The organism is Rhizobium sp. 2MFCol3.1 (assembly GCF_000377565.1).
Taxonomy (GTDB): Bacteria; Pseudomonadota; Alphaproteobacteria; order Rhizobiales; family Rhizobiaceae; genus Rhizobium.
Window position 1 is genome coordinate 171851 of the sequence record NZ_KB898359.1, and the last position, 57671, is coordinate 229521.

Annotated in this window: 54 protein-coding genes and 1 pseudogene (2 of these 55 running past the window's edge); 28 read left to right on the top strand and 27 right to left on the bottom strand. The window is 57.2% G+C overall.

Annotated features, from left to right (window positions below):
- On the bottom strand, nt 1–376 hold the 5' end (the start) of the coding sequence (locus D460_RS0115695; protein WP_026283202.1) for a helix-turn-helix domain-containing protein. The gene continues 488 nt to the left of window position 1, outside the view; only the first 376 of its 864 coding nucleotides appear in the window; it begins with the start codon at nt 374–376; its stop codon lies off the left edge, out of view.
- 98 nt (nt 377–474) lie between these two features.
- On the opposite strand from D460_RS0115695, the gene D460_RS0115700 reads away from it, so the two are divergent.
- The 9 genes from D460_RS0115700 (at nt 475) to ugpC (D460_RS0115740) (ending at nt 10136) form a co-directional block, all read left to right on the top strand.
- Complete coding sequence (locus tag D460_RS0115700; protein ID WP_018899523.1) at nt 475–1791, top strand: alpha-glucosidase/alpha-galactosidase; 1317 nt, start codon at nt 475–477, stop codon at nt 1789–1791.
- A gap of 147 nt (nt 1792–1938) precedes the next feature.
- A complete protein-coding gene (locus tag D460_RS0115705) occupies nt 1939–2733 on the top strand; it encodes a DeoR/GlpR family DNA-binding transcription regulator (protein WP_018899524.1) in 795 nt (264 codons plus the stop codon).
- Nucleotides 2730–3680 carry a BadF/BadG/BcrA/BcrD ATPase family protein gene (locus D460_RS0115710; RefSeq protein WP_018899525.1) on the top strand — a complete coding sequence of 317 codons (951 nt, stop codon included), beginning with the start codon at nt 2730–2732 and terminating at the stop codon, nt 3678–3680. The genes D460_RS0115705 and D460_RS0115710 overlap by 4 nt, the downstream gene beginning before the upstream one ends.
- Nucleotides 3681–3718: 38 nt before the next feature.
- A complete protein-coding gene (locus tag D460_RS0115715) occupies nt 3719–4972 on the top strand; it encodes a sugar ABC transporter substrate-binding protein (protein ID WP_018899526.1) in 1254 nt (417 codons plus the stop codon).
- A complete protein-coding gene (locus D460_RS0115720; protein WP_018899527.1) occupies nt 4969–5886 on the top strand; it encodes a sugar ABC transporter permease in 918 nt (305 codons plus the stop codon). Before D460_RS0115715 ends, D460_RS0115720 begins: the two co-directional genes overlap by 4 nt.
- Complete coding sequence (locus tag D460_RS0115725) at nt 5886–6743, top strand: carbohydrate ABC transporter permease (protein ID WP_037111445.1); 858 nt, start codon at nt 5886–5888, stop codon at nt 6741–6743. The genes D460_RS0115720 and D460_RS0115725 overlap by 1 nt, the downstream gene beginning before the upstream one ends.
- 11 nt (nt 6744–6754) lie before the next feature.
- Nucleotides 6755–7708 carry an SIS domain-containing protein gene (locus D460_RS0115730; RefSeq protein WP_018899529.1) on the top strand — a complete coding sequence of 318 codons (954 nt, stop codon included), beginning with the start codon at nt 6755–6757 and terminating at the stop codon, nt 7706–7708.
- Complete coding sequence (locus tag D460_RS0115735) at nt 7705–9000, top strand: D-tagatose-bisphosphate aldolase, class II, non-catalytic subunit (RefSeq protein WP_018899530.1); 1296 nt, start codon at nt 7705–7707, stop codon at nt 8998–9000. The genes D460_RS0115730 and D460_RS0115735 overlap by 4 nt, the downstream gene beginning before the upstream one ends.
- A 68-nt stretch (nt 9001–9068) precedes the next feature.
- On the top strand, nt 9069–10136 hold the full coding sequence (ugpC, locus tag D460_RS0115740) for a sn-glycerol-3-phosphate ABC transporter ATP-binding protein UgpC (RefSeq protein WP_018899531.1): 1068 nt from the start codon (nt 9069–9071) through the stop codon (nt 10134–10136).
- A gap of 209 nt (nt 10137–10345) precedes the next feature.
- On the opposite strand, the gene D460_RS0115745 is transcribed toward ugpC (D460_RS0115740), so the two are convergent.
- The 4 genes from D460_RS0115745 to D460_RS33170 all read right to left on the bottom strand — a co-directional run bounded on the left by D460_RS0115745 (nt 10346) and on the right by D460_RS33170 (nt 14450).
- On the bottom strand, nt 10346–11287 hold the full coding sequence (locus tag D460_RS0115745; RefSeq protein WP_018899532.1) for a zincin-like metallopeptidase domain-containing protein: 942 nt from the start codon (nt 11285–11287) through the stop codon (nt 10346–10348).
- 1089 nt (nt 11288–12376) lie between these two features.
- Complete coding sequence (locus D460_RS0115755; protein ID WP_018899534.1) at nt 12377–13444, bottom strand: YihY/virulence factor BrkB family protein; 1068 nt, start codon at nt 13442–13444, stop codon at nt 12377–12379.
- Between the two features lie 197 nt (nt 13445–13641).
- Nucleotides 13642–14061 carry a DUF4112 domain-containing protein gene (locus D460_RS0115760; protein ID WP_026283206.1) on the bottom strand — a complete coding sequence of 140 codons (420 nt, stop codon included), beginning with the start codon at nt 14059–14061 and terminating at the stop codon, nt 13642–13644.
- 92 nt (nt 14062–14153) lie between these two features.
- Nucleotides 14154–14450 (bottom strand): hypothetical protein, encoded by a 297-nt coding sequence (locus tag D460_RS33170; protein ID WP_018899536.1) that lies wholly within the window; start codon nt 14448–14450, stop codon nt 14154–14156.
- Nucleotides 14451–14714: 264 nt separating this feature from the next.
- On the opposite strand from D460_RS33170, the gene D460_RS0115770 reads away from it, so the two are divergent.
- Entirely contained in the window at nt 14715–15146 is a 432-nt protein-coding gene (locus tag D460_RS0115770) for a hypothetical protein (protein ID WP_018899537.1), read from the top strand.
- A 243-nt stretch (nt 15147–15389) separates the two neighbouring features.
- On the opposite strand, the gene D460_RS0115775 is transcribed toward D460_RS0115770, so the two are convergent.
- Both D460_RS0115775 and D460_RS0115780 read right to left on the bottom strand, forming a co-directional pair.
- Nucleotides 15390–15557 (bottom strand): hypothetical protein, encoded by a 168-nt coding sequence (locus D460_RS0115775; protein WP_155947760.1) that lies wholly within the window; start codon nt 15555–15557, stop codon nt 15390–15392.
- 429 nt (nt 15558–15986) lie between these two features.
- Nucleotides 15987–16508, bottom strand: a complete 522-nt coding sequence (locus tag D460_RS0115780) for a DUF992 domain-containing protein (RefSeq protein WP_026283207.1) — start codon at nt 16506–16508, stop codon at nt 15987–15989.
- Between the two features lie 536 nt (nt 16509–17044).
- Between D460_RS0115780 and D460_RS0115790 the strand changes: the two genes are divergently transcribed.
- The gene (locus D460_RS0115790; RefSeq protein WP_018899541.1) at nt 17045–17569 is read left to right on the top strand and encodes an NUDIX hydrolase; all 525 of its coding nucleotides are present in this window, start codon (nt 17045–17047) and stop codon (nt 17567–17569) included.
- 142 nt (nt 17570–17711) lie between these two features.
- Here D460_RS0115790 and D460_RS36775 read toward each other — a convergent pair whose 3' ends face one another.
- Nucleotides 17712–17915: a hypothetical protein gene (locus D460_RS36775; protein WP_245267755.1), complete on the bottom strand. Its 204-nt coding sequence runs from the start codon at nt 17913–17915 to the stop codon at nt 17712–17714.
- Nucleotides 17916–17918: 3 nt separating this feature from the next.
- Here D460_RS36775 and D460_RS0115795 point away from each other — a divergent pair, with 3 nt between their 5' ends.
- On the top strand, nt 17919–19202 hold the full coding sequence (locus D460_RS0115795; RefSeq protein ID WP_245267756.1) for a mechanosensitive ion channel family protein: 1284 nt from the start codon (nt 17919–17921) through the stop codon (nt 19200–19202).
- A 75-nt stretch (nt 19203–19277) separates the two neighbouring features.
- On the opposite strand, the gene D460_RS0115800 is transcribed toward D460_RS0115795, so the two are convergent.
- The 3 genes from D460_RS0115800 to D460_RS0115815 all read right to left on the bottom strand — a co-directional run bounded on the left by D460_RS0115800 (nt 19278) and on the right by D460_RS0115815 (nt 23530).
- Nucleotides 19278–20528, bottom strand: a complete 1251-nt coding sequence (locus D460_RS0115800; protein ID WP_245267757.1) for a GGDEF domain-containing protein — start codon at nt 20526–20528, stop codon at nt 19278–19280.
- Nucleotides 20529–20656: 128 nt separating this feature from the next.
- Nucleotides 20657–21406, bottom strand: a complete 750-nt coding sequence (locus D460_RS0115805; protein ID WP_037111448.1) for a transporter substrate-binding domain-containing protein — start codon at nt 21404–21406, stop codon at nt 20657–20659.
- Nucleotides 21407–22576: 1170 nt separating this feature from the next.
- Nucleotides 22577–23530, bottom strand: a complete 954-nt coding sequence (locus D460_RS0115815) for a porin family protein (RefSeq protein WP_018899546.1) — start codon at nt 23528–23530, stop codon at nt 22577–22579.
- Nucleotides 23531–23937: 407 nt separating this feature from the next.
- Here D460_RS0115815 and D460_RS0115820 point away from each other — a divergent pair, with 407 nt between their 5' ends.
- The 3 genes from D460_RS0115820 (at nt 23938) to D460_RS0115830 (ending at nt 26836) form a co-directional block, all read left to right on the top strand.
- Nucleotides 23938–25374: a DUF6880 family protein gene (locus D460_RS0115820; protein ID WP_018899547.1), complete on the top strand. Its 1437-nt coding sequence runs from the start codon at nt 23938–23940 to the stop codon at nt 25372–25374.
- Nucleotides 25375–25940: 566 nt separating this feature from the next.
- Nucleotides 25941–26393 carry a MarR family transcriptional regulator gene (locus tag D460_RS0115825; RefSeq protein ID WP_018899548.1) on the top strand — a complete coding sequence of 151 codons (453 nt, stop codon included), beginning with the start codon at nt 25941–25943 and terminating at the stop codon, nt 26391–26393.
- Between the two features lie 41 nt (nt 26394–26434).
- Nucleotides 26435–26836, top strand: a complete 402-nt coding sequence (locus tag D460_RS0115830; protein ID WP_018899549.1) for a DUF1398 family protein — start codon at nt 26435–26437, stop codon at nt 26834–26836.
- Nucleotides 26837–27782: 946 nt separating this feature from the next.
- Here the strand turns inward: D460_RS0115830 and ugpC (D460_RS0115845) are convergent.
- From ugpC (D460_RS0115845) to D460_RS0115880, 8 genes are all read right to left on the bottom strand, one after another.
- Complete coding sequence (gene ugpC, locus D460_RS0115845) at nt 27783–28874, bottom strand: sn-glycerol-3-phosphate ABC transporter ATP-binding protein UgpC (protein ID WP_018899552.1); 1092 nt, start codon at nt 28872–28874, stop codon at nt 27783–27785.
- Nucleotides 28874–29722: a sn-glycerol-3-phosphate ABC transporter permease UgpE gene (gene ugpE, locus D460_RS0115850; RefSeq protein ID WP_018899553.1), complete on the bottom strand. Its 849-nt coding sequence runs from the start codon at nt 29720–29722 to the stop codon at nt 28874–28876. The genes ugpC (D460_RS0115845) and ugpE overlap by 1 nt, the downstream gene beginning before the upstream one ends.
- 8 nt (nt 29723–29730) lie before the next feature.
- Nucleotides 29731–30612 carry a sn-glycerol-3-phosphate ABC transporter permease UgpA gene (ugpA, locus tag D460_RS0115855; protein ID WP_018899554.1) on the bottom strand — a complete coding sequence of 294 codons (882 nt, stop codon included), beginning with the start codon at nt 30610–30612 and terminating at the stop codon, nt 29731–29733.
- A 70-nt stretch (nt 30613–30682) separates the two neighbouring features.
- Nucleotides 30683–31990: a sn-glycerol-3-phosphate ABC transporter substrate-binding protein UgpB gene (gene ugpB, locus D460_RS0115860; protein ID WP_018899555.1), complete on the bottom strand. Its 1308-nt coding sequence runs from the start codon at nt 31988–31990 to the stop codon at nt 30683–30685.
- A gap of 168 nt (nt 31991–32158) precedes the next feature.
- Entirely contained in the window at nt 32159–32959 is an 801-nt protein-coding gene (locus D460_RS0115865; RefSeq protein ID WP_018899556.1) for an inositol monophosphatase family protein, read from the bottom strand.
- A 21-nt stretch (nt 32960–32980) separates the two neighbouring features.
- A complete protein-coding gene (locus tag D460_RS0115870; RefSeq protein WP_018899557.1) occupies nt 32981–34054 on the bottom strand; it encodes an ABC transporter ATP-binding protein in 1074 nt (357 codons plus the stop codon).
- On the bottom strand, nt 34051–36291 hold the full coding sequence (locus tag D460_RS0115875) for an iron ABC transporter permease (protein ID WP_026283210.1): 2241 nt from the start codon (nt 36289–36291) through the stop codon (nt 34051–34053). The genes D460_RS0115870 and D460_RS0115875 overlap by 4 nt, the downstream gene beginning before the upstream one ends.
- 69 nt (nt 36292–36360) lie before the next feature.
- Nucleotides 36361–37389, bottom strand: a complete 1029-nt coding sequence (locus tag D460_RS0115880; protein WP_018899559.1) for an ABC transporter substrate-binding protein — start codon at nt 37387–37389, stop codon at nt 36361–36363.
- 159 nt (nt 37390–37548) lie between these two features.
- On the opposite strand from D460_RS0115880, the gene D460_RS0115885 reads away from it, so the two are divergent.
- A complete protein-coding gene (locus D460_RS0115885) occupies nt 37549–38559 on the top strand; it encodes a substrate-binding domain-containing protein (RefSeq protein WP_018899560.1) in 1011 nt (336 codons plus the stop codon).
- 162 nt (nt 38560–38721) lie between these two features.
- Here the strand turns inward: D460_RS0115885 and D460_RS0115890 are convergent, their stop codons facing one another.
- From D460_RS0115890 to D460_RS0115900, 3 genes and pseudogenes are all read right to left on the bottom strand, one after another.
- Complete coding sequence (locus D460_RS0115890; protein ID WP_051110798.1) at nt 38722–39216, bottom strand: MgtC/SapB family protein; 495 nt, start codon at nt 39214–39216, stop codon at nt 38722–38724.
- Nucleotides 39217–39376: 160 nt separating this feature from the next.
- Nucleotides 39377–39793: pseudogene (locus D460_RS0115895) on the bottom strand (EAL domain-containing protein); the annotation flags it as partial.
- Between the two features lie 259 nt (nt 39794–40052).
- A complete protein-coding gene (locus D460_RS0115900; protein WP_018899563.1) occupies nt 40053–40331 on the bottom strand; it encodes an HU family DNA-binding protein in 279 nt (92 codons plus the stop codon).
- Nucleotides 40332–40954: 623 nt separating this feature from the next.
- Between D460_RS0115900 and D460_RS0115905 the strand changes: the two genes are divergently transcribed.
- Together D460_RS0115905 and D460_RS0115910 are read left to right on the top strand one after the other, a co-directional pair.
- Nucleotides 40955–42103 (top strand): GGDEF domain-containing protein, encoded by a 1149-nt coding sequence (locus tag D460_RS0115905; RefSeq protein WP_018899564.1) that lies wholly within the window; start codon nt 40955–40957, stop codon nt 42101–42103.
- Between the two features lie 117 nt (nt 42104–42220).
- Nucleotides 42221–42742: a 2'-5' RNA ligase family protein gene (locus D460_RS0115910; RefSeq protein ID WP_018899565.1), complete on the top strand. Its 522-nt coding sequence runs from the start codon at nt 42221–42223 to the stop codon at nt 42740–42742.
- A 387-nt stretch (nt 42743–43129) separates the two neighbouring features.
- Here the strand turns inward: D460_RS0115910 and D460_RS0115915 are convergent, their stop codons facing one another.
- Together D460_RS0115915 and D460_RS0115920 are read right to left on the bottom strand one after the other, a co-directional pair.
- Nucleotides 43130–44737 carry a DHA2 family efflux MFS transporter permease subunit gene (locus D460_RS0115915; protein WP_018899566.1) on the bottom strand — a complete coding sequence of 536 codons (1608 nt, stop codon included), beginning with the start codon at nt 44735–44737 and terminating at the stop codon, nt 43130–43132.
- 1 nt (nt 44738) lies between these two features.
- A complete protein-coding gene (locus D460_RS0115920) occupies nt 44739–45893 on the bottom strand; it encodes an HlyD family secretion protein (protein WP_018899567.1) in 1155 nt (384 codons plus the stop codon).
- A gap of 505 nt (nt 45894–46398) precedes the next feature.
- On the opposite strand from D460_RS0115920, the gene D460_RS36420 reads away from it, so the two are divergent.
- The 10 genes from D460_RS36420 to D460_RS0115970 all read left to right on the top strand — a co-directional run bounded on the left by D460_RS36420 (nt 46399) and on the right by D460_RS0115970 (nt 53689).
- Entirely contained in the window at nt 46399–46872 is a 474-nt protein-coding gene (locus tag D460_RS36420) for a hypothetical protein (protein WP_196809340.1), read from the top strand.
- Entirely contained in the window at nt 46853–47287 is a 435-nt protein-coding gene (locus D460_RS0115930) for a response regulator (protein ID WP_018899568.1), read from the top strand. The genes D460_RS36420 and D460_RS0115930 overlap by 20 nt, the downstream gene beginning before the upstream one ends.
- Before the next feature lie 298 nt (nt 47288–47585).
- Nucleotides 47586–47843: a DUF982 domain-containing protein gene (locus D460_RS33180; RefSeq protein WP_037111452.1), complete on the top strand. Its 258-nt coding sequence runs from the start codon at nt 47586–47588 to the stop codon at nt 47841–47843.
- A 528-nt stretch (nt 47844–48371) separates the two neighbouring features.
- A complete protein-coding gene (locus D460_RS0115940; protein WP_018899571.1) occupies nt 48372–49142 on the top strand; it encodes a GntR family transcriptional regulator in 771 nt (256 codons plus the stop codon).
- The gene (kduI, locus tag D460_RS0115945; protein ID WP_018899572.1) at nt 49139–49975 is read left to right on the top strand and encodes a 5-dehydro-4-deoxy-D-glucuronate isomerase; all 837 of its coding nucleotides are present in this window, start codon (nt 49139–49141) and stop codon (nt 49973–49975) included. Before D460_RS0115940 ends, kduI begins: the two co-directional genes overlap by 4 nt.
- Before the next feature lie 4 nt (nt 49976–49979).
- Nucleotides 49980–50735, top strand: coding sequence for a 2-dehydro-3-deoxy-D-gluconate 5-dehydrogenase KduD (gene kduD, locus D460_RS0115950; protein ID WP_026283212.1), 756 nt, complete (start codon nt 49980–49982; stop codon nt 50733–50735).
- A 40-nt stretch (nt 50736–50775) separates the two neighbouring features.
- Complete coding sequence (locus D460_RS0115955) at nt 50776–51459, top strand: amino acid ABC transporter permease (RefSeq protein ID WP_018899574.1); 684 nt, start codon at nt 50776–50778, stop codon at nt 51457–51459.
- Nucleotides 51460–51466: 7 nt separating this feature from the next.
- On the top strand, nt 51467–52120 hold the full coding sequence (locus D460_RS0115960; protein ID WP_018899575.1) for an amino acid ABC transporter permease: 654 nt from the start codon (nt 51467–51469) through the stop codon (nt 52118–52120).
- Nucleotides 52104–52832, top strand: coding sequence for an amino acid ABC transporter ATP-binding protein (locus D460_RS0115965; protein WP_018899576.1), 729 nt, complete (start codon nt 52104–52106; stop codon nt 52830–52832). Before D460_RS0115960 ends, D460_RS0115965 begins: the two co-directional genes overlap by 17 nt.
- 59 nt (nt 52833–52891) lie before the next feature.
- The gene (locus D460_RS0115970) at nt 52892–53689 is read left to right on the top strand and encodes a transporter substrate-binding domain-containing protein (protein WP_018899577.1); all 798 of its coding nucleotides are present in this window, start codon (nt 52892–52894) and stop codon (nt 53687–53689) included.
- 332 nt (nt 53690–54021) lie between these two features.
- On the opposite strand, the gene htpG is transcribed toward D460_RS0115970, so the two are convergent.
- From htpG to D460_RS0115985, 3 genes are all read right to left on the bottom strand, one after another.
- The gene (htpG, locus tag D460_RS0115975; protein ID WP_018899578.1) at nt 54022–55914 is read right to left on the bottom strand and encodes a molecular chaperone HtpG; all 1893 of its coding nucleotides are present in this window, start codon (nt 55912–55914) and stop codon (nt 54022–54024) included.
- A 420-nt stretch (nt 55915–56334) separates the two neighbouring features.
- Nucleotides 56335–57318 (bottom strand): PAS domain S-box protein, encoded by a 984-nt coding sequence (locus tag D460_RS0115980; RefSeq protein ID WP_018899579.1) that lies wholly within the window; start codon nt 57316–57318, stop codon nt 56335–56337.
- A gap of 131 nt (nt 57319–57449) precedes the next feature.
- Nucleotides 57450–57671, bottom strand: the end of a protein-coding gene (locus D460_RS0115985) for a response regulator (RefSeq protein ID WP_018899580.1). 861 nt of this gene lie beyond the right edge of the window; only the last 222 of its 1083 coding nucleotides appear in the window; its start codon lies off the right edge, out of view; the stop codon is at nt 57450–57452.

The following is a 57671-nucleotide window of genomic DNA, read 5'->3' on the forward strand; positions in this document are numbered from 1 at the left end:
TGGATAAAGACGCACCATCGACGGGGTTATGCTCGTGCAAGAACGCTCCTTGTAGGATTTGCTGTCTCGCGGTCGCGTCAATCGGCATTGCAAGAAAATCGCTAAGCGGTATGTAGACGCAGACGAGCGGCGATTGCGGTGTCACGACGATCGTCTGGTGGGGAATCGCCGCCCAGAATAAAACCAGACGCCCAGCATCGACATGCTCCTGCTTCCCATTGAACAGGTAGGTCATCGATCCCTCGCGGAGCAAGTTGATCTCGATATGATCATGCCAATGGGCCGATGTCATTGTGTCGGCTATGTGCTCCTCGACCAAAAAGTCACGCGGTGAACCTAGCCACTCTTCCTGTGAGGCGGATTTTTTTACGCGCATCTCTTCATGCTCCGATCCAAGAAACAATATGCCATTATCAAGAAGAACGTCCCGGTTAAAAGAGGCATTAAGGTCCAATCCACTCAAAGGAGACCGAAATGCCAAAGATTTGCCTTGTGGGAGCCGGAAGCACGGTGTTTGCCCAGAACATCCTGGGCGACGTGTTGTCGACGCCATCCGACCATGATTATGTCATCAGCCTTTTCGACATAGATCCGGAACGTTTGAAGACGTCGGAGATCGTTGCGCGACGCATCTGCGAAGCGCTGATGCTGACGTCGGTGCGTATCGAAGCGACGCTCGATCGTCGCCAGGCACTCAAGGACGCCGACTTCGTGATCTTGATGATGCAGGTCGGCGGCTACAAGCCCGCCACGGTGACGGACTTCGTCGTTCCGCAGAAATACGGCCTGCGGCAGACGATCGCCGACACGCTCGGCATTGGAGGCATCTTCAGGGGCCTTAGAACCATCCCTGTGCTTGAGGCGATCTGCCGTGACATGGAAGATGTGTGCCCCAATGCGCTGCTGATGCAATATGTCAATCCGATGGCGATAAACTGCTGGGCAATTAAGGAAATCGCTCCGAGCATCCGAAACGTCGGCCTCTGCCACAGCGTGCAGCACACCGCCGGCCATCTCGCAAGCTGCCTTGGCGAGAACATCGACAACATCAGCTACGTCTCTGCCGGTATCAATCACATCGCGTTCTTTCTCAAATACGAGAAAGTCGACAACAACGGCGTACGGCAAGATCTCTATCCGAGACTGAAGGCGCTGGCAGCCGAGGGCAAGGTTCCAGCCGACGACCGCGTTCGTTTCGACGCGCTAAAACGGCTTGGCCACTTCGTGACAGAGTCCAGCGAGCATTTCTCAGAATATACGTCCTGGTACATCAAGAACCACCGACCGGAACTGGTCGAGCAGTTCAACATTCCGCTCGACGAGTACATCCGTCGTTGCGAGGTGCAGATCGGCGAATGGCAAGCGCTGCGCCAAGACCTTGAAGGCGGAAAGCCAATCGAGGTGTGCCGGAGCAATGAGTATGCCGCGGGCATAATCCACGCGGCGGTGACCGGACAGCCGGCGCTGATCTATGGCAATGTCCCGAACAACGGACTGATCGAAAACCTTCCCCCTGAATGCATCGTCGAAGTCCCCTGCCATGTAGACCGCAATGGCATCCAGCCGACGCGCATCGGCAGAATTCCGTCGCAGCTCGCCGCCGTCATGCGATTGAGCATCTCCGTGCAGGAACTGACCGTAGAGGCTGCGCTGACCGGTAAGCGGGATCGGATCTATCAGGCCGCGCTGCTCGATCCGCATACATCCGCCGAGCTGTCGCCGGACGAAATCTGGCACATGGTGGACGATCTCATCGACCAACACGGCGACCTGCTGCCAAAGTATCACTGAGCACACCCCGCCCTTTTCAGCGGCGCCTTTTTGAGGCGCCGTTTTCTTGCGCGCAAAGAAAACGATCAGAAAAAATCATAATTTTGATTGACATTGATCTTTTGAAATGAAAACGTGAGTGAAATTAAGATCTAAAGGGAACATGCCTTGAACCAGAGCGGTGGCCACAAGACTGATCGACAGGACCTCATCCGCAGACATCTCTATGCGAACGGCTTTTCTACGATCCAGGACATCGCCGATGCCGTCGGCGCCTCGCTCGCGACCGTGCGGCGCGATCTCCAGCTATTGCAGGAGGCAGGGGCGATCGACCGGGTACACGGCGGTGCTCGGATCGCCGAAGGGTCTTCGGTAGAGCTTGCATTTCAAGAGCGCGAGAAGCGCCAATTGGCCGCCAAGCGGGCTATTGCGAATGCAGCTTACGAGCGCCTCCATCCCCGTACCGCAATATTTCTTGATGCCGGAACGACGGTGCTCCAACTGGCCAAGCTGATCCGGATCAATCCCATGCCGCTGCGCATCTTTACCAACGGCCTGATCGTGGCGCAGGAGTTCTTGAATGTCCCAAACCTCGACGTCGTCCTGCTCGGCGGGCAATTGCGCAGCGAAAATGCATCGCTCGTCGGCCCCCAGGCCGAGGCCATGCTGGAATCGATCTGGTTCGACCAGCTGTTTCTCGGCGCAAGCGCCGTGAGCAATGACGGCGCGATCTATAGCGTGGATAGCGCCGAAGCGAGCCTCAATCGGAAGATGCTCACCCGATCCAGCCATCGTTTCGTACTCGCGGACTCCTCAAAATTCGGCACCACGGCAACCTACAAGGTGGCGCCGCTCAACAGTGCCAAGTTGATCACCGATGCCGATCTTTCAAACGACTGGCGCGCGCAGCTTGGCGACTTTTCCGTCGAGACAGTTTTTGCCGACCAGGGAGCGAAGTCTTGAGCGACGACCTGATCCTCGGCATAGACGGCGGCGGCACCAAAGTGATGGTGGCGCTCGCCGATCAGAACGGACGCATTCTTCGTACTGCTTTGGGTGGCGGCGTCAACGCCATGGACAATCCAGCCTGGCGTACCGAACTCGAGGCGCAGATCGAACCGTTTCGCGGCGAAAGGCGATTGACTGCCGTCGCGGCCGCGCTGCCGGTCTACGGAGAGGTCGCTCATCTTTCGCTCCAATTGGAAGAAGCCATCGCGCAAGCCTTCCCGAACGCGCGGACCCGTGTTCTCAACGATGTCGATGCCGCCCATCTTGGCGCGCTGGCCGGCAAGTCCGGTATTCTCGTGCTGTCTGGAACCGGTTCCATGGCCTGGGCGCGCAATGCAAAGGACGAACCCGCCCGGACCGGCGGTTGGGGCGACATCATAGGAGACGAAGGCAGCAGCTATTGGATCGGCAGGCTGGCGCTTAATCTTGTTAGCCAGAGCCTGGATGGGCGCCTGCCTCCGACCGCCCTGATAAAGGCTGTCTTTGATAATCTGGGGCTTGACCCGTCCAACCCGATGGACAGCCTCGGTGCATGGGCGACGTCGGATGCGAAACGATCAAGCATCGCTGCCCTGGCCGCAGTGGTCGACAAAGTTGCACTCAACGGCGACACGAGCGCCATTGGTCTCCTCGACCTTGCTGCAGACGAACTCGCCAAACACCACAGGGCGATCGTCGGCCACTGTGGACCGGAAGCCGACTGGACGTTTGCCGGCGGCACGTTCAAGAGCACGATCCTTTTGAAAGCGCTCGAGCGACGCATCGGTCGTCCCCCGATCGCTCCGAAACTACCCCCGATCGGCGGTGCGATCTTTGCTGCCGCCCAACTTCTCGACTGGCCAGTAGACGACGGCTGGATCGAGCAGGTCGCTGCATCGGCAAATGCGGCGTTTGCGCAATAAAATCACGTAAATTCTTGATAACAAAGAAGGATGGGAACATGCGTAAGACAATCTTATCACTGCTTGCCTCAGCTGCCCTAGCCGTCGCTCTTCCGGCAGCCGCGCAAGACAAACCGCTTGCCGGTCAATCAATCACAGTCTTGATGCCCTCGCCGCAAGGCCCCGATATCGCTGCTGCATTCGAAGCTGAAACCGGCATCCATGTCGACCTGCAGACGCTTTCCTGGGACGACATCCGCCCGAAGCTGGTGACGGCACTGGTTGCCGGCACGGCGCCTGCCGACGTGACAGAGTTCGACTGGTCCTGGACGGGCCAGTTCGCCGCAGCCGACTGGTATATGCCGCTGAACGACGTGATTGACGCGGAAACCACCAAGGATATCGGCGTTGCCAAGATCTTCACGGTCGACGGAAAGCTGCTTGGCGTCCCTTATTCGAACGACTTCCGCGTGATGCTCATCAACAAGAAGCATTTCGCGGCTGCCGGCGTCACCGAGACCCCGAAGACGCTCGACCAGCTGGTGGCAGCGGCCAAGAAAATCAAGGAAAAAGGTATCGCCACCTATCCGATCGGCCTGCCGGTCTCGGCGACAGAAGGTGCCTCGACAAGCTGGTATCTGCTGACCAAGGCTTTTGGCGGCGAGCTGTTCGACAAGGATTTCAACCCGCTCTTCACCAAGCCCGATTCCGCTGGTTACAAGGCGCTGGCCTTCGAACTGATGCTGCTCAAGGAAGGCCTGGTCGATCCGGCTTCCACCGGTCTCAAGGATAGCCAGATCAACGAGGGAATGTTCTCCCAGGGTCTGACCAGCATCATGATCTCGGGCGAACCCGGTCGTCTCGGACAGATGAACGATCCCAAGCAGTCCAAGGTTGCCGGTCAGGTCGAGGCGATCCTTGTTCCGACCGAAAGCGGCGAGACCCGCAGCTTCGGCCTGCCGGAGGCGCTTGCGATCCCCAACGTCTCGCCCAACAAGGAAGCAGCTGTTGCCTTCGTCAAGTGGTTTACGAGCCGCGAATTCCAGAAGAAGAACATGGCAAACGGCTTCCTGCCGACCCGCACCTCGGCACTGGCCGAGCTTAACTCGGAAGGCAAGCTGAACAGCGGCGACGCGCTCGTCGCGCAGTCTAAGACGGTCGAGGCGCTGTTCCCGCAGGGCACGCCCCCTTGGTATCCGCAGTTCTCAAGCGGCGTGAACACCGCAATCAACAGCGCTGCCAAGGGTCAGATGAGCGTTGATCAGGCTGTCGAAAGCATCGCCTCCGCCGCCAAGCAGGCGATGGCGCAATGACTGCTGTCGCCTACAAGGAGACCGCAGTCAAGAAGGGTGTCGGCTTGAATGCCGACACTTCCCTCGGCGTGCTGCTGGTGTCTCCCATTCTCATCACGATGACGGCGCTCGTCTTTTATCCGATGGCGCGAACGCTTTGGGATAGCCTCCACCGGGTCAATCCGATGCAGGCAGGCACGCCGTTCGTCGGCCTGGAAAATTACACGCGCATGCTGTCGGACGCGCAGCTCGGCACCACGTGGGTGAATACGCTCATCTATGTCGTTCTGGCAGTGCTTGCGGAAACGGTCTTCGGTGTGCTCGCCGCCTCGCTGATCAATCAGTTGAAGGTCGGCCGGCAGTGGGTTCTCGCGGCCGTCATCCTCCCCTGGGCGCTTCCCGGTGTCGTCAACTCCGTAATCTGGCTGTGGATCTATCAGCCTGGCGCAGGCCTGCTCAACGGCATCCTCACATCGCTCGGGCTTCCGTTTGAGAACCACGTCTGGTTCAACGATCGGACGAGCGCGATCGTTGCCGTTACCATCGTGCATGTCTGGCGCATGATGCCGCTGACGATCGTCATCGTCCTTGCGGCGATGCAGAGCATTCCTTCGCATCTTTATGAAGCGGCTCGCATCGATGGCGCAACGCGCCCGCAGATGTTCGCGCTGGTCACGCTGCCGCTTGTTCGCAGCGCGATTGCGGTCGCCATGACCAACGCAACGGTCAACGCCTTCAATCTCTTCGACGAGGCCTGGGTTCTTGCTGGCTCCAGTCTCGAGACGCGGCCGATCCTCGTGCAGATTTACCTGGAGACCTTCCAGAACCTGCGGTTTTCCTACGGCATGGCGCTTTCTGTCGTCATCACCTTCGTCTCGCTTTTAGTCTCGCTCATTTACGTCCTTCGGGTCTATCGCAACACACGGTTCGACTGATGAAACCCACCCTTCTCTATCGCCTGATGATATGGATCGGCGTTGCCGTGCTGTTGATCTGGTCGCTTGGTCCGATCTATTGGACGGTTGCAAGTTCCGTGACGCCGACGGACGACTTCTCCGTCCGGCCAATCCACTTTTTCCCCCGGCATTTCACGCTGGATCACTATTCGCGCCTACTCGGCATCAACGTCGATCGCATCGGCGGCGTTGAGGTGTGGCGCCAGTTTCGCGCGGCGCTGTTGAACAGCGTCGTCACCTCGGCGGCCGCGACACTGCTTTGCGTGGCAATTTCCGCACTGGGCGCCTACGCCTTCACCCGCATACGCTTCCCCGGCCGCAACGCGCTCTTCGGCTTTGTGGTCGCGACGCTGGCGATCCCGGCCTATGCGGTGCTGATCCCGCTCTACCAGTTCATGATCAAGATGCATCTCGTCGATACCTATGTCGGCGTCGCCCTGATCTATGTCTCGGCCTACCTGCCGCTCTCGCTCTGGCTGCTGCGCAGCGTCTTCGAGGCCCTGCCCCTGGCGCTGGAGGAAGCAGCCCAGCTGGATGGCGCGGGACGTCTCTACATCTTCTTTAATATCGTGTTGCCGTTGGCCGGTCCCGGCCTGACTGCCGCTGCGATCCTCACCTTCCTCGGCGCCTGGGGGCAATATCTCGTGCCTCTCATCTTCTCGCCGCAGGCGACCAAGCCTTTGACTGTTCTCATTCCTGAGTTCGTCACGAAAAACTTCATCGACTACGGGCTGATCACGGCCAGCGGCTCGATCGCAATCGTCATCCCTGCCCTCGTCGTCATCTTTCTCAACCGATACCTCGTCAGCGGTCTGCTGGCCGGCTCGGTCAAGTAATCGGAGTTACCATGAACACGACCGAAAAAGTCATCCGCGAGCAGTTTCCGTTTTGGGAGAAGGCGCTGGGCTCAAACACCGCGGTGACGCGCGGCGAAGTCCTCGTCTATGTCGGCTGCGGGACATCTTACTACCTCGCCATGTCGCTGGCGGCCTACGCAAACAATGCCGGTCGTCGTGCAATTGCCGTCCCCGGCGCCGAATGGCTCAATCGCCCCTCATTCTTCTGGCCGGACTGGAAGAACACCCATGTCGTCGCGATCTCGCGCAGCGGCGAAACGACAGAGACGGTCGCTGCCGCCAAAATGAGCCGCGAGAACGGCGCCTTCGTCACCGCGCTGACTGTCGAGGCCGAGAGCACGCTTGCAAAATGCAGCGACGACGTCGTTGCCTCGCCGACCCACAGCGAGGAAGGCATTGTCATGTCGGTCTCCGCCAGCCTTATGCTGCTGCTTGGCCTGCAGATGATAGGCCACAAGATCCCTGCATCGACCGTGTCTTCCGCAAAAAAGCTCGCGGATGCGCTAGACGCTTGCCTCAGCAAACAGGTTCTCGATCGCAGCCATTTCGTCTTTCTCGGCGGCGGTCCGCTTTTTGGCATGGCCGCCGAAGGCGCACTGAAGCTGATGGAAATGAGCCAGGTCCTGACCCAGCCCTTCCATCCGCTTGAATATCGCCATGGCCCAATCAGCCTTGTGGACGAGAAGACCGCGGCTGTCATGCTTTACACCACCGATCAGAAGGATGCCGAAGCCAAACTCGTCGAAGAGCTGCAGGAAAAGGGCGCTATCGTCATTGGCCTTGGCGGACCTGGCGATATCGAACTCGATGTCGACGTCGATCTTTCGCTCGCCGCACTCGTGGTTCTCCCTGCCCTGCAGATGCTCGGCGAGCGTGTCGCGCAATCGAGAGGCATAGACACGGTATCGCCGAGGCACCTGACCAAGGTCGTAACGCTGGCATGAGCAACGCTCTCGATCAAAATCGTGAGAGCGCGCTCTCGAAGCTATTTGGCGCGCGCCAACAAGCGTTGCCGCGCGGCATAACGTCGATCTGCTCGGCTCATCCATTGGTGATCGAGGCCGCTTTGAGGCGGGCGGCACGGGAAGGCAGCGTGGCCCTCATCGAGGCAACCTGCAATCAGGTCAACCAGGAAGGCGGCTATACGGGCATGACACCGGCAGCTTTCCGGCAGTTCATCGAGCGCATCGCGACAAAGGTCGGTTTCCCGTTGGAGAAGATCATCCTCGGCGGCGATCATCTTGGTCCCAATCCATGGAAGAAGCTGGGTGTCGACGAAGCCATGGCTCGAGCCGAGGAAATGGTTGCAGCTTATGTCGAAGCAGGCTTTGAGAAGCTTCATCTCGACACGTCGATGGGATGCGCCGGAGAAGGAGCGGCGCTCGACGACGAGGTAACCGCCGAAAGGGCGGCACGTCTGGCAAGGGTCGCGGAGGATACAGCACGCCGCATCGGGCAACGCCCTCCGGTGTATATCATCGGCACGGAGGTCCCTCCACCCGGCGGCGCGACGCATGCGATCGAGGAGCTTGAGGTCACCTCTCCCGACGCCGCCCTGAAGACGCTCGCCATCCACACATCGGCTTTCGAGAAGGCTGGCGCCGGAGCGGCGATGGACCGCGTGATCGGGATCGTCGTCCAGCCGGGCGTCGAGTTCGGAAATGCGAATGTCGTCCTTTACAAGCCGGACCGCGCCCGGGGATTGGCATCGTCGCTTCGCCGAATGCCGGGACTTCTCTTCGAGGCCCACTCAACGGATTATCAGACGGTTGCCGAGCTTTCGGCCCTCGTCAATGACGGGTTTGCCATCCTGAAAGTTGGTCCCGGCTTGACCTTTGCATTGCGCGAGGCGCTCTACGGGCTCGATGCCATCAGGCAGGTACTCGCTGGCGGGTCGGATAGCCTCCACGCCGAGATGGAAGCGATCATGTTGAGCCAGCCGCAACACTGGGCGGGTCACTACACTGGGTCGGCCGAGGAGCTGCGGCTGCAGCGCCACTTCAGCTACAGCGACCGTATTCGCTATTACTGGCCCGACAGGCAGGCCGCCGGCGCGGTGGAAGCGCTGATGGCAGCGCTTCCCGATCCCATCCCGGAAACGCTGATCAGCCAGTATCTTGCTCGTATTTATCCTGACGTCGTGACAGGACGCGTGGCTCCACGAGCTCGCGATCTTTGCCTCGCTTCAATTGATGCGGCGCTCGCGCCCTATTCCACGGCCACGGCCAGCCAGTAAATTTCAAGTAGTGCCGCAGGCTGCCGGTACGGCGGCCGCGTGTCACACAGTTTCAGTCGGAGAGAATTATGGCGTCAGTCAGCGTCGCGAATGCCCGCAAGAACTACGGTCACCTGGAAATCCTTCATGGGGTCGATATCGACATCCAGGACGGCGAGTTCGTCATTCTTGTCGGTCCCTCGGGCTGTGGCAAATCCACCCTTCTGCGGATGATCGCAGGCCTGGAGGAGATTTCCGGTGGGCGCATCTCGATCGGTGGGCGTGTCGTCAACGACGTCGCGCCTAAGGAGCGCGACATCGCCATGGTGTTCCAGTCTTATGCTCTTTATCCGCATATGACGGTGGAGGCCAACATGGGCTTTTCCCTGAGGTTGGCGAAGGCACCGAAGGAAGAGATCAAGACACGCGTGCGTGAAGCAGCTCAGGTTCTCGGGCTGGAAAAACTGCTCGACCGCCATCCGCGAAACCTGTCCGGCGGCCAGCGCCAACGCGTCGCCATGGGGCGCGCTATCGTCCGCCAGCCGCAGGTTTTCCTGTTTGACGAGCCATTGTCCAACCTGGATGCCAAGCTGCGCGTCCAGATGCGCTCGGAAATCAAGCAGCTGCACCAGCGCCTGAAAACCACGACCATCTACGTTACGCACGATCAGATTGAGGCGATGACGATGGCAGACAAGATCGTCGTCATGCGCGATGGTCATGTCGAGCAGATCGGATCACCGCTGGACCTCTACGATCGTCCAGCAAACCGTTTTGTCGCGGGGTTCATCGGCTCTCCTGGGATGAATTTCGTTGAGGGAAAAATCAGCGCAGACGGGCCGCTCGATTTCATCGCACACGGGGGCGCTAGGTTGCCGATACCAGCCGATGTCCCCGCGGCACGAGGTCAGGACGTTGTATACGGCATTCGGCCCGAACATCTGACGATTGGTCCAACGGGGACGCATGCCGACGTCATACTGATTGAACCCACGGGCGCCGAAACGCAAATATCATTGGTGATGGGAGGTGCGACTGTCGTTGCAACGGTTCGCGATCGCCTCTCTTTGCGCGCGGGTGACACATTATCTATCTCAGCCGATCCGGCGAAGGCGCATCTGTTTGATGCGGTAAGCGGAAAGACGTTGAGGCTGTGACCATGGCGCTCCGGCAGATCGTCTGGTCGCGGGAACGGAGAACCTTTGAAGCAACGTGCATCTAAGCCCATTTTCACCTTGGGCGAAGCGTGCCTTGCCTTATGACGCGCTCGGCTCCTCCTTCCGCTAGCCCCGAGACACCGGGTATGGTCGCGACCGTTGGGGAATTGGGAACCGATTAAGAAAGTGGTATGTTAGGGGAAAGCGGCTTACGCCGCCTCCTCTTCGTCTTCTTCATCTTCGCCAGTGATGATGCGGGGCTGCAGATAGTGCAGGTAGTCGGCCGCGCGCTGTGCATGGGCTGCGGCCTGAAAGATGGCGCGCTTGTCGCCACGAAGCACGTTCAGCCATCCGTCGATATAGCTTGCATGGTCTGGCCTCGGTTCGAGTTCAGGCGTAATCCCGAGATCGGCGCAGAGGAAGGCACTACCGAGTTCGGCGATCAGTTCTTCGCGGGCGCGCTCCGTGCGGTCTTTGGCGTAGCGGGATAAATCGCGATCCAGACGGCCTGCTGCTGATGTCCAATGCGTCATTTCGTGGCTGAGGACGGCAACGTAGCTCGCCTCATCGACGAAACTGTCGAGAAGCGGCATCTGAATGTAGTCCTTGGCAGCCGCATAGTAGGCGCACGACCCGCCATGGCGGATGAGCGCACCGGTATTGGCAAAGAAACGCCCTGCCTGGCCGATGCGATCGAACGGATCGGAGAGATCGACATTTGCCTGATGACGCCCATCGAGCCCTTTGATCTGGTCGGTGTTGAAGACGGTGTAGGCCTTGATGAAGGGGATGGAGCGTTCGACGTCATCGCCATGTTCGACTGTCTCGGTGCGGATGATCGAACTGGCGAAGACGACGGTCGTGCCGGTCTCGCCCTTGCGTACGGCTTCCCCTAGTTCGAGCGCCTGACGATAGGTCATCCAGGTCGAGGAGGAAAAGCCGCGGGCGATTGCCTCAGACCAGAGGAGAAGGACGTTGATGCCGGAGTAGGGTTCGCCATTGTGACGCAGCGGACGGGTCACGGTCTGTGATGGCGAGGTGCTTTGCCATGGCTGGGTCCAGGGGCGCACGGCGCGGTCGAGTTCGGCGATGATCTTGTCGGTGACGCGGCTGTAGATATCGGCTCGGTGATTGATGTGTTCTCTTGTCATGTCGGCCTCCGTTTGAGGTCGCGACCATCGCGACCTGCTACGGCGGTCCGAAAGCCGGGCTAAGAGCGGCGGCTGGCACCCGCAGGGCCGAAACGAATAGCAGGATGGCAAGGCCGTTGCGGCCGGCGCGAGCCTGGCAGGACCAAAGCCGGGGCAGGACGCGGTGATGCTGGCCTCGAATGGCGGTGAAAGGCGAGCTCAGCATTACACAACAGGTGCCTCATCCTTGGTGGTGGACCCATTTCAAACCGCTATCGCTCAGCGATCTCTCGTCGTCCATGCCGCATCTTCAACGCAGAAGCAGTCAAGCCGCTGGCGCTTTTCAGGAAGTTGAAGGTTTTTGGGGGTTCAACTTACTGGTAACGGTTCAGCATATAACGCAACATCTGATTTTCCCTGAGAAGCTGCTCGCGCTTACACTCAGCGACGGATCCGGCGTCACTTGCTTCGCGGGTGTCAGTACGGCCTGATATGAACGCCCTCGGTCGATGCCGCGGACTTGGCCCCGGGATGCTTTTTGCGCTCGCTGGGCAAGACATTGCATCGGAAGCTAGCCCCTTGGATGATTTCGACGCGACGTTGTCTTTAGTGGTCAAAGGCGGCCGATGGGCCCGCTCATCAGGTTGATATTTGGTTTTATCGATCTTTAAGACGCGATCAAGCTCGTTGATCCAATCAACGTACCGCTGTCGAAGGGGATTATCGATTGGCATATCGCGTATCTTGGCTTCAGCCAGACGTTTTCGATCCCGATTTAGTGCAACGTTGATAGCCATATTCTGCCCTGCGTTAACGAACGGAACATAAGGGGAACAAATAAAAAACGCAATATGTTTGTCGTGAGCTTTAAGGCGTGGCACCCTGTCTTGGCGGGATCCAAATCGGGCTCGTGCGCTTCGTGGCGCAGGTCGCGCCCTAGTTGTCGTCCGCCACGCATGTCCGGAAAGCCAGTTGCTTAGGCCGGGATGATCGAGACATCGAGACTTGGACACTAGCGCTCAGCATAATGTTGAAGAGGCTCAAAGGCATCATCGAGGGAGGCGTGGATAGCTCTCAGAGGCTAGCCTGATTGGTATTAAGCGATTCCCCTCAAACAATTTTGCCCCCCACCGTATGCCCCAGCGTGTCCGCGACATAGGCGCCGCGTGACCCCATAGGTAGCGGAGGGCCCGTGGTTGTGTCCTTCGCGGTCTGGTGTTCAAGTTCGGCATTGAGTTCGCCACCCACGATCAATATGAGAATGGACAACCAGGTCCATACCAAAAAACCGATAAGCGCGCCCAGAGTCCCGTATGTTGCGTCGTAATTCGCAAAGTGCGTTAGATAGAACGAAAAACCGAGCGACATCGCGAACCAGCATAACGTGACCAGCACAGAGCCCCAGCTTATCCACCGAAGCCGGGCTGGCTGACGGCTCGGACCGAAGCGATAGATGGCGGTCGTGGCGGCCGCGACGATCAAGAAAAGAACTGGCCAGCGCAAAATGAGTGCCATCTGCTCTTCAAACTGGTCGAGCCAGACATAGGAGAGAAGAACCGGAATGACCGCGACAAGGCCGACCACGAGCGTCGCCGAGGCCATCGCGCAGATCGTAAAGGCGAGACCAATGAGGTTTAATCGAATTAGCCCGCGTTTTTCCTCTTCATCATAGGCGACATTCATAGCATCGAATATCGCCAACGTCGCACTATGGGTGCTCCATAGTGCGACCGCCAAACCAAACACAAAGGTGACCCCAAGCGTCGAATTGCGGCTTGCTGTCAAAGTGCCGATGCGCTCGGCGATAAGATCGAAAGCCCCGGGGGGCAGTACGCCCGCAAGCTGGCGCAGATGATCCGCCATGGTCGAGGGATCGGCAACCAGCCCGTAGAGCGACACGATAGCCGAGATCGCGGGAAACAGACCGAGAAGGAGATAGAAGGTGACGCCGGCAGCGATCAGGGTGACCCTATCCTCCGAGATCTGATGAAAGACGCGCCAAAGCACATCTTTTAGTCCGGTGATCGGGATCGCCTCTGGCACCTCGGCGTTGCGCCCGTGAGGGTCGTCACCGTCTGCAACCACCTTAGTGATCGGTTTGGCCTTCTGATTTATCACGAGAGAAATGCCGACGGCAGTTAGTAAAGCCGCTGTTGTAACCACGCCTCGCCGGCTCATTTCTGCCCTCCGATTTGACAAATATGGTCCGGGAAAACGCCGGAGCTGTGGAAAAGATGCATGCCAGGCTGAAACAGCACCAACCTTTGGCTGACGGCGAGATCGTCGTAGCCTGCTGCCCGGCGCGAAATCGCCTCAGAGCCACGCCCCCCGCGTTGCCGGACGGTTTATGGGCTTGCCGATCGGTACCCGATTTCCTATCGACGGGCACGCCTGTTCGGCCGCCTCACGCGCTTCAGGTCGTCTCTAGACACCGAGAAGTGGTCGAGTACCAAGTCGACATTGCGGCGGTTGGATTTGAAGTACATGTCGAACAGGTCACCAAGGACTGGAACCGCGCCTCCTATAAGGTCGACGCCGACATTTCCAAGCATTCTTGCCAGTTTCTCGCGTGGGAGCCCAAGGCGGCGAGCCTCGTTGACGAGATAGAGGCTAACCAAGGTGCCAGCAGCATCCCCTGCCAGCGGCACCAGGCCAAGCACGGAGTCCGCGCCAATGCGCAACCGCGTGAAGGGGATACCAACGGCTGTGTCCATAAGCGAGGCGATCGAGGAGAGCCGTCTCAGTCGACGCAAATGGTCGGCGCCCAAACTTCTTTCAGTCTTGGGTTGCTCCAAGCCGCCCACACGGAGTTCCGATTTTCGATGTTCGCCAAACGGCGTCAAAGCCATCACCATCACTTACCTCGAGCCTAAAACCGTCCAGATGCTCAATCGGCGCGTATATGGGAGCCAGGTGTCGCATTTGGGATCGGATCAGCGTCCGATCCGATGTTGGACGGCGTCAGACCGCCATTCGGCTGCAACACAGTTTCCCCCTGGCCAACGTCGTCGAATGCCGTCAATTGCACCATCATCTCTTTGGCGCGAAGAACAGCGCGGTCGCCGTCAAGGCTCCCGTCACCACCTGCCATCGTGACAGAGACCAACTCGAGGCCCTCGCCCTTGAACTCTACGGTAACCGTACCATTCGCTGAAGTGCTGATGTGTGTATCGATAAGCTGCATCGCATTGCTCCTTTTACTGTCGAGGAAGAATGCGGATTGATCGAGTGAGTTCCGCCCATCTGAAATTCAGCCTTTTGACAACATAAGTTAGACCATGAATTTCGCGCTCTTAAGCCGGGTAGATCGCTACCTTCCGTCGCACTTCCGTCGCCTAGTCCCGTCTGCTGGCGTAAAACACCGGTGGTAGCCAAGCCAAAATCATTGCCGCCAAAGTGGTGAACCATTCCAAATCTCTTGCGTTTGAAGGAAAACTAGGAGTGACCAATGCTTTACGAAGGACCATTTCACCCACGCCCGCCGGCGGATCGCTATGCCATCGCGTTGGAAGAGGCCAATGATGCAGTGTCAGAGTACGTGCGTTTTGTCCGAGACAACGACGTCGGCAACGACCTTGTCGACGAGATCGAGCTACCTATTCCCAAGCCCCTTCTCATTGAGGCGTTCACGCTTGTAATTGCGGCGGAAAATCGACCCGATATTCGCGCATTGCTGGTCAAGGCAGGGCTGACCTTGAGTCAGTATCACGTCGGCTTGGGTGAACGGATCAAGGTTCGCCCAATTCCTGCCGCCACGAGATACCGGCCGTCCAATCCCAATCTTGCCCGGAAATTCGCGTGTACCCTCCTCCTGACCGCGACTGACCGAACGCGTTTAACCGAGATCTATCAGAATGCATTGAAACGCGGTCGTCATTGATAGGCGACATTTGCAATGCGGATTTGACAGCTCTGTGGCTGTCGGTTCGCGACAAGACAACGGTCTGGAGTTGCGCTCCTCCGTCAACAATAGGCTGATGACGCATGAGGATCGCCCCTCCGCAGCTCTTATCGTTCCCTAAGAGGCGCGCCAAAGAGCGCTCGCGTGGTGCGCGGCGCTGGTCAACCTCAATTGCATGTCATTAAATGGGTTGGCCTCTTTTGCTTGTTGCCTTCGGCACAGCTAATGACAAGCGATAGGTTGCTCGCCATCCTTCCAACCCCGATCTCGGCAGAACTGCTCGCCAGCGCGGACGGCGGCCTTTTGGTTTTCGAAAGGACCGATCATCTTCACAATGTCGCGGAAGCTCACAACCAGTGTGCGGTCGACGTGGTCAAAGACCAACTGCATTCCATCCTCATACGGCATTTGTGCGTATCCCCTTTTTCCGCCTGCCCTTTAACGACCCACACCCCAATAAGGTTCCCAAAAAGTAATACTAATCTCTGAGGATATCTGACAAGCGCTACCAGTGGATGGGTTAATCTCCGCGCGGCGGCGGGCTCGCGCTCTAAGCTGGCGCCTCGCCAGCGGGGAAGTCCCCGGTGGGACAGCGGCGCCGCCAACTATAATCGCTATCAAGTCCGCAAGATTGAGTAATCCGACTGATATCCGTTTTGGACGACCCGTGCATGGTCTGCGAATGATCGAAAGAGCGATACGTTCGTTCGCGTCATTGGTTAGCAGGTCGATTGAATTCAGATGCCGAAGATTTCTCGGCCCGTCACACACGAAACGTGGTGAGCAGGCGCGGTTTGATACCGCGCCTGTAAATCATGTTTACCGCGTAGCCGTAAGTCTCAGTCGAGACACGCCCGCTGCCACGTTAAGGCCAGTGTTCGCCTCGCCACTCAAAGGTTGCAGGGCATAATTCTTGGCGTTACCGCCCACGAGGGCGTTTGCGCCCAAGCCGACACCGACCGATGCCGCGGCGGATGCGCCGACGTAGGTCCCAGCCAGGGCCCCATCGCCAACCCGCGTCGGGGCTGTGTTAACGACAATCCAGCTGAGATAGGATTTCCCGGTGATGCCGACATCAACGCCGAGCTTTCCGATTGTCCCAGAATAGCGTTCAATTTTCCCGGTCCGCTGCTTGAAGGTGCAAGTCACAGCTTTGTTGGAACCGATGATCATTCCCACTCCGCCCGCGACCTCGCATGAAAGCGTGCCCAAGCGCTCCCTTGGTTCTGTCGCGGCGATGTGCTGGTTAGAATGCTTTGCCGGCTTGTGCATGGATGCCGCGTTGACCTGGGGCACCAGGGAGAGTGATGCGGCGGCGGCGATTAGAATTGCGTTTTTCATCTCGGGTCCTTTCTTCAGCCCGTACAATAACGCCGCCACCGACTTTTCGTTCAAACGACCATACGCTTGTCTATTCGACCAAAAAATACCACCGGCTATGCGTGCATGTCGCCTCTGAGCTTGCCCCGGTGTCTAAAACCTTTCAGGGGGTAAAACCCAAACGAGGGCAAGGATGGTAGCGAGATCTTGACAATCCTGGACCTGTCAAGCTCTGACTGGACCCCCCGCTTTTTCCGTGGCCACGAGCTTGGGGTTTCACCTGCGCTTTGCCATCATAAGCGCACCAAGGCCGCTTCCCAGCCCGTCTACATGGCTGACGATGCTGGCAGCGACGATGTTTATTGCGACATCCTCCTCCGGCATCATCACTTTTCGACTATCGAAAAGCGTAAGCCCGCAAAGTCCGACAAATGCATCTTGGGCGATATTGATCTCAATCCTGTGGATTGGCGTCCCTCGCGTCGATCAGACGGTGGGTCTGCCCTATGTATCATCCCCCGCGCCCGCTAGCGTGTGCAGGTTCACGGAAGACACATATGCCAGGTAAAAAGCAGGCCACTGATAGTCAAGGGAAGCGCCGATCGCTGTTGGCGCAACTTGCCGACGAGCCAGAGAAGCTGTTCGCTGGCGCGTTCCGGCAGCAATATGGCGCCATCTGCTTTCGCTACGTTGGTATGTCCTCGAAAATCGAGGTGCTTGTCATCTCGTCGCGAGACACTGGTCGCTGGATTGTCCCCAAAGGCTGGCCGATGAAGAAGAAAAAACCTCATGAGGCGGCGGCGGTCGAGGCTTGGGAAGAAGCCGGGGTCAAGGGCAGTGTGCGCAAGGACGCGGTTGGACGTTACACCTACCTCAAATTTCTCGATGACGGTAGCGTTGTTCCAACGATCGTCGATCTCTTCCAGATAGAGGTCACCGTCCAGCAAGACGAGTTCAAGGAAAAGGGGCAGCGCCGGATCGCCTGGGTCGAACCGGACGAAGCAGCGCGGCGCGTGCGCGAGTTGGAGCTAAAATCGCTACTGGTCGACTTCAAGCCAAAGGGAAAGCGAAAGGGAGCCTGACACAGGCCCACGCGCCGTCGTCGTGCCGACGCTGATCGTATCTGTAAAGGTTGAGGAATGGGTTCTTGACGAAGCGACCCCACACGCTGTCAATTGCCGGCGACGACAACAGTGAAACAGGCAAATGGGCCAAGAGCAAAGTTCAATCTTCCCTCTCATCGCGGATCCTATCGCTCAGTTTGCGACGATCGTTCTTCTGCTTGTGGCCGCGAGATTTTTCGTCCGCGGAAGACCTACGCACCGCTTTCTGGTCCATATAACCTTCTTTGCTTTCCTCACTGTGCTTCTTGTCGGTAACAACGTCGCACCATGGACGACGGGCACCGTCGATGAGGATCTTACGCATCGAATGTTCATCGGCATTGCAAAGGCGACATGGTGGGCCGGGGGCGCGATGGTGCTCGCCAGCTCTGTTCGTGTATACCTCATTTTCGAGCGCAAGCCCCGTGAAGGCCGCCTGCTTCAGGACCTTTTGGTAGCCGTGATCTACCTTGGTGCCGTGCTCTCGATCGTGGCCTTCGTGTTTGATTTACCTGTGCGAACGTTGATCGCTACATCCGGCGTGTTCGCCATCGTTTTGGGTCTGGCCCTTCAAAGCACGCTCAACGACGTTTTCTCCGGTATCGCGCTTAACCTAGGCAGGCCGTACGCAGTTGGAGATTGGATCGAGGTGGAGGGCGGCGTCCGCGGACAGGTCGTAGAAACGAATTGGCGATCGACACACTTGCTCAGCGACACCAACGATCTCGTCATCGTACCAAATAGCGCCCTCGCCAAGGCGACGTTGACAAACCTCACAGGGGGCGACTCCGTTCATGGGAGCAAAATCATTGTGCGGGCCATGCCGACGCGCTCGCCAGCTGTCATCGAGGAGACTATGCGTACGGTGCTGTTAAGCGCGAATTCTATTTTGAAGACGCCTCCACCATCTGTATCGATCACCGGCCTTGACGGATCCTCAATCGAGATTGAACTGTCGTTCAAGGTCGCAAGTCTCGGACAGACTGGCGCTGCGAAAAACGAAATATTCGATCTGGTTTACAGGCATACGAAGGCGGCTGGCATACAGCTTTCAGCGCCTTCGAACGCGTTGGCGGAACCACACTTTTCAGACACAGCAAGCAAGCATCCTGGAACTCCCTGGCGCCTGCTCACCTCAATTCCACTGTTTTCGGCACTCACCGAAGATGAAATGGAAACTGTCGCTAACAGTATGAAGCGACTGACCTTCAAAAAGGACGTCGTCATCGCTCCTCAGGACGCATCAATGACATCCTTGATGATAATCCGGAGTGGGGTTGTGGTGATAGAAAACGACAACGGCGCCGGCAGGACGGAATTGACCAGATTGGCGCCTGGTGATCTTTTCGGTGAACGCGGCGTCTTGATGGGCGCGCCAGAGCCGGCTGCGATGCGAGCATTGACTTTGGTCGTGGTGTACGAGATCTCCAAGGATCATTTGGCGAGCGTGATGCATGACCGCCCGGCCTTGGTAGAAGAACTAAGCCAGCTTTTGGCGAAACGGGTCGAGACGGAAGAGCATCTGCGAGCTGACAACGAAAGCGCTTCTGGAGTACGCCCAGTTTCTTTGGCGGCTCGAATACGGCATTTGTTCAGTGTGCCCACCCACTAACGTGTCTGATCATCAAAAGCCTCAGTGCGGATGGTGTTGCATAATCGCCCTTCGCATCAACAACGCGAGCAGCGTCTATCCTGCTGTCTGGCCTCTAGCGTTCGAAAAGCGGCCTCGGGCTTGAACGGGGTGATCGGCGACGGCTCGGTTTCTACCACCGCTTTTCGCAAGGTAGAGCGCCTTGTCAGCGCGCAATATCAGCTCGTTCATTCCACCGGCATCGCCGCGCGGGGCGAACGAGACACCGATACTGGCTGTCATCGTCATTGAATGCTCGCCTTCTAGCGGAATTCGCATGGCTTCAATTCGCCGGCACACAAAAGCCGCGTCCAGTAGTGCCTGCTCTTCGTTGTCCGCATTGTAGACGATGACAAACTCTTCGCCTCCGTAGCGGGCTGCCAGCGAACTCGGTAAGCGATCAAGTGAGACGAGAAGAAGAGCTAAGCTTTGAAGGCATTGGTCACCGACCTGGTGTCCGTAGCGGTCGTTGATGGATTTGAAGTGATCAACATCGATTAGCAAGACCGCAGTGCCACCAATCTTGTCCTTGTCGGCAAGCGCCGACTGTAAATATGTCTCAAGTGTCCGACGGTTCGCCAGTCCAGTCAACGGGTCTTCTTCGGCGAGTGCCTGCAACACCACGTTCTTTCGTCGGAGTTCACTTGCCGTATATCCATAAGAAAGCACCGCATCTCCGATCATCGCGAGCTCCGCGAGAACCGGACGCGTCTGTACAGGTAAGGTTGGCCTATTTTCACTGATGCGCTTGAGGTTTCCGATCGCCGCAAGAACGGGCTTTGCAAGATGCCGTCGAGCGAGCAGAAGCAGCACGACGCAGAAAAGGCCGGGCATCAGCAACGTCAACAAGACGGTGTTCCTCGTGCTTGCGGCTCCCGCCTCTATTTCCTTGGCAAGTCTGTCGGCGGCGAGAGCCGCGTCTCCGCTCAGCTCCTTCCCCATTTCGTCGATGATCTTGATCGCTTGGCTGTATGCAGCCGTCGCACGTTCCTCGAAGTTGAAGGCGGCAGTGCTCTGCCCAGCACTGTCACGGGCCTGCTGCCGAGCCGCGGCGATCTCTTTCGCAAGCGTTGCCACGCTTTTCGATCCCGAAACGACGCGTTCGCCAGCGTCGAACGGAAATCCTTGCGCGAGCGCTTGTATCTGGAGCTGTATCTGCCGTTCGAGGCGTCTATCACGCGCGAGATAGATCGCCCTGACCAAAGACGCCAAACGCTCGGTCTTGACGGCATTTCGGGTCTGCGAGAGGATCAGCGGCAACTGCGTTTCGCGGGTGAACTTGGCTTCTCGTTCGATCTTCGTGAGCAAGACGCCAGTGAATATAGCGGCGGCGCCTGTGTACACCAGCGCGATGAGAAAGAGTGCCCTGCCCGCTGATCTAAGCGAGATTTGACGTGACGACCGCCACCGTGACCAAGACTTCAACATTTGCAGCCTTAGTATATGCTGAAGGGGAAGTAGGCGTCATTGATCCGATCGTATGTGCCGTTAAGCTTGATTTCCTTGAGGGCCGCGTTGACGCGAGCGAGAAGCGCCTGGTTGCCCTTGTGGGCGGTGATGTGTGCCGAGCTTTGCAGGAAGTCGCTCGATATCGGGTCTCCGACATAGCTGAATGCAGACCCCTCCGGGGTCTCCATAAAGGTCAGAAGCTCGATTGCGTCACCGATTAGGAGATCTGCCTTTTTTTCGATGAGCAGCTTGCGTGCCGCCGGCTGGTCCTCGCCAAGCAGGATCGTACTCTTTGGGTAAGCCTTTTTGAGATATTCCGCCTGGATCGTCCCGCTCTCCACGGCAATCCGCGCGCCGGCCAGCGCTTCCGGTGAGCTGTCCTGATATTTTTCGTCGCCGACGAGCACCGAGTGAGAGCGGTAATAGGGTTCGGAGAAGTCGATACGGGCGGCGCGCTCTTTCGAAAAGGCCATGCTTGCGACGATCAGATCGTATTTGTTAGCTTCCAGTCCGTCGATGATGTCGTTCCACGCGACAGCCTGGAAGGAACATTCGACAGACATCTTGGCGCAGATAGCCTTTGCAATATCCACGTCAAAGCCCTTGAGCTCGCCGTTATCGAGGAAGTTGAACGGGGGGTATGCACCCTCGGTCGCTATTCGTAGCGTCTCGGCATGGCCCGCACCAACGGCCAATAGCGTTGTTAGGGCAAATGCGATACTCAGTCGTCGAAGCATTCGTTGATCTCCTCAACCCGCATCAATAGCCCGCGACTGCTAATAAAGATTTTCGAAATAAAGTTAAATGTTATTGAGATAACAAACGGGCTTGGGTAATCCGATGAAACGATCCAAAGATTTTTCGCTCAGTTCAGGAACTTTTTCAACGCACGCGAGTTATGGCAGTGCAAGGCGTTTGAAATCCATCTTGCCGCGGATGCGTACAGCATACGATCCGCCAGAAGCCCGGCGTCGGATTGTTCCGGACCGGGCTTTTCCTTTACAAGCGGCAGCCTAACCCTTTAAATATCAGGATTACCTAAATCAGCATTCATGCATAATGGGGCGCTCTGATCTGATCCCGTAGTGATTAGCCAGCGCTCGAACTCACAAATTAAAACGCGTACAATCAACTTGCTTGAGGACACGTGGTGGCTGACAAAATGATAAAACGCGGGCCTGCCCAATCTACAAGGAAGAGATAAAGGTTGCCGCTACCCGTTGTATTCACTGCCATACCGAAATCCCCCCAAGCGCAGACGGCCGCGCAAGGCCTCCAATGATCATGGGCCGGCGCATTCGTGCCATGGCGCACCGCGCATCCGCGGCAGCCTTCAACGCGGGACCATCATCCGCGTGTAACGACCTCGAGATCGATGACGCCGGCGTCTGGGAATACATAGGGGAAGACGACGAATATTGCTACTACTGGGGTCCGTTCTAGTGCGATGGCACCACGCCGGCACCGTGGTCGATCGCAGGTGTCACCGCGTATTTTCGCAGGAGGCACTCTTCTTCCATGTGATGGGGTATTCCGTGTTAGGTGTCCACCTGCCAGCATGACCTGGACGCCAGCTTTTTCGCACCACACACCATCGCAGCTAAAATCAGGTAGATAAAAGAACGCCGGGGTTGAGGCGCTTCAAATAGCTGGGAAGTGCGCTGGCAACCGATAGTGGCGGCCTATGCTACGTCGCTAACGCCACGGAGCGATCGAAAAGCCGTTCTGATCGCGACCGGACGTGCGATAAACGACTGGGCGGTCGACAGCGCGCGGCGACGAATCTCGGGGTCGCAAGCGAATGAGTTTCTAGCACCCAAGAAACGAATTGGTTTTGGACCTTCATCATCGATGAGGGTCGCATGGCGATGGCGCAGCATTGGTCTCCCGACACTGCGCCTGTGTCTTCAGAAACTCTTGCGGAAACCGAAGGTTACAGCGTTGCTACGGAAATCCGTGCTCGACGAGGTGCCCCCCTGCGAGGTAAAATCGAAATTATCTGCGGCTGTGAACCTGTATCCGATGTCGAGTGTCGTATTGTCGAACAGAGAAACGTCAGAGAACAACCCAATAGCCTGTAGGTTGATCCCAACACCCGCATCAAGATGATAGGCGAAGGCTGTGTCGCTGTCGTCCATCAACGTCCCGGTACCCGCAACGCCCTGCTTGCGAAGGTCAAGGTTCATGAAGCCGACACCACCGCCAACATATGGAGTGATGGCGCTCAACGCTCCGTCTGCCGCCAGAGGAATATCCAGGTAGCCATTGACATAACCTTGGATCGAGCGAGCATCGCCGAAGGAGTTGATGCCGCCGAGACCTACGCCCCCAATGCTATGCTCATCGACCGAAGCTGTACCATAGCCGATTTCCAGTTCCATACGCGGCGAAATGAAACCGTACGCTCCAAAGTCGTAGCCAGCTCGAAGAGCGCTATAGAAACCGACGTCATAATCGGTCGAGACCGTTGTGCCGGCGGCGCCGAAGCTGGTGTCGTCGAGAAAATTCACGGACGATAGAGAACCGATGTAAAAACCGGATGACGACTGCACCACAGCCGGCTGCTCGACGGGCTGCACCAAATCTGCTGCAAGCAGCGAGGACGTGGAGGAGACGAGAGCGGTGAGAACGAGAGCTGGAATTTTCATTGTGAACCCAAACTTATGCGCCACAAGGAATTCGTGGGCTTCAGGTTTCGCAAGTAGGAAGGATTGGGCGGCGTTCCACCCATAGATCACGATGATGAAGAGCGCGTGACATAAATGCAACGCGAGATGACGCTTGCCTGCATCCAAAATCCCCAACAAGTCATTCCCGAGCGATTTTTCAACCGGATCGGCGACTTCACCGAGAGCCGCCACCTGCTGTCGGTAAGAAGTGAACTTGTCTGCCCCTTCACCTTTGATGTATGCGCAACCGCCCGTAACCTAGAAGAGCTGGAATGGTCCTGGAAGCGGCGTCGTTGTCTATGGTGTAAGCGGGACCACGGACATTCGCAGTGGTAGATCAGACGCTGGGGTATCCCTCCAACCGCTTGCAGACTGGGATCCTCAGGACCTTCGCGCCTTCGCAGCGTAAACAGGGCGCCTTGATGGCGTGAAACTGGCTAGCGTGTCAGATACTTTGCAAATAATTCGGCCACCCTCGATGCGCCTCGTCCTCGATCTCTGTTAAGTTACAAGTCGCAAGAGGCGAGCGAATGAACAAACTCAGCGCTCAAGAATGTGCAGAACCTATCCGGCTTTAGAAATGGTGATACGATCGTCCCATGGCAGCGAAGACTACACTCAACGCAAAGAACCTCGAGGCACTCGGCGTGCAAAGGCTCGCCGAACTGCTCATTGAACTCAGCATTGGCAGCGCCGCCCATCAGCGACGTCTTCGCATGGAACTTGCCGGAAACCACGGTAGCGCCGAGGTGGCCCGAGAGGTCCGAAAACGGCTGTCCAGCATTGCACGCGCTAAGACTTTCATCGACTGGCGCAAGGTCAAAGCCACCAAGACGGATCTGGAGACTCAGCGGAAGATCATCGTCGAGACCATCGCTTCCCACGATCCGGTGGAAGCTTTCGATTTGATTTGGCAGTTCTTGGCGATCGCGGATCGTCTCTTTGAACGCTCGGACGACGGCAACGGGTCGTTGATGCAAAGCTTCCATCAGGCAGGCATAGACGCTGGGAATATCGCCAAATCCGCGAAGATCGACGCCGATGTTCTTGCGGAGAAGGCGTTCAGAGCAATTCAGCGCAACGGCTACGGACAGTTTGACCGCCTGATCACTGCGATGGCTCCAGCGCTTGGCCACAAAGGCCTCGAGCATGTTAAGGGGCTCTTCGTCGACTGGTCAAAAGAAGCAAGGGAGAAGCCGGCTCAAAATGATCGACAGATCATCGGCTGGAGCAGCGCGGGTGCGATCTACGAGGACGACGTCTACGAAAATCACAAGGATCTCACCATTCGCATCGCGCTGCAGGAGATTGCGGACGCCCAGAATGATGTCGACGCCTACATTGCGCAGCAACCGGAGAAGACACGCAGCGCCCCCATGGTCGCCGCCGACATCGCCAACCGTCTTATCTCAGCTGGGCGAGCCGAAGAAGCACTCGCAGCGCTCGACAATGTCGAGGCCACGGGATGGGAGAATGTTCCGTTCGAATGGCAGCTTGCACGAACCGCGGCACTAGAAGCGTTGGCGCGGAACGATGAAGCCCAAGCGTTTCGGTGGATGTGCTTCGAACAATCCTTAAATGAAGAGCACCTGCGTGCCTACGTCCGGCGCTTGCCTGATTTCGACGACATCGAAGCCGAGGAGAGAGCTTTCGCATTCGCCCAGGCATTTCCCGATGCCAATCGCGGCCTTAACTTCTTCCTGCGGTGGCCATCACCGGCACAGGCAGCAAAGCTTGTGATAAATCGGTCGGGCGAGCTCGATGGGGATTATTATGAGCTGATGACCCCGGCGGCCGAGATGCTTTCAACGAAGTACCCATTGGCCGCGACAATCGCCCTGCGAGCGATGATTGACTTCACTTTGGAGAGTGGCCGGTCGAGCCGATACAAGCACGCAGCGCGACACCTTGCGGAATGCAAGTCATTGGCGAACCAGATTGAGGATTTCGGTAAGGTACGGGCGCACCAGGATTATCTGGCGGATTTGCAGCGGAAGCATGGGCGGAAGTCGGGATTTTGGGGTCTGGCATCTTAGCGGGCGCATCTAAACTTGCCGGCTGCCTCTGAGCGACCTGACCGTCGAAAAGTAATCGGTTGGCAATTGAGGCTCGCGCCCGCCCCTGTCCCCGCTGATATGAGACAGGGATTATCCCGGCACTATGAGCGCTTGTGCCTTTGCACGGCCTATGCACGTCGCTTTCGATACCACAAGCGATGCACAATACTGTGACAGCGGGCGCGGGGGAAGGTCGACCTGGTCGTCCTTCTGAGATCGACACCAGGTTGCGCGCCTTGAACAAAGTCTCTTGACGCAAACTCTTTGATCCGGACCGCGCAAGGTCGCAGATCTTTGAAGACCCGCGACCTTGCGATCGCGTAACCGGTATTTTCATCGCACACACGAGAGTGCTCGTTTTAAAAATTCTGCGGACAGAGGCGGTTCAATTTTCTTGCTGGCTTTGGATGAGGAGGTCCGAACACCAAGTGTGCAATCCAGCCGTTTGTGAACGGTAAAGACCTATGGCTCGTCGGGCAGTTTGACGAATCTTGTTGACTAGGAAACCTCTTCGATTTAGTTTCCTAGTCAACAGGGAGTTCATCATGACATCAGTCGCGAAACTGACCGATCACACCGGCTATTGGATGCGAATGGTATCAAACGCCGTGTCGCAGGAGTTCTCCCGCAAGGTATCGTGTGAAGATGTCACTGTCGCAGAATGGTCATTCATGCGTTCACTCTACGACCTGGAGCCCACGCCTCCATCGGTTCTGGCGGAAAGAATGACCATGACAAAGGGAGCCATCAGCAAACTTGCAGAACGCCTGATGGCCAAAGGGCTGGTTGCGAAGGCACAGAGCCGAGAGGACCGGCGCGCCCACAACTTGTCCCTGACGACAAAGGGACGAGCCAAAATTCCGCTCCTGGCGTCGCTTGCCGATCAGAACGACGCTGATTTCTTTGGCGTGTTGACGAAGGAAGAGCATGAGACACTCGACCACATCCTAAGGGTCCTCACCGAAAAGCGCGACTTGAGAGCAACCCCGGTGGACTGAACCGTCGAGCGAACCCAACATTGAAACGAAAGGAAGCCACCATGGACGCGGAACGGATAGCTGTTGCCGAAAATTGCCTGCATTCTGCCCATAATGGAAGCTTGAGCTTCCCGGAGATTGTCGGAACACTATTAGCGGCGGGCTTCGAGGGATACACAGTCGACTACCGCCGCAACACCCAGACCTATTACCTGCCGGATGGCGATAGTGTCGCCTTCGATATGCGTCCCTCCCCTGGCAAAGTCGCCGCTACATTCGATACGAGCGAGGTGGAGCGCCTGGTGCGATGGGCTCAGGCCAATCCTGAGAACTATAGCTACGTCGCCTTCTGCGAGAAAGCCAAGGCCGCTGGTTGCGCAGGCTACATTGTCTCGTTTCTCGGCCACCGGGTCCTTTACTTTGGCCGTACCGCGGACACCCATATCGAGCACTTCCCGAACTGAAGACTAGGGCCATGACAAGGCTGATAGAACCGTCGACCATCCTTATCATAGCAAGCTTGTGCTCCGGCAATTGGCATGCTGCGGCAAAAAAGCCACAGCACTCGTAAGCGGGCAACACTGCTGCCATCACAGACGCTGAACTATGAAAAAGCCTTGCCGAGGTCGTCTAGAATAACGGCTCAAAGCTTCCAAGGTTTTAAACAATCCGGCAACCAATCAGTCCCAAGGTTCTTTGGCCGGCCGTGTGGAGCACGACCGCGGCTCGCAGGCTCGGCGGTGTCTGCTACCGAGCTCAGCTTTTTCGACATCCGGCTTGATACCGAGTACAAAGTCGATAACCTTAGATGAAGACATCTCGCACGGCTTTAGCAACGGACGCATCTGTCCGATTTGATAGAGATTGAAGGAGACGATGTCGTTTCCTGCAAGTTCCTCTGCGAAGAGCCAGATGCGACGCCCGTTGTCGGATCGGCGCAACGTTACACCCCAGCTTCGGCCGTCGAGCTCACCCCTAAAGTATCCGGTCGGAAGCCGCATGAGAGCGCGTTGGAAATCCACGATTTCCGCCTCCAGATCGGTCACGGCGCAAGGCACTCTTCGCAGATGCCGCAGCAATCCACATCGAGTATGGCGGACTGCCCGCAGCAGTCGCATACGGACGTCTGCAACCCCGCGAGGATCCTCGGTCGAGGCGGCAAAATGTCGATCATGTCTTCGTCATAGTGGCTAGTAGATTGGTGTTCGTCCATGACTGGCTCCAGTATCTGGACTCCAGATAGTGAATGGTTTTTCGATAGCAAGACAGGCGCCTTGAAGGCGTGGTTTTGGACATCATTCCGCGTAGTCGGCTTACTCTAACTGCAACCGAGGGGCACTGCGAACGTTTCCTCGTTACCAGGCGACGATGGATGAAGCTCTGTCCAACATCGAAGTGCGCTGCGCGAGCTCAACCAATTTGCGGATCGATCAAGCGGGTGGACCCGAATATGCCGGCAGGCGTCGCGACACGCCGACCTGCACTGTCGAAACAGTGGATGGCGTCCGGTTCGGCCTGAAGCATCACCCGGCTACCTATAGACATTGTTGATCTGCCTGCTACTCGAAAGACAATCTCCACGCCACCAGCCGTCGTGGCATGAATATAGCTTTCTGCACCGACAAGTTCGATGGCATCGATGTCGAGAGCAAGGCTGAAGGTTGAACCTTCCCGCGTGTGACCGATTTTCAAGTCCTCAGGGCGAATTCCGATGGTTGCCACTCCGATGGGAAGTGACAGGCCGGGAGCGTCGGTGCCCAACGCGTCGGCGCTGACAAGGTTCATGGCCGGCGAACCAATGAAGGCTGCCACGAAAGTCGTGGCCGGCCGCTCGTAAAGCTCGATCGGCGTGCCGACCTGCTCGATCTGCCCTCCATTCAACACGACAAGGCGATCTGCAAGGGTCATGGCCTCCATCTGGTCATGGGTCACATAGACGCTAGTCGTGGCCAGTGAACTCTGGAGTTTGCGGATCTCAACCCGCATCTGGACACGCAGCTTCGCATCGAGATTGGACAACGGCTCATCAAATAAAAATGCCTTCGGCTCGCGCACGATTGCTCTGCCCATTGCGACGCGCTGCCTCTGGCCGCCTGACAGTTGGCGTGGCTTGCGCTCGAGCAGGGAACCGATTTCCAAGGAAGCCGCCGCAGCAGCAATTCGCCGTTCTATCTCTGCTGCAGCCATCCCTCTATTTTTCAGGCCATAGGCCATGTTCTGCCTGACGGTCATATGCGGATAAAGCGCGTAATTTTGAAAGACCATCGCGATATCCCGCTCGGATGGTTCCAAAGCGTTGACGACGCGCCCGTCAATGGCGATTTCTCCAGAGGAGATCGCTTCCAATCCCGCAATCATCCGCAAGAGCGTGGATTTCCCGCACCCGGACGGCCCGACGAGGACCACCATCTCACCATCGGCGATGTCGAGCGAGATTCCCTTTATTGCCTCGAAGCCACCTGCATATGTCTTGCGAACGTCCCTGATGGTGATGCTTGCCATTACTTCTCTGTCTCCACGAGGCCCTTCACGAACCAGCGCTGCATCAAGACGACAACGAGGATCGGGGGAATGATTGCAAGAATTGCGGTGACCATGACGAGGTTCCAGGGCGTCGCCGCGTCGGCGAAATCGACCATCTTGCGCAGCCCGATGATGATCGTCGACATGCTCGCGTCGTTGGTCACAAGCAGCGGCCAGAGATACTGTGTCCAGCCGTAAATGAAGAGAATGACGAAAAGCGCCGCCAGATTGGTGCGTGAGAGCGGAAGCAGGATGTCGCGCATGAAGCGCATCGGCCCTGCATTGTCGATACGGGCGGCTTCCACCAATTCGCCGGGTATCGTCAGGAAGAACTGGCGAAACAGGAAGGTTGCGGTCGCCGATGCCATCAGTGGAAGGGTCAGCCCCGCATAGGTGTCAATCATGCCCAGATCGACGATGACTTTGTATGTCGGCAGGATACGGACCTCCACGGGCAGCATCAGCGTCACGAAAATCATCCAGAAGAAGACCATGCGCAGCGGAAAGCGGAAAAACACGATCGCGAATGCCGACAGGAAGGAAATGATAATCTTGCCGATCGCGATCAGAGCCGCGACGACAATCGTGTTGAACATCATGCGCTCGAGGCTGACCCCGACGACCCGCTCAACCCCGCCAACCAAGGCGTCGCCATAATTCTCCGTGAAATGGCCTTGCGGCAGCATGGTGATTGGTGGGCGCAGTATCTGCGCCGACGTCATGGTTGACGCGACGAACGTGTAGTAGATCGGGAAGGCAACAATAATGATCCCGATTACGAGGATCAGATGGCCTGTGATATTTGCGATGGGGCGTCGATCGATCATCTCAAACCTCAAGCGTAGTGCACGCGGCGTTCGACGAAGCGAAACTGCACGGCCGTCAGCGCGATAACGATGACCATCAAGACGACGGACTGGGCCGCGGACGAGCCGAGATCGAGATTGACGAAGCCGTCATTATAGACCTTGTAGACCAATGTCTCGGTCGCCTTTGCTGGCCCACCTCCGGTCACGGCATGGATGATGCCGAAGGTATCGAAGAAGGCGTAGACCGTGTTGACGACAAGCAGGAAAAATGTCGTTGGTGCCAACAGTGGAAAGACGATTGTCCAGAACCGACGGCTGCCGCGCGCGCCGTCAATGGCTGCTGCTTCGATCAACGATTTCGGGATCGCCTGAAGGCCGGCGACGAAAAACAGGAAGTTGTAACTGATCTGCTTCCATGCGGCTGCGACAATCACCAGGACCATGGCCTGTCCGCCGTTCAAGAGCGGATCCCAGGCAAACCCTGCGCGTCGCAGGATATAGGCGAAGCTTCCCATCGCCGGATTGAACATGAAGAGCCACAACATGCCCGCAACTGCAGGAGCCACAGCGTAGGGCCAGATCAACAGCGTGCGATAAAACGTCTGGCCCCGCCTGATACGGTCGACGGCGGTGGCAAGTGTCAACGCCACGATCATCGCCAGGGCTGCGGTCGCCACACTGAACACGACTGTCACCTGAAGCGAATGAATGTAGCTCGGGTCGCTGAGGATCCTGCGAAAGTTCGCAAGTCCAACAAATCCACTTTTCAGCCCGAACGGGTCTTCCCGCTGCATGGATTGATAAAGCGCCTGACTGGCCGGCCAGAAGAAAAACACGACCGTCAGAACGATCTGCGGCGCCAACAGAAAATAGGGAAGGACTTTATTCGGGAAGACGACATTTTGCACGCGGAGACCCCCTTGAGCGAAGCGAGGTGATCATCCGCGCGCGTGAGCGCGGATGATCGACAGATCAAGCTTACTGGGCGATCGCCTGCTGGATGGCCGCGTTACCTCGCTCGACAGCCTTATCGAGAGCGGCCTTGGCATCCTGCTTGCCCGCGAGCATCGCTTCGAACTCCTCGTTCATGATGTCGCGAACCTGCGGCAGGTTGACGAGACGAACGCCCTTGGAGTTTTCCGTCGGCGCCTTGCCCATCATCTGCAGGATCGGGGTTTCGCGACCCGGGTTCTTCTCGTAGAAGCCCGACTTCTTCGTTTCCTCATAGGCAGCCATGGTCACAGGCATGTAGCCCGATACCTGATGAAGGCGCGCCTGGATCTTGGTCTGCGACAGGAAATGGAAGAACTCGGCGATACCCTTGTACTCGGCGTCGCTTTTGCCAGCGAATACCCAAAGGCTTGCGCCGCCGGGGATGGTGTTTTGCGGACGGCCCTCGCCCGGCTCATAGGGCAGTTGCCCAATTCCGTAGTTCATGCCGCTCTTGACGATATCGCCTAGGCCGCCGGACGATTCCGTCAGGATAGCGCACTCGCCCGACGTGAAGAGCTGCTTGGCTTCGGATGTTCGACCGCCATAGCGAAACGTTCCATCCTTGGCGAGGTCGGCGATATCCTGGAAGTGCTTGACGAAGTCAGGCGAATTGAACGACAGTTTGACGTCGGTGCCCGCCAAGCCGTTTTCGTTGCTGCCGTAAGAGAGATTATTCCATGCGGCAAAATTTTCGGTTTGGATCCAAGTGAGCCAGGTCGACGTCAGACCGCAGGCAGCGCCGCTTGCCTTGATTTTCTTGGCAGCTTCGATGACCTCAGGCCACGTCTTAGGTGCGGCCTCCGGGTCAAGTCCGGCCTTCTTGAACAGGTCCTTGTTGTAATAGAGGATCGGCGAGGACGAGTTATACGGGAAAGACAGCATGGTGCCGTCCGGCCTGGAATAATAGGCCGCAATACCCGGCAGATATTCGTCCTTGTTGAACTTGTATCCGCCCTTCTCGAGGACTTCGGCGACCGGCATGATGGCCCCTTCGGCCCCCATCATCACGCCGCTGCCTGCATCGAAGACCTGCAGGATCGCCGGCGACTTCTTGGCCCGGAAGGCTGCGATGCCGGCGTTCAGTGCTTCGGGATAGGTGCCCTTGAAAACCGGAACGATCTTGTAATTGGTTTGGCTCTCGTTGAATTCCTTGGCGAGCTGGTCGACGACCTCGTTGTTGGCGCCTGCCATGGCATGCCACCATTGCAGTTCGGTAGCGGCATACGCGCCGCCGGCAGTCGTGCTTGAAAGAAAGGCCGTGGCAAAGCCGATCGCGATTGGATGACGAAACATGTTTCCTCCCTTTGGGTCAATTCGCGCATATTGCGCCTGCGTGGCGCAGCTGACCTCCCCGTCAGCCACGCCTCACATCTGTCAAAGCCGGTAGCCGGCTTAAAATTGGTCTCCTGTCACAACTAACGCCGCGAAGCGATCTGTCCAGATATCGGCAATCGTGCGTTGTCAAATTCCGGCAATAGCGCGAAGATCCTCGACGGCGCCGGGCGCTGCCGCAAGAACGGGCGCCCCCTTCGTCAACCGGTCTCCGTCGGTCGGGAATGGGTGGTACCAGCCGCCGGCCTCCTTCACGAGGCAATAACCGGCCAGGCAATCCCAGGCATGCATGTAGGGTTCGTAATAGCCCACGAGACGGCCGGCAGCGACATAGGCAAGCATCAGTGCGCCAGATCCATTTCGAATGAAGTTGCCGCCGGCAGACAAGAGCTTTTCCACCATCGCGGCGACGAATGCCGGCGTGACATGGTTGTTGGCGCCGATACCTGTCACGGAATTACGGATCGTGCGTGAAGAATCGAGCGACAGCGATTGTCCGTTCAACGTCGCACCGGATCCAGCAGCTGCAGAGTAGAGTTCACCGTGGCACGGTGCAAAGATAACGCCGACAACAGGCACGTTATCCTGGAGAAGCGCGATCGAGATGCACCAGTTCGGCATGCCATTGACGAAAGGGCTCGTTCCATCGATTGGATCGACGACCCAGGTCAGTCCCGACGTGCCAACTTCAAGTCCGTATTCCTCCCCGAGGAAGCCGTCACCGGGATAGGTCTCATGCACGGCGTCTCGAATGAGGTTTTCGACGTCCCTGTCAGCGATCGATACGACGTCCTGGGGATCCCGCTTCGTTTCTATGACCAGGCTTTCCCTCTTTTCGAAATACCCGAGCGCCAGCGCGCCCGCCTTCTTTGCAATGGTTTCCGCAAAGGCCCTGCGAGCATCGAGGCCCAGTGAAGAATGCGATGTCATTTCAAACCCTCTTGCGATTTCTTACTTGGTTGGTGCGGTAATCAGCGCGATCCCGCGATCCTTGAGGCTGATGGCGACTTCGGTCGTCGTGTCGAATGGTGAATTCGCTGTCCTGTCGATGACGAACAAGTTCCCCCTGCCGGTTGCGACTTCGTATTCGACATGATCGCCAAGATAGGCCGCATGCGTGATCCTGCCGGTGAAGGCACCCTTCGTGGGCGTGCGATGCAACTGAATTGCATTGGGCCGGATGGCGAGTTCGGCCCTGCCGGCCGATGCATTCCTGGCCGCTACGCGGTGCTTCAGCCCTTCGATATCGATCAGGGCGATGCCGTCTTCGACACTTTCGACCTGGCAGGCCAACACATTGGCCTCACCCATGAAATCGGCGATGAAGGCGGAGGCGGGCGCATCGTAAAGGTCGCGTGGTGCACCTTGTTGCGCGATCTCGCCATCCTTCATCACGATGATCTGGTCCGACACGGCAAGAGCCTCGTCCTGGTCGTGCGTGACATAGACCGCTGTGAAGCCCAGTCGCTGTTGCAGATCGCGAATTTCGGTGCGCACCCGCCGGCGAAGACGTGCGTCGAGATTGGACAGCGGCTCGTCGAGCAGCAGCACCTGCGGCTCAAGGACCAAGGCGCGCGCCACGGCAACGCGCTGCTGCTGGCCACCCGACAATTCGGCCGGCAGCCGCTCGCCCATTCCGTCGAGGCCGACGAGCTTCATAGCGTCCTTGGCGCGCTCGCGCGCTTCCTTACGCTTGATACCAGATGATTCCAAACCGTAGGCGACGTTGTCGAGCGATGTCATATGCGGAAAGAGCGCGTAGCTTTGAAACACCATCGAAACATCGCGCTCGTTTGCCGGCAGCATCGTTACGTCTTTTCCGCCGATCAGAATACGTCCAGACGAGGGATGCTCGAGACCGGCGAGCATGCGCAGCGTCGTCGTTTTGCCGCATCCCGATGGCCCGAGAAGCGTGACAAGCGCTCCAGGTTCGATGGTGAGCGACAGGTCGGGGATCGCCGTGAAGGCGCCAAATGTCTTTCTCACTCGTTCGAACGTGACGGAGCCGGGCACAGTCTTGCTCATGCGGGTTTCTCCTGATTGAGCGGCAGGGAGGGTTTGGCTGTCGGGGCAGCGAGCGCCACGCGGTTCTCGCGACGAAGTCTCCGTTCGCCGACCAGCAGCTGAAAACCACCGATCACAGCGACCATTACCACGATAAGGGCGGACGAGTAGGCGATCGCAACGCCATATTCACCGTTTTCCACGAGGCCGACGATATAGGCCGTTGACATGTTGTACTCGGCGCTGACGAGGAAGATCACGGCACTGATCGAGGTAATCGCCCGCACGAAGGAATAGACGAGGGCCGCGGTGATCGCCGGACGCAGGAGCGGCAGGATCACCTTCCTGACGGTTCTGAAGCTGTTTGCACGCAAGGTCAGGGATGCCTCGTCGAGGCTCTTGTCGAGCTGGCTCATAGCCGCCACGCCGCCGCGCACACCCACGGGCATGTTACGGAAGACAAAGCAGGCAATTAGGATGAGAGCGGTACCGGTCATCTCCAGCGGCGGCAGGTTGAATGCCATGATGTAGCTGATGCCGATTACGGTGCCTGGAATGGCGAAGCTCAGCATAAGTGCAAATTCGAAGACGGCACGACCGACGAATTTCTGGCGCACGATCAAATAGGCAGTCAGCAGGCCGACGGCTGCCGTCAGCGGCGCGGAAATCAGTGCGATTTCCATCGTCGTCCAGAACGAGTTCCATGCGACACCCGTCCAAGCTATACCGCCGGCCTCGCGCCAGCCTACGGAAAACGCGCTGATATAGTGCTGGAAGGTCAGGCTGTTATCGAGGCCCCAGGTGCGCACGAAGCCGCCGAAAAGAATCATCGCGTAAACCACCACGGTAAACAGCGCCCAGGGAATGACGATTGCATGAACAGCAATCGAGAGGCCGCGCGGCAAGGCAGCATGGGCGCCCGAATCGCCTTTTCCCGTGACGGTGGCGTAACTTTTCCCCTGCAGCCAAAGTCGCTGTGCGAGAAAGGCCGACATGGTAAAAGCAAGCAAGATCATTGCAAGCACGGCAGCGCGGGCTGGATCGTTTTGCGATCCGACGACTGCAAAGAATATTTCCGTGGAAAGGACACCATGGCTGCCGCCAAGAACCATCGGGTTGCCGAAGTCTGCCATGCTTTCGATGAAGCTGATCAGGAAGGCGTTTGCGAGGCCGGGCTTCATCAACGGAAGCGAGATCCGCCAGAAGGTACGCCAGCGATCTGCCCGCAACGTTTGCGACGCCTCTTCCATCGAGGGGCTGACGCCTTCAACCACACCGATCAGGACAAGAAACGAGATTGGCGTGAAGGAAAGGACCTGCGCGATCCATATGCCGGTGAGACCATAAAGCCAGCGGCCGGGCTCGATACCGAGCCAGGATGCTGCCAACTGTGTCACGACGCCAGCGCGCCCGAACAGGAGTGTCAGTGCCAGGCCAACGACAAAGGGGGGTGTGATGATCGGCAGGATCGTCAATAGGCGCAAGCCCTTCTTGAAGGGGAAGCGGGTGCGCGTTGCCACCAGCGCGAAGCAGAGACCGAGCAAAGTTGCGCCCCCTGCTGTCATGATTGCCAGCCATAGCGTGCGCCAGGCCACACCGCAGCGCTCGCCACCGACGACACAGCCAAGGCTCCAGACCGATGAATCCTGGATCGTGTTGAGAAAGCCGCTTGGATCGAACGAGCCATCGACGGACTGAAAAGCCGCAATGAACATGCTTCCGACTGGATAGAAGACGAAGACCGCCACTAAAACCACAAGCATCGAGATGGCGCTGACCACGAAGGCGTCACCCTTCATAACGCCGCGATCGGCAAGACCGAACGAAAAGAACAGCACGAAAACGATACCGGCAAGAACGGCGCCGGCTCCCATGGACGGCTGCCCGTCCGGCAAGGCGCCGAACAGCCCCTCGCTGACTGCCCATGACCAACCGGAAAAGGTGATCGCCAGCCCTTGAAGTGTAAGAAGTGCCAATCCGACCCCCCCGCAAATCGCGAGTAGGAGGCCGCGGCTGCGAGCGTTGTGAATGAAGCGCGCGAGAGACGCTGCGACAAAGACCAGAGCGACAATGAGAAGCCACCAGCGTCCGAAGCTTGCGATCTGGACTGCAGCTGGTGCACTTGCTGTGTCAGAGAAGTAGCCTGCCAGCCATTGGAAGCCGAAGAAGCCGCTTTCGATGCGATACCAGGGCAACAACAAGAAGGCCAAACCACCCAGGAGTATGGTGATATCGAGACGGCGATTGCGAGAGATCATGTCGGTTGTCCGCAGCGTTTCGTGACGGTCGGAAGGCAGGAACCACAAGCCCCTGCCCTCGCCATACGATCAGTTGGCTTTAGCGCCGATTTCTTTATCCCAGCGGGACAGAAGAGCCTTGCGAACATCCGGATCGCCGTACTTCTTGAAATCGTAGTCGATCAATTTGATATCTTCGAACTTCGGCGCCTCCTTCGGCACCTCGGCGGACTTGTTGGATGGCAGCTGGAAAGACTTCGCGTCTTTCATGTGGGACTGAGCATCCGCGCTCAGCGCCCAATCGTACCACTTCTTTGCATTGTCGAGGTTTTTTGCGCCTTTGACGATTGACATCGAGCCAATCTCGTAACCGGTCCCTTCGCACGGCGCTATCGCCTTGATGGGGAAGCCCTCGACGGTCTGAGCGACCGCATCATGCATGAAGACGACACCAATGGTCGATTCGCCGCGCGCTGCAGCTTTCACCGGCGCAGAGCCAGACTTTGTGTACTGGGAAATGTTGGCGTTGAGCTTCGAGAGATAGTCGAATGCCTTGTCCTCGCCCATGATCTGAACGAGGGTCGCCAGCGTGTTATAAGAGGTTCCCGAGGAGTTTGGATTAGCGATCTGGATTTCGCCTTTGTAAGAAGGATCGAGAAGATCGGCCCAGCATTTTGGCTCCTTCAGGGCCTTCTTCTGCAAGATCTCAGTATTGTAGCCCCAACCAAGAGCACCTGCGTAAACGCCGACAGTGCGAAAGCCTGCACTTTCTGCCTGCTTTTTGGCCCAATCCTGCAGTTGGTCGAAGAGTGGTGACTTGTACTCCAGCGTTAGTCCCTCGCTGGCTGCCTGCAGGTGCGGATCGCCAGTGCCGGCCCACCACAAATCAGTCTTGGGATTTCGCGCTTCCGCACGAATTTTTGCATAGGTCTCACCAGCCGAAAGGCGAACCATGTTCACCGAAATATCCGTCTGTTTTTCAAAGAGACCCTTCATCAGGTCACAGACTTGCTGGTCTGCAGAGCAGATGACGTTGAGATTTCCGGCGGCATAGACAGGAAGGGCGAACAACGCGGTGGCTGCCGCTAACGCGGCTGTGGCGAGCTTGATCGAATTCATGATTTCCTCCTTTTGAGCGACGCCTCCACGTCGACGCTTGTTTGCAAGCGTGTGCAAAGCTTGCATGTGACAGAAAAGGCTGTCAATGGTTTTCTCGAAATAGAAGGGATTTTGCGTCTGCGAACAGCTTTGCAAGCGCGTGCAGCATCGGAGGGGAGTATGCCGCCAAAGGACTTCATCAGTGCACTCGAAGTAGCGCAACGCGCTGGCGTATCGAGATCTGCGGTCTCTCGAACGTTCACGCCAGGCGCAAGCGTTTCAGCCGAGACAAGAAGAAAGGTGACGGATGCGGCTGAGGCCCTGGGGTATCACGTCAACGAGCTTGCGCGGGGATTAATGCGCAGCCACAGCGGAATTGTCTGTCTGATCGTGTCGGATGTCGCCACGCCCTATCGATCGGCGCTGCTGCGTGAGCTTACGGGCAAGCTCCAGAATGCCGGAAAGGTGGCGATGCTGATCAACACCGACCGCTCTGACGGCAGTGTGGATCGTGCTCTGTCACAGGCAATCCGTTACCGCGCCGATGCTTCGATCATCTTGTCCGGACTACCTGACGCGTCGATCGTCAGGCTGTGCCTTAGAAACGGACAAAGACTTGTCCTGATCAATCGTGATGATGACGAGCCTGGGCCACTAAAAATAAATCTCGACGACTTCGAAGCTGGAGAGAGGATCGTCACGGCATTTGCAAGGGCAGGCTGCAAGTCACTGGCCTTCGCCAATTCTGACGCCGGGACGCCAAGCCTGATGGGGCGCGAGCGCGGTTTTGTTGCCGCGGCCACCAGATGTGGCCTTGAGGTTTCTGTAGAACGTTATGGCTGGACCGGTTACGAAGCGGGTCGTGTTCTGGCGCAACGGTTTCTCACCAGGTCCCGCAGGCCAGACGCGGTCTTTTGTGCAACTGATCTTCTTGCTTGCGGTTTCATGGATGCAGCACGCCATCAGTTTGGCATCTCGGTTCCAGATCAGATGTGCATTGCGGGCTTTGACGACATCGAGCAGGCATCGTGGCTGTCCTACGGGCTTACGACGTTTGCGCAACCAGTTGCCGAGATCGCTGCAAAGGCTGTCGGCTGGCTATCGGTCGACGACAATGGCAATGATAACGGTTTGCAGTCGGTCCGGCTCACTGCTGAGCTGGTCTGGAGAACGTCAATCCGGGCGGCTTGAGGTGGCACTGTCACGCAGCGTCGCTCGGCGCCCGTGATCGAATTTCGCTTTTATCAGAAATTTCAACGCCGCAGGGCGTATCACGGACATCAATTTCTTCGCGATGGTGTTTGATGGCGCCGCTATCGCACGCTTTGACCTTTGTCGGGGAGGAACGCTGGATCAAGGCGTGAGGTCGGGCGGATGGTTGCTGTTTTCCGGTTCCGCGATCCTGTCTCTTGTTTCGGTCTTGAAGTTCGCCATGAACCGGAGCGTGAAGAATGTCATCGCGGAGAGCACGATCGCGATATCGTAAGCGCCAAGGCCGACCGCGGCCCCGATGGCTCCGGTCGCCCAAAGACTTGCGGCGGTTGCGGTTCCACGAATACTTGCCCTGCCGACGAGAATTGCCCCGCCTCCGATGAAGCCAACCCCGTTGATCAGACCTTCGACGATTCGCGCCGTGGCCTCCGGGCTGCCGTTTGTAACGGTTTCGGCGGCCTGGATGAAGCCGCAGGCCGCGATTGCGACGAGAGGGAATGTTCGGAGCCCGGCGCTGCGCTCGTTTCGCTCCCGGTCCCAGGCGATCGGGAGCGCCAAAACGTATGCTATCAAGAGCACAAGCAGATGGGTCGCCAAGTCAAACCGTGAAAGGAAGGGGTCCAGCAATGAATTCAAGAGCAATCTCCGTTACGTCACCATAGAGATGGCAGCCACTGGCTGATCGGCAAGGGCAGCTCTTGAGTAAGGTCGCTAAAAGGGTTGGCGCGACGCAGCCCTGACATCGCCGCCGCCCTGGCAGGCATTTTCGACTGAGCGCTCCACTAAAAGGCCAGTCCTAAGCGGCCGCATCCGTATGCATCTTTTCGAGGATGCTTCGAGCGTTCCAACTGCTGATGAACGCCGAAAGCTCGGCCGCTCCTACCGGTTTACTGAAATAAAAACCCTGCACCTGGTCACACCCCTGCTCGCGCAAGAAAGCAGCTTGCTCGGATGTTTCAACGCCCTCCGCCGTTGTCACCATCTTGAGGCTCTGGCCCAAACCAATAACCGACTTGACGATCGCTCCAGACTTTTCGGTGTCGCTTAGGTCGCCAATGAACGATCTGTCGATCTTAATCTTGTCGAAGGGAAATGAATTCAGATAGCCGAGCGACGAATAGCCCGTGCCAAAATCATCCATGGCAATTTTTACGCCAAGCGCTTTCAGTCCGTTCAAGATTTCAAGGGCGGCAGCTGTGTCGTTAATCAACAGGAAGGCACCGGGCCAGCGATCTGGAAACACCGCCGTCGAAAGTGCCTTACGGTATAGACTGAAAAAAGCGCCCGGCATGGTTTCTTCAAAGCCGGACATAGTCTCGCGAGCGTCTGCAGATCAAGAAGTAAAGCGTTTCTCGAGATCCCCGCGTGCGGTCGAGACACGGCGGTCGCGGGGCAGAAGGCGCTGTATCTCGCCGTAACCTATGATGGCGGATCAATGTCCGCCATCTTGATGGGCTCAACCCAAGGTCAGCCTACTTGTTGAGGGATTCCTTGAGCGCCTTAGCGGGCTGAAACGTCAACTTCCGCGCCGCAGCAACCTTGATGGCCGCACCAGTCGACGGATTGCGGGCCTCGCGCTCCGGCGTATCCTTGACCTTGAACTTCCCAAAACCAGGAATGGACGTTTCAGCATTCGAAGATGCCGCATCGGTAATCGCAGCAAAAACAGCTTCAACGATGGCCTTGCCCTGGACCTTGGTCAAATTATGTTGCGCGGCAATCTTATCGGCAATTTCGTTTGTCGTAGTCATTGTTGATCCTTTCTGGAATAGGGAAACCTTTCCACTTTGATCGAGCTTTGTCATTCAATCGAAGTCGAAACGACCTCTGAGCCCAGGTTTTTCCACAAGATGAGAACTCGGCCGGCGGACTGAAGCGTCCCTGAGCGCCCGCGCCACACCAATCAAGACTTATTAGAGTGCAATTAAACGCATTGCGGGCATCAATAGGCGGGGAAGCATCGCTCTCTCATAGGAGGTGGGCGCCGCCTTGTCGCTTCGGTTACATTGACAGAACTTGGTTCCAGCGCGCTTTGAACTGCGACCTGCCTATTTCCCGGAAGAGATTTTTGATCCGACTTGCGGAAGGCGGCAGACCGAAAGCGTCGATCGGACGTTGCGGCAGGCAATCCTAACGCTTGATTTGGACAAGATCGCCGGCGATTGTGATTGCCTGGCCGACCAATGCGCTATCGACGCGGATTGGTGAAGCCACGAAATTTCCACGCGATGTCGAGAAGCCTCGCACACAGCAGACAGCAATGATTTTAAACGCAAGCGCCGTTGGCATGAGTGTGCCCGCCGCAAAAAAGCCTTTACCTTTTGCGTCTAGGGTGTCCAATCACACCCAGTGCGATATTTAGAATGAAGATATAATGAACGGCGCGGCATCTCTCCTGGTGGTGAACTTCATAATCGCCGCGTCGTTTGGTGTGGTTTTTGTCGTTGTGGCCGGGCATAGCCGCTCGCGTAGACCAGCGTATTGGATTGGCGCAGGCTATAATGTTGCCTCGCTTTCCGCCATCTGCGAACTGCTCGTTGCCTATGGCTTCATGCCGAAGCTTTGGGCTCTTGGCGCCTTCTCATCTGTTCTGATTGGCATGGTCCTGCTGGGCATGGGAATTGGGGACCTTTACCGAAAGCGGCTGGCTGGCTGGATAATTTGCGCGTTCGTGGGAGCGAGCGTCTGCCTCTCCTATCTCATCTTTGATCTTCATCGTGGCACGCCACTACAAGCCTTTCTATATCAGACCCCGTTTGCAATCGTGCTTCTGGTGAGCGCGGCGTCAGTTCTGCCCTTTCGCAAACGCTCCTCGATCGACAGGTTTCTTGGTATTCTCCTGTTGATCACAGGCCTGCACTTCTTCGCCAAGGCAGGGCTAGCGGTGATTGCTGGAGCTGGCACTTCGGCTCGCGACTACGTTCATACCGATTACGCTATCATTTCACAGAGCATGACGGCAGTGCTCGTCGTCGCGGTTGGCCTGACGCTTCTAGCCGCGCTCATCCTCGAGATCATGTCTGATCAGCGGGACGAGTCAGACACCGACACACTCTCGGGCCTTTTCAACAGAAGGCGGTTCGAGAGGACAGTTCAATCTATTCTTGAGCGTTCTCCTGATGGCAAGCATGCGATCATCTTATGCGACCTTGATCACTTCAAGACCATAAACGACACGTTCGGTCATCACACTGGAGATCTCGTCATCCGTGAGTTTGGCCGACAACTGCTTCACCATTTGCCGCCGCATGCGGTGGCTGGGCGTATCGGAGGCGAAGAATTCGCAATCTTCGTTCCCGACACCGAGACCGATATGGCCGTTGGGCTTGCTCAAACACTAAGATCAGCCACGATGACGCTGCCGGGCCTGCCCGCAACGTTGCAAGTCACCGCAAGTTTCGGCGTCGCGTCGTTAACCTCTCCCGCCAACATCGCCGAAGCCCACAGGAAAGCTGACATGGCACTCTACGAGGCCAAGAACGCCGGCCGGAACAGGGTGAAGATCGCATTTGGTAGAGCGTGAGGCGCAACCGTTGCTTCTCGCATCCACCGCGAAAGGCCGTCGTGGTGGCGTCAACCGAGGCGAGCGGTTGCGCTCTCGAACAATCCCCTGCTCCAAACGAGGAAGGGCAGAACGCAATTGAAGACACGCCATCCCCTGATCCTCACCGCTCGGATTGCCGAGGCCGATCTTCAGATGTTTGACGATCTCCGCCAGACGCATTTCCCCCCGCAACGCAACTTCCTGCGCGCGCACCTGACCATGTTTCACCGGCTTCCGGGAGAGTACTTTGAACAGATCGTACGCGACCTGCAGAGCGTTTGCGAGCATCAAAGCCCCATCGTAGCAAATGTCACCGGTATTCGTCATCTTGGAGCCGGCGTCGCCTTTGCCATAGAAAGCCTCGCGTTGACCATCGTGCGCGACGAGCTGAAACGACGTTTCAACCACTGGCTCGGCCCTCAGGACATGGGAAAGTGGCAACCGCACATCACGATCCAGAACAAGACGTCCAAGGCCAGGGCAGACAGCCTGTATGAGGAACTATCGAGCAAATTTCAAGCGCTTGAAATAATGGCCCCGGGGCTTGATCTGTGGAGATACCTTGGCGGTCCGTGGGCACCGGAATTATCCGTGACGTTCTCAGGAGCGCCATTTTGAATGCAGTTCTTAAGAGCGAAAGCGGTTTGGCGTTCCTCCACATTTGATCGTAGCCTTGATCGTGCCAGCCCCATATCTCAGTTGTTACGTTGCGATCGCATCGTTTGTACTTCTCGCATGGCTTGGCGCGCTAGGCGGATGCCCCGGTGGGCATCCATCGTGAGTGCTATGGTTCGTGTGACCCTGCGGGGCGCACTTGCAGTGGCTTGACGCGGTGATTGGGCCATGTCGCCGTGGCGATATGACGAACATCCGTGGATTGAAATAGCTGCGATAGCCGCGCGTGCGAGAGAAGCAGGGGTCTCGCAGGTCCGAGCGTCTTCTTTACGCGATGACTATGAGAGACCTCCGGGCCAACAAGAAAGTCTCTCGTTGCCTGCGGTTATGTCAATGCCCCTGGGATTCCGTTGCCTGTTTGAGGTCGATGCGCCGCAAAATGAGTGCGAGCGGCACCATGCAAACCGAAATGACCATCAGCACCTTGAATACGTCGATATAGGCAAGGTAGCTCGCTTGCGTTTGCACTTGTTTTGCCAACCACCCGCTCGCCAGGGACTGCGCGTCCAATAAGCTCGACCCGCGCTCGACAAAGAACCGGGTGGCTTGATCGAAGCTGTTGAGGTACCCTGGGTCCGACGGAACAATATTTTCGACCAGCCTGCTTTGATGCCATTGCTCTCGGTGTGCGAGCACGTTCGAGGCGATCGAGACCCCTATGGACCCGCCAGTATTACGTGCCGCGTTGATAAGTGCTGAGGCTTGGTCCGTTTGATCGGGCCTCAGCCCATCGTAGGATGCTGCGGTGATCGGAATAAAGATCAGGGGTAGACCAAGACCAAGGTAGAGGCGGGACCAGACGAAGAAGCCGAAATTCAAATCTGCGTTAAGTCTCGTCATATCCCACATCGCCAGCGCGATGATCCCCATGCCGACCGCGATGAGATATTTTGGTTGGAATATTGATGTGAGCCGACCGGCGGCAAACATCATAAACATTGTGACAAGCCCGCCTGGTGACAATGCTAGGCCCGCCCAGGTCGCCGTGTACCCGAAGCTTGTCTGTAGGACCTGGGGCACGAATTGCGTCGTTGCGATCAAAATAGCGCCAGTCGCCAACATAACTATTGCACAGGCACCGAACTGACGGCTTGCCAGCAGTCGAAGATCGATCACAGGGTTGGCCCTCGTTAGTAGCCATGGAATAGCGATGCAAAGCGCCAGCCCTGAAATGGCGGAAGCGGTTATGATAAAGCCTGAGCCAAACCAGTCTTCCGTCTGGCCGCGATCGAGAACCAACTCGAGAGCCCCGAGAAAAGTGGCAACGAGCAGGAAGCCAGTAATGTCAAAGCGTGTACCGGTCTCCCGCATTCGCGCGCGCTCCTCTCTAAGCGCTTCCGGCTCCTTAACCAACGTGTACACAAGAAAGAAAGCTAAGAAACCCACCGGGCCATTGATCAGGAAACACCAGTGCCAGGAAAAATTATCCGAGAGGTAGCCTCCGAGCGTGGGACCGATCACGGGTGCGACGACGACGGCGACGCCAAACATCGCAAATGCCTGGCCGCGCTTGGAGGGCGGAAAGGAATCAGCGAGGATTGATTGTGATATTGGCACCATTCCCCCACCCGCGAACCCTTGGATCATCCGAAAGATGAGGAGAGATTCTAGATTCCAGGCGAGACCGCACAAGATCGAGGAAACTGTGAAGGTGGCAAGGCAAAGCAAATAGAAGCGCCGTCGGCCATAGCGTTTCGCGATGAAGCTCGATGCGACAAGAACGATTGCATTTGACACAAGGTAGGTGGTGATCACCCAGGACGCTTCATCGGCGCTAACGGCCAGACCTCCCGAAATGTACCGGAGAGCGACATTGGCAATCGTAGTGTCAAGAACCTCCATGAACGTCGCTATAGACACGACAATAGCGATGAGCCACGGATTGGGGGTGCCAGGCATGTCCGCTGGCGAGCTCGCAGTTATTGCATTGCTGGCCATCTTAGCTCCTCGGCCGGACCGTGACGGTTGGGACGACCGACATGCCAGGGCCTATAGCAACATCTTTCGGCCAGCTATCGACCGTGATCTTCACCGGAACGCGCTGCGTAACCTTCACGTAATTGCCGGTCGCATTCTCCGCCGGGAGCAACGAGAAGGCGGTGCCCGATCCAGGCTGGATGGAATCAACCCTACCCTTCAAGACATGATCCGGGTAAGCGTCAATGACAAGGTCAACCGGCTGGCCGGGGCGCATATCGGCCAATTGCGTTTCCTTGAAATTGGCGGTCACCCACACTTCCTCGGGAACAAACATCGCGATCGCTTGACCCGCCTGAATGTACTGGCCTTTCGAGCCACTAAGCTTGACCACTCGACCGGGTTGAGCCGCGGTGATCTGGGTATAAAGCAGGTTTTGCTTAGCGGCTTCAGCTTGTGCCTGCGCTTGCTGTAGGCTCGCGGTTGCACTCGCCTTTTGGGCTTTGGCAGAGTTCTGGTTCTTGATGGCCGAGGTCACGCTTGCCTGCGATTGCGCGTAGCTAGCCTGGCTTTGGCGAAGACTTGAAGCGGCCTGCTGAGCTGCTTGCTGGGACCCTGCCCCGCTTTTGACGAGCTCCTGCTGGCGGTCGTTTTCGTCCTTGGCGTATTGAAGGGCGGCTGCGCTGGAGGCTTGTTGAGCTTGAGCTTCTTCGATTGCAGCCCCTGCTGCCGCAATCTGCGCCTCAGAACTCGAGATGGCGGCTTGAGCAACGCCTATCTGGCCATTCGCTTGGTCAAGCGCGATCTGGTAGTCGCGCGGATCGATCTTGGCAATAACGGCGCCCGCGCTGAGGCGCTCATTATCGCTTACAGGTACGTCGGCAATGTAGCCGGAAATTTTTGCGGCAACGGAGAAACTGCGCGCATCGACAAAAGCATCATCCGTGGTTTCATACGGTTGAAAATAGACTAGCCAGACGAAATAGCCGATCAGAGCAACGACAATCAGGGCCACCACGATCATGATGCTTGCGAGCGGATGACGACGGATTATCGACGCCTTCTTCGCTTCTTGCTGCGGGGTGCCACTGTCGGGCCTTTTCGATTGCAGGTCTTCGCGCTTTTCTACTTGATTGTTTTCATCCAGTTGCGTCTTGTTGCGCTCGGTCTGGGTCACGGCGGCTCTCGATTTTTAAGAAAAGGACAGCCCAAGAAACGCAACACGCCTCCATCAGTTCCTCAGGATCATTAAGCGCGATTCTCTTGGGGTCCTGACGCATCCGAACGCCCCCGATCCAAGTCGGTAGATGCTCGAGTTGATGGGTGTGATCACCATCGAACCGGACACGCCCAGTGAAGTCCTGTTTCTGGGTGAGCATCGCATTGACCGGCAGTCAACGTGGGCCGGACAGCTCGTCAACCAAAGCGATCACGCCCTGCGGTGCCGAGAAGACCTACTGCCTCGCCCCTAAACGACTGCGGCTTTCCCGGCGCCACAGGCTGAACGACTAGGCTTGGCCGGCCTCGGGCATCCATAGGACGACTTGAGCGCCTTGTGCGTCCAATATCCAATCTTACCCTTTACAAATTCAACGCCCCTCCCATCTCGCCTTGAGAGTTGAAACCATTGAAGCCATCGGCGATTTCGATCATTGCTCGTTTACAATTAAGACCAAAAGATTATGCAGCATAACGAACAGAAACGATCTGACGCGCAGGAAGCCGGCAAACGATTGGTCGCGCGACACCTTCGCGAGGATCCCTTCGCTTCGGCGTTCAAAGCAACGCGCCTGCCGATGATTAGCACGGACCCAAGTCACGAAGACAGCCCGATTATCTTCTGCAACAGGACGCTTGAAGACTGGCGGGCAATTTCACGGGAGCGATTGGGGCACGTAATTGTCGTTTTTTCACGACGGGGAAGCAGCGGCGAGAGCGCAGCTTGTATACGCGAAACAATCGCAGCGGGCTCGGACGTCTTCCATTCGGCGTTAACGACGAGACCGAAATTAGTAGCATCCTTCGTTGAGAACCAAGCAGAACACATCGGTGCAGAGATCGAAAAATTGATCGAGCGGCATCGATGTAAAATTGACGTTACACCAGCGGTGGAGACACCGCGCAGGAGAATGGTTTTTGAAAGTACTTATCGTTGAAGATGAAATGCTCCTCGCGATTGAGCTTGAGAGTGAAGTTGAGCGGGCGGGCCATCATGTGACGGCAATCGCGATGTCAAGAAGCCAAGCGCAGGCGGCTATCTCGCTGGAGCGCCCCGAGCTCGCATTTGTTGATATTCAACTGCAGGATGGGCCCACAGGGATCGATGTGGGCCGCGATCTGGCCAGTGAGCGCATCCCGTTCGTTTTTGTAAGCGGTAATATAAAAAAAATTCCGAACGACTTCGTGGGAGCTCTGGGCGCTATCGAAAAGCCTTACACAGTCGCTGGAATGAAAAGCGCAATCGCTTATCTCTCCGGTGTGATCGACGGGCTGTCGGACCTTCCGCCTCCCACAAGTCTCGTCCTCGCTGAGGACGTCAAAATCATCCGCGGAAAACATCGCGTGCTCTAACACAAGCGCGCCACCAGGGCTGTGTCTGAGTAGCAACGTTAAGCTCGACATCGCTAACCGTCGCTCCCTCTTGGATCAAGCACGGAAGAGGAAGCGCAGGCGAGGATCTCAACAAGGTTCACATCTGTCTTTTCGACTGCTGTGGTCTTTCATTACTGATAGATCTGCGTTTACCGGTTGATTTGTGGATTTGCGGGTCATCGGCGCCATCCACAAGATGATGAAAAAGGACCTAGCGGCCTGAAATCATCCGCTTTTTTCTTAGTTACACCTCATCAAACTTTTAAGGTTAGAACACATGTCACGCAGAATGTTCGAGCGCGCGATCTTTGCGCAGCTCGAGAACTATGTTCGAAAGATCGCCAGTGTGGATGATGTGCTCGACTTTCTCAACGACTGGCCCCAAGATCAGCGTGACATCACTTACGATGTCATGATCGGTGCATGCCGAAAGGCGATCACCGGCAATCTGCCAGATTCGGCGGTGGCAGAGAACTTTCGCCGATTTCTTAAGCGTCACGGAAGCCTCGCGGAAACCACCGGGTTGCGGGCCTGATGCCCCTCTTTCCGGCTATTTCGAGACACGAATTCGAATTTTTGCTCTTCCCTCACGCTCAACAGCGTCAAGTTCAGGTCGGGACCGTGTTGCACCGGGCGCTGTGGGTGCAGGACCACCGCAGGCTTTGATACGTCAGATTCTTTCAGCCTAAAAACTTCCAGCGGTTGGCTCTTGCCGCAACCTTGAGCATCTCGAAGTTGCGCAAGATGAGCTGCGATTTGACGATGGGGTCTTGGCCGTCAGAGCTTTAAACGCCGAACGCTTACGCTTCATTCATTGAATGTCAGGTCACGTCTGCATTTGGACAGGGGCTCGTCCCCGCCCCACTATCAGCCACCACCTGACAACGACGTTCCTTGCGATACGCGCTCCCGATTGGCACCGGGACCACCCCTATCTTAAGGCGGGCGACGGGGCGCTTGCGAAAGCTTGGATACTAATATACTACTTTCTTGCCAGTGGGAGGTGGCATCAGGTGGAGAATACTGTCGGATACTTTTTCGCAGGCATGCGGGACGCCGCTCAATGAGCGAGGCGCGTAGAAGGCGATCGCTTGCGGGCGTAACACAGATCTCGCATCAGCGCGCAACGGCCCCGCGCGCAGCGACGATTGTCTACAATTCGCTGCGCGACGATATCATTTCACTACGCCGAAAGCCGATGGACCTCCTGAATGAAAAAGAGCTGGAGGCTCAGTTCGGAGTGAGCCGCACGCCCATCCGCGAGGCAATCCTTCGTCTGTCCGACGACGGTCTAGTCGATGTCTTTCCGCAATCCGGCACTTTTGTTTCGCGCATCCCGCGCCGCGCGCTTTACGAGGCAATCCTGGTGCGCAAGGCGCTGGAGGACACCACGGTCTCTGTTGCCGTCGAGAAAATCACACCTTCAGGTATCCGCGCACTGGAACGCAATCTGGCCGATCTCAGTGCTTGCGTGCACGACGACGATGTCACGGCTTTCCACGTCGTCGACAACGAGTTTCACAAGCTGATCAGCGCTATCTCCGGTTTCCCTGGGATCTGGTCAATCATCGAGCAGGTCAAAATCCATTCAGATCGCTACCGCCTGCTGACGCTCCCACAGGAAGGACGTCTCGCCCGCGTGATCGAGGAGCATTCGGCAGTCATCGATTGCATGAAAGCCGGAGACAAGACTGGCGCTGCCGCCGCTATGAGCTTCCATCTCGGCAAACTGCTCGGCGAAGTCGAGAAGGCCGAGATCTGGGACCCGAATTACTTTGTCGAGGATGCTGCATCTCCCTTGGCATCTATTGAAGAGAAGGGAAAAAACCTATGAAGATCGATGTCCGGCACGCGTCCCATCCAGACGCCGTCCGCGCCTTTGACACGGAAACACTGCGCCGCCATTTCCTGATCGAAAGGGTGTTTGAAGACGGCGAGATCCGTCTCACCTATTCCCACTATGACCGCATGGTCATCGGCGGCGCGATGCCTCTGGATGAAGGGCTTTTACTCAGTGCGCCGAGGGAGATCGGCCAGGATACTTTTCTCGCTGAACGCGAGCTTGGCGCTCTGAACGTCGGTGATGTCGGCTGGGTGGTCGTGGATGGCAAGCGCCACGAGCTCCAGAAATACGACTGCATCTACGTCGGCAAGAGCGCCAAGGATGTCCGCTTCGAAAGTGTTGATGCTGCCAAGCCCGCGAAATTCTATCTGGTCTCGACGCCGGCACATGAGGTCCATCCGACCGTGCTCCTGACGCGCGACAAGGCGCGCCATCTGACACCCGGCGAGGCGGCGACCGCTAACAAGCGTTCGATCTATCAGTTCATCCACCCCGAGGTCTGCCAGTCCTGCCAGCTGACCATGGGCTTTACCATGATCGACGACGGCAGCGTCTGGAACACCATGCCGGCCCATACGCATGACCGGCGCATGGAAGCCTATCTTTATTTCGATCTGGAAGCCGAACAACGCGTCTTTCATTTCATGGGCGAGCCGCAGCAAACCCGTCATATACTGGTTGCCAGCGAGCAGGCGATCATCTCGCCGCCCTGGTCGATCCACTCGGGCGCCGGCACCAAGAATTACAGCTTCATCTGGGCCATGGCCGGTGACAACAAGAGCTTCACCGACATGGATCATATCGCCATCGCGGATCTGAGGTAGGATGATGGCCAATCCCTTCGATCTTTCGGGCCGCACCGCCATCGTTACCGGCGCCAATACCGGCATCGGTCAGGCCATCGCCATCGCGCTCGCTGAGGCAGGTGCTTCGATCTCTGCCGTTGGCCGTTCATCGATGGAGGAAACCGAAGCGCTGGTCAACAAGACAGGTTCCCGCTTCCACGCGATCAAGGCGGATCTTGGCACAATCGCTCCGGTCAAAGATATCGTTGCAGAAACCATCTCCGTATTCGGCGGCCTCGACATTCTGATCAACAATGCCGGCATCATCCGCCGCGCCGATGCGATCGACTTTACCGAGGAAGATTGGGATGCAGTCATCGATACCAATCTGAAAACGGCATTCTTCCTATCGCAGGCTGCGGGTCGGCACATGCTGAAAAAGAGCAGCGGCAAGATTATCAACATCGCCTCGCTGCTATCCTTTCAGGGCGGCATCCGCATACCATCCTACACAGCTTCAAAGAGCGGCCTTGCAGGGATCACCCGACTGCTCGCCTGTGAATGGGCCGGCAAGGGCGTCAACGTCAACGCGATTGCACCCGGCTATTTCTCGACAAACAATACGACAGCGCTGCGCGAAGACCCAGACCGCAATGCCGCCATTCTAGCGCGCATTCCGGCTGGACGCTGGGGCTCGCCATCGGAGCTTGGCGGTACCGCCGTGTTCCTTGCATCGGCAGCATCCGACTACGTCCACGGCGCCGTTATCCCGGTCGATGGTGGCTGGCTTGCACGATAAGGCATTAGCGCCAGCGTGACCCGCTGCGGACGGAGGAGTTATGCAGTATCAGTTCGATTTTCGTGCACTCTTGCCGTACTGGCAGGACTTCCTGTCCGGTGCACTGACAACCATCGAAATAACTATGTTTTCGGTGATCATCGGCATGAGTATAGGCCTGGCCTGCGCGATGGGTCGCCGCTCGAACTCAAGCATTCTACGCGGCATCGTCGGGGTCTACATCGAAACGGTGCGCAACACGCCGTTCATCGTGCAGATCTTCTTTATTTTCTTCGGCCTCTCGTCGATCGGGCTGCGGCTGCCGATCATCGCGGCTTCGGTCTTCGCGATGGTTATAAACGTCGGCGCCTACACCGCCGAGATCGTCCGCGCCGGGATGGATTCGATCCATCCTAGCCAGATCGAGGCGGCCGAAGCACTCGGCCTTTCGAAATTTCAGATCTACCGCGACATCATCCTCCTGCCGGCGATCGAACGCGTCTATCCCTCGCTCTCCAGCCAGTTCATCCTGATGATGCTTTCTACGTCGATCTGCTCGCAGATTTCGGCCGAAGAGCTGACCGGGGTCGCCAACAACATTCAGTCGAACACTTTCCGTTCGCTCGAGACCTATTTCGTCGTTGCGCTTCTTTATATCGCGATCACCTATCTGATGCGCGCTGCCTTCTTCGCGCTCGGCCTCATCGCATTCCCGCGCCGCCGCCGGCTCGGGCTTGGTGTGTGAGGTAACGATGCTCGGCGCGTTTTCGACCAACCATCTCTTGTATCTGGTAGACGGCCTGCTCTGGACCGTCGTGCTCTCGGCACTTGCCTTCGTTCTCGGTGGCATTGCCGGCTTCTTCGTCATGCTGGCTCGCGTCTCCCGCTTCCGCTGGCTGCGGCGCGCGGCGCTAATCTATATCCAGATTGTGCAAGGCACACCGCTGCTGATCCAGATGTTTCTGCTTTATTTCGGCCTCGGCGTATTTGGTGTGGCGGTGGCGCCGCTCGTTGCTGCCGGCCTCGGCATGATGGTGTATTCGAGCTCCTATCTCGGCGAGATCTGGCGCGGCGCGGTGGAATCGATCGCGAAGACGCAATTCGAGGCGGCGGAATGCCTGGGCCTAACCCGTTGGCAGGCGTTGCGCGACGTTATCCTTCCGCAAGCGCTGAAGATCGCGACACCGCCAACGGTCGGCTTTCTCGTTCAGCTCGTCAAAAATACCTCGCTCGCTTCCGTGGTTGGCTTCCTGGAGCTGACACGCGCCGCGCAGGTCATCAACAACTCCCTGTTCCAGCCGTTCTTGGTCTTCGGCATCGCAGCGCTCTTCTATTTTTGCGTCTGTTATCCTTTGTCGGTCTGGAGCCGTTCGCTTGAGAGGAAACTCAATGCCGGCCGCCGTTAAGCTCACCAATGTCGTCAAGCGTTTCGGCGTCCTCGAGGTGCTGAAGGGCGTGTCCTTCGAAATCAATACCGGGGAGGTCGTGGCCCTGATCGGCCAGTCGGGATCCGGAAAGAGCACGGCGCTGCGTTGCATCAACCGGCTAGAGACGATCCAGGACGGGACGATCGAGGTCTGCGGCCACCGTGTCGAGGACCCGAAGCTCGATCTGCGCGCGCTTCGCCGTGATATAGGCATGGTCTTCCAAAGCTATAATCTCTTCCCGCACATGACCGTCGCACAAAACATCATGCTGGCGCTGCGCCGCGTGAAGGGAATTCGCAAGGACCAGGCCTATGAGATCGCCAAGCAGGTTCTTGCCAAGGTCGGCCTGTTGGATAAGCTCGACAACTATCCCGAACAGCTTTCCGGCGGCCAGCAACAGCGCGTGGCTATCGCCCGCTCGCTCGCGATGCAGCCGAAGGTGATGCTCTTCGACGAAGTGACATCGGCGCTCGATCCGAAACTCACCGGTGAAGTGTTGCGCGTCATGGAAGATCTAGCCCGTGGCGGCATGACGATGATCGTCGTCACCCACGAGATGGGCTTCGCCAAGCGGGCCGCCAATCGCGTCATCTACATGCATACCGGTAAGGTTTGGGAGACCGGAGGGGCAGAGATCCTCTCCAATCCGCAGACACCGGAACTGAAGGAGTTCATGGCTGAAGAGCTATGAGCTTAGGAGGAGGACCTGCGTGACACCGCAGGGTCAGACAAACGAGAGAGGAGACTCAAATGCCGACGAAAATGATTTCGAAACTCGCGCTTATCGCCGGAGCTGGCCTTATGGCCCTTGCATCGGTCGCCAATGCCGACGTGCTTGACAACATCAATAAGTCCGGGAAGGTCCGCATCGCCGTGGCGATGGGCATTCCGGAGTATTCCTTTGTCGACGAAAACCTGAAGCCGACGGGCTCGGATGTCGAGACCGCAAAACTCATCGCCAAGGATCTCGGTGTCGAACTGGAACTCGTGGAAATCACCAACGCTGCGCGGGTGCCCTCAGTCCAGACGGGCAAGGCAGACATGGTCGTCTCATCGCTCGGCATCACCGAGGAGCGCAAGAAGGCGATCGACTATTCGGTCCCCTACGCGACGCTTGCTCTCGTGGTGGCCGGTCCGGCTGACGTCGCAATCAAGGACTATGCCGATCTGGAAGGTAAGCGCATCGGTGTGACCCGCGCCACCACCAACGACCAGGACATTACTGCCAAGGCCAAGGGCGCCGATATCGTTCGCTTCGAGGACGATGCGACGTTGATCACATCCGTCGTATCCGGTCAGGTCGATGTCCTGTCGAGCCAGTCGGCCGTCATCAACGGCATCAACAAGAAAATGACCGCAAATCCGCTGCAGGTGAAATTCACCCAGAAGGAAACCAATCTTGGCATCGGCATCCCAAAAGGCGAGACGGCTCTAAAGGGTTGGCTCGACCAGTGGGTCAAGACCAACTTTGACAACAAGATACTGCGCGATATCTATCGCAAGTACCATAATGCCGAACTACCCGACGATCTGACCTCGCGTCAGTAATGCTAGCGTCGCTGGGGTCGAGAGGCCCCAGCGAAATTCTTGGGGCTTGGCTCATCACCAGCAGGTTCGCTGACCCACACGACAGTCATTTTCAAATCAAACCGAGCCTTCCCAGGCTGCGCCGGCTTTGCTGTCACGATTGGCAAATCTTACGCGGAGAGCCCCACATTTTTGAAGATGGACCACGCCGGATATTGTTTTCCAGTCAAGTCTCGCGCCTCCATGATCGCACATTCATTGATGAGCAAATCTGGACCAGCTCCAAGTAGCGCTGAGGCCTCATTCGTCCGTATTCCGGCGAGGTCGCGGCCGCGACCTCGCCGGAATATTTCTCAGATGTCGCGGTTCATCGCAAGCGCAAACAGCCTTGCTTGCCGCTCGGCAAAGGCGCGCGGGTTAGCGGGCTTGTCGCCGTCCAGAATGCGTGCTTCATCAAGCAATAGCCATGCAGCATCCTCGCGAAATGCTTGATCGTGCGTTGACGCGATGTCTATGACAAGCTTGCTGCGCGCGTTTACCTCCAGGATCGGCTTCGAAACCGTCTGCAACCTGCCCGCCCCCTGAAGAAGTTTTTCGAGTTGACGATCGGGGCCATGCTCCGGCGCAACAAGGCAGACCGCGCTCTCGGTCAACCGACCCGAAACACGCACATCGGCGACCTCCTCACCTAGAAGGTTTCGTGCGAACTCGACAAAGGCATCCACGTCGGGAGGCGTTTGTCGAGCGCTCTCGTCACTGTCTTCCTGACCAACAACGGCGTCCAGATCGGCGAGACCTTGGGTTACCGATTTGAAGGGTTTGCCCTCGAAGTTCGCAACGTTCGTCGGCCAAAAATTATCAACGCCGTCAGTGAGCAGTAGGACTTCGATACCCTTGGCTCGGAAGCCCTCGAGTTGCGGCGACGACTGCAACTGTTCAAGGCTGGAGCCGCTGATGTAATATATGGCCGACTGTCCTTCCTTCATCGCGTCTCGGTAGTCTGCCAAGCTGCGTGTCGCTTCGTTCGACGCCGTGCTTCGGAAGCGCGCGAGCTTTAGCAACTGCGAGCGCCGTTCCAAATCCTCATAGATGCCTTCTTTGATAATCGCACCAAAGAGGTCCCAGAATTTGGAATACTTGTCAGCCTCGGTCTCGGCCATCTTCTCAAACGAGGAGAGGATCCGGCTCGTGACGCCTTTTTTGATCGCGGCGAGCACCGGGCTTTCCTGGATCATCTCGCGCGAGATATTCAGCGGTAGATCTGGGGTATCAATGACACCACGAACGAACCGCAGGTAACGCGGCAGTAATTCCGCCTCATCGGTAATGAACACTCTCTTCACGTAGAGCTTCATTCGACCTTGTCGATCGGGGTCGAACAGGTCAAATGGCTGAGAGCCTGGGATGAAGGCTAGCGTCGTGTACTCATATCGGCCCTCAGCTCGAAAATGCACGTTGGCGAGTGGCTCATCATACTGACCGGAGATGCCGTGATAAAAGTCGCTATAGTCCTGCTCGGATATATCGCTCTTCTGCTTGGTCCACAGCGCGGCACCATCGGAGACCTGTGATGGTTCGCCGCCAGCTTTCTCGACCAGACGTATAGGCACGGGGACATGGCCCGATTGATCCCGAATGATCTTCTCGACCGTCCACTTGTTTGTATATTTCTTGGCCTCTTCCGTCAGATGAAGCACCACTCGCGTACCGCGTGCTGGCGCTTGTCCAGGATCCACCGAGACTATCTCATAGCGTCCCTTTCCATCAGAGGACCACTTTGCGGCCTCGACGTCTCCAGCGCGGCGCGAGATCACGTCGACGCGGTCAGCCACCATGAATGATGAATAGAAACCGACACCGAACTGGCCGATTAACTCCGCCTTCTCTCCAGTTTTAGCGGCATCGAGACGGTCCATGAACGCCTTTGTTCCTGAACGCGCGATCGTGCCGAGCGCGTCGATCATCTCTTCGCGATTCATGCCGATTCCGTTGTCTTCGACAATGAGCGTTCGCGCCTCTTCATCGAGTGCCACGAGAATTCCCGGCTCATGCCCATCGGACGATAGCCGTGGGTTGGAAATCGATTCATAACGCAGCTTTTCGCAGGCGTCCGCCGCATTCGAGATCAATTCCCGGAGGAACACGTCCTTGTCCGAGTACACCGAGTGCACCATCATGTGCAGAAGTCGGGTCACATCGGCTTCGAAAGCATGTTGCTCGTGCTGCGGCTCATCAACTGTCGTCATTCCATAACTCCATCTAGAGAGATGGCGGTGAGATGGATTTTTCTTAAGGGAATTTCAAGCGCATCCCCTAAACAAGCGTCAGGAAAGGTTGCTTCTTTTTACCAGCCGTGCGGGCTTTTCAGGGCCGGTAAAGACGTCCTACAAAGTCTATCACAATCAAAAGGTAACTGCCTTGCCCTCCCGCAAGCTCGCGACCAGATCTAGCATTGGATCTTCAAGGCCGGTCGCAGCCGGATCGCGGGCGTTCCCGTCAATGCTGCGCAGGATAACCGAAGCGCCTTTGTCACATGTCCACAAACGCGACCTCAGTCCAGGCTGAGATGAATGAATTTTCGGCGCGGCGCTCTTCGAGGGAGATCGAAGTCATCAGCGATCTGCCACCTCAACGCGACTAGCGACAACCCAGTCGATTTTCCAGAGCTACGGAAGGGTGACTTGGACAGCGGAGAGAGGGGCGTTTAGCGTCCACTCAATCAACCCGCCATGGATGCTCCACGCCGCTCGTCCAGATAGAGCTGACGGAACAAGTCGGCAGAGCACCAGCGCGCCAAAACCGTCCTCCTGCAACAGTAGATCCGCGTATTCCACCGCCGGCTCCGCCCATTTCAACTCGAAGCGTTGACCGTCTCCATCGTGCGCGGGCATTACTGCCCACGTCACCGACAGACCTTGTTTTTCCGCCGCTCCGAAGCGGACTGAATTCATTACCAGCTCGTGTATCGCCATGCCAATGTTTAAGACCGCGTTGGCGTCAAGGGTGATGTCGGGACCACTGACGTTTACACTCTGCATCATCTCGAACGTTTTGAGTTGATGCGAGACAAGCTGGGTAAGCTCTACCCCGGCCCAGTCGACCTGTGAAAGCAAATCGTGAGAGTGGGATAGCGCCATGACCCGCTCACGGATGCGTGCCTCGAACTCTCCTACCGAGGCGGAGCGCATCGCCGTTTGCCGGATGACTGCGAGCACGACCGCATATTGGTTCTTGACGCGGTGGTTGACCTCGCGCATCAACAGGTGAAGCCGCCGCTCGGTTTCCTTCGCTTGGGTGATATCCCTGGCGATGCTCGACGAGCCGACAAGTTTCCCCGCCCGGCTCTTGATCGGCGAGATAGTGATGGATATCGGGATGCGCCTTCCGTCATGATGGCGACGGATGGTCTCGAACGTGTCGATACGCTCACCCCGTTTGAGTTGGGCAAGGATAAGCGTTTCCTCATCGTGCTTGTCGTCCGGGACGATCAGGTAAATCGGCTTACCGACAGCCTCATGCTCTCGGTAACCGAACATTCGCTCAGCGGCCTTATTCCAGCTAACAATGGTGCCTGAAAGATCTTTGCTGACAATCGCATCAAACGACGATTCGACGATGGCTGCAAGACGCTCTTCGGTATGTTTTTTCATGTCTTACGGTGTCACTTTTACCCGATCGCTGAGAAATCTAGGCGGCTGTCAGAGAGATCAAGTCCAAAACGGGCCGGTGGCATGTGACAGCTTCGGCGGCCCATCCAAGGCGCTATGGTTCGCTCGACCCGTCATAGCCTGACGAGAGACGGAAGTGGAATGCTGACTTGGAGCCTGAGCCCATCTTCGGTCCACTCTCGTAAGATTTGCCCGCTCAGGCCCTGCAGAGCGGCCTTTTCGAGGGTCGATCCGAATCCCTCTCGTTTTGGTACTCCCTCGACTTTCATCGCCCCTGCCTCCGACCATTTGATCGACAACACCTCATCGGCAGCCTCGACTTCAATTTTCAGTTT

What these genes read in the sequence shown, in the direction of transcription:
- D460_RS0115795 (WP_245267756.1), top strand. Translation starts at nt 17,919, where the DNA reads ATGTTCATCGGCATTGCAAAGGCGACATGGTGGGCCGGGGGCGCGATG.
- D460_RS0115730 (WP_018899529.1), top strand. Translation starts at nt 6,755, where the DNA reads ATGAACACGACCGAAAAAGTCATCCGCGAGCAGTTTCCGTTTTGGGAG.
- D460_RS0115885 (WP_018899560.1), top strand. Translation starts at nt 37,549, where the DNA reads ATGCCGCCAAAGGACTTCATCAGTGCACTCGAAGTAGCGCAACGCGCT.
- D460_RS0115875 (WP_026283210.1), bottom strand. Translation starts at nt 36,291, where the DNA reads ATGATCTCTCGCAATCGCCGTCTCGATATCACCATACTCCTGGGTGGT.
- D460_RS0115970 (WP_018899577.1), top strand. Translation starts at nt 52,892, where the DNA reads ATGCCGACGAAAATGATTTCGAAACTCGCGCTTATCGCCGGAGCTGGC.
- D460_RS0115715 (WP_018899526.1), top strand. Translation starts at nt 3,719, where the DNA reads ATGCGTAAGACAATCTTATCACTGCTTGCCTCAGCTGCCCTAGCCGTC.
- D460_RS0115915 (WP_018899566.1), bottom strand. Translation starts at nt 44,737, where the DNA reads ATGGCCAGCAATGCAATAACTGCGAGCTCGCCAGCGGACATGCCTGGC.
- D460_RS0115700 (WP_018899523.1), top strand. Translation starts at nt 475, where the DNA reads ATGCCAAAGATTTGCCTTGTGGGAGCCGGAAGCACGGTGTTTGCCCAG.
- D460_RS0115720 (WP_018899527.1), top strand. Translation starts at nt 4,969, where the DNA reads ATGACTGCTGTCGCCTACAAGGAGACCGCAGTCAAGAAGGGTGTCGGC.
- D460_RS0115775 (WP_155947760.1), bottom strand. Translation starts at nt 15,557, where the DNA reads ATGCAGTTGGTCTTTGACCACGTCGACCGCACACTGGTTGTGAGCTTC.
- D460_RS0115780 (WP_026283207.1), bottom strand. Translation starts at nt 16,508, where the DNA reads ATGAAAAACGCAATTCTAATCGCCGCCGCCGCATCACTCTCCCTGGTG.
- D460_RS0115870 (WP_018899557.1), bottom strand. Translation starts at nt 34,054, where the DNA reads ATGAGCAAGACTGTGCCCGGCTCCGTCACGTTCGAACGAGTGAGAAAG.
- D460_RS0115965 (WP_018899576.1), top strand. Translation starts at nt 52,104, where the DNA reads ATGCCGGCCGCCGTTAAGCTCACCAATGTCGTCAAGCGTTTCGGCGTC.
- D460_RS36420 (WP_196809340.1), top strand. Translation starts at nt 46,399, where the DNA reads ATGCAGCATAACGAACAGAAACGATCTGACGCGCAGGAAGCCGGCAAA.
- ugpC (WP_018899552.1), bottom strand. Translation starts at nt 28,874, where the DNA reads ATGGCAAGCATCACCATCAGGGACGTTCGCAAGACATATGCAGGTGGC.
- D460_RS0115755 (WP_018899534.1), bottom strand. Translation starts at nt 13,444, where the DNA reads ATGAGCCGGCGAGGCGTGGTTACAACAGCGGCTTTACTAACTGCCGTC.
- D460_RS0115820 (WP_018899547.1), top strand. Translation starts at nt 23,938, where the DNA reads ATGGCAGCGAAGACTACACTCAACGCAAAGAACCTCGAGGCACTCGGC.
- D460_RS0115830 (WP_018899549.1), top strand. Translation starts at nt 26,435, where the DNA reads ATGGACGCGGAACGGATAGCTGTTGCCGAAAATTGCCTGCATTCTGCC.
- D460_RS0115900 (WP_018899563.1), bottom strand. Translation starts at nt 40,331, where the DNA reads ATGACTACGACAAACGAAATTGCCGATAAGATTGCCGCGCAACATAAT.
- D460_RS0115865 (WP_018899556.1), bottom strand. Translation starts at nt 32,959, where the DNA reads ATGACATCGCATTCTTCACTGGGCCTCGATGCTCGCAGGGCCTTTGCG.
- D460_RS0115980 (WP_018899579.1), bottom strand. Translation starts at nt 57,318, where the DNA reads ATGAAAAAACATACCGAAGAGCGTCTTGCAGCCATCGTCGAATCGTCG.
- kduD (WP_026283212.1), top strand. Translation starts at nt 49,980, where the DNA reads ATGGCCAATCCCTTCGATCTTTCGGGCCGCACCGCCATCGTTACCGGC.
- D460_RS0115955 (WP_018899574.1), top strand. Translation starts at nt 50,776, where the DNA reads ATGCAGTATCAGTTCGATTTTCGTGCACTCTTGCCGTACTGGCAGGAC.
- kduI (WP_018899572.1), top strand. Translation starts at nt 49,139, where the DNA reads ATGAAGATCGATGTCCGGCACGCGTCCCATCCAGACGCCGTCCGCGCC.
- D460_RS0115735 (WP_018899530.1), top strand. Translation starts at nt 7,705, where the DNA reads ATGAGCAACGCTCTCGATCAAAATCGTGAGAGCGCGCTCTCGAAGCTA.
- D460_RS33180 (WP_037111452.1), top strand. Translation starts at nt 47,586, where the DNA reads ATGTCACGCAGAATGTTCGAGCGCGCGATCTTTGCGCAGCTCGAGAAC.
- D460_RS36775 (WP_245267755.1), bottom strand. Translation starts at nt 17,915, where the DNA reads ATGCGTAAGATCCTCATCGACGGTGCCCGTCGTCCATGGTGCGACGTT.
- D460_RS0115880 (WP_018899559.1), bottom strand. Translation starts at nt 37,389, where the DNA reads ATGAATTCGATCAAGCTCGCCACAGCCGCGTTAGCGGCAGCCACCGCG.
- D460_RS33170 (WP_018899536.1), bottom strand. Translation starts at nt 14,450, where the DNA reads ATGCAGCTTATCGATACACACATCAGCACTTCAGCGAATGGTACGGTT.
- D460_RS0115940 (WP_018899571.1), top strand. Translation starts at nt 48,372, where the DNA reads ATGAGCGAGGCGCGTAGAAGGCGATCGCTTGCGGGCGTAACACAGATC.
- D460_RS0115905 (WP_018899564.1), top strand. Translation starts at nt 40,955, where the DNA reads ATGAACGGCGCGGCATCTCTCCTGGTGGTGAACTTCATAATCGCCGCG.
- ugpE (WP_018899553.1), bottom strand. Translation starts at nt 29,722, where the DNA reads ATGATCGATCGACGCCCCATCGCAAATATCACAGGCCATCTGATCCTC.
- htpG (WP_018899578.1), bottom strand. Translation starts at nt 55,914, where the DNA reads ATGACGACAGTTGATGAGCCGCAGCACGAGCAACATGCTTTCGAAGCC.
- D460_RS0115825 (WP_018899548.1), top strand. Translation starts at nt 25,941, where the DNA reads ATGACATCAGTCGCGAAACTGACCGATCACACCGGCTATTGGATGCGA.
- D460_RS0115725 (WP_037111445.1), top strand. Translation starts at nt 5,886, where the DNA reads ATGAAACCCACCCTTCTCTATCGCCTGATGATATGGATCGGCGTTGCC.
- D460_RS0115960 (WP_018899575.1), top strand. Translation starts at nt 51,467, where the DNA reads ATGCTCGGCGCGTTTTCGACCAACCATCTCTTGTATCTGGTAGACGGC.
- D460_RS0115745 (WP_018899532.1), bottom strand. Translation starts at nt 11,287, where the DNA reads ATGACAAGAGAACACATCAATCACCGAGCCGATATCTACAGCCGCGTC.
- D460_RS0115770 (WP_018899537.1), top strand. Translation starts at nt 14,715, where the DNA reads ATGCTTTACGAAGGACCATTTCACCCACGCCCGCCGGCGGATCGCTAT.
- ugpB (WP_018899555.1), bottom strand. Translation starts at nt 31,990, where the DNA reads ATGTTTCGTCATCCAATCGCGATCGGCTTTGCCACGGCCTTTCTTTCA.
- ugpC (WP_018899531.1), top strand. Translation starts at nt 9,069, where the DNA reads ATGGCGTCAGTCAGCGTCGCGAATGCCCGCAAGAACTACGGTCACCTG.
- D460_RS0115805 (WP_037111448.1), bottom strand. Translation starts at nt 21,406, where the DNA reads ATGCTTCGACGACTGAGTATCGCATTTGCCCTAACAACGCTATTGGCC.
- D460_RS0115790 (WP_018899541.1), top strand. Translation starts at nt 17,045, where the DNA reads ATGCCAGGTAAAAAGCAGGCCACTGATAGTCAAGGGAAGCGCCGATCG.